This window comes from Flavobacterium sp. (genome assembly GCF_023151265.1).
Taxonomy (GTDB): domain Bacteria; phylum Bacteroidota; class Bacteroidia; order Flavobacteriales; family Flavobacteriaceae; genus Flavobacterium.
The window spans coordinates 1-51,838 of record NZ_JAKLJH010000001.1 but is presented as its reverse complement, the minus strand read 5'-3'; the positions used below and the strand labels follow the sequence as shown (position 1 = coordinate 51,838).

The window sequence follows — 51,838 nt, the reverse complement described above, 5'->3', positions numbered from 1 at the left end:
ACAATTACAGGTACAAAATATTTAGCTTTAATGGGAACGGGAATAAACATCATCATCAACTCGGCATTTGGAAACATAAAAGCAAAAGCCACTAATAATCCGTAAATTGCTCCAGAGGCTCCAACAGCAGGTGTGTTGAATGCATCACCCATTTGATTTACATAGTTTTGAAGCAAAGCCGTATCAGAAGCATTAATATTTACACTTCCTCCATTTAATAAAGTTTTAATATCTGCAATAGAAACACCACTTTGCAGTAAGAAATTTTGAGCGTCGTGAAAGTGATAATAATTAACTCCCGAATGAATTAAAGCAGCTCCCAATCCACAAGAAAGGTAAAAGAATAAAAATTTTTTAGCGCCCCAAAAATGCTCCAATGCGCTTCCAAAAGAAATCAACGCAAACATATTAAAGAAAATATGCATAGGACTTCCGTGCATAAACATATGCGTTATAGGTTGCCAAAACTTAAAGCCGTCACTTTCAAAATAATGAAGCGACAATAATTCATTAGCTTGTGGCACAAAATAACTTCCTATAAAAAATAAAACGTTAATAATTAATAACTGTTTTACGGTGTCGGTCATATTATTCATCATAAGGCAAATCTTTTATCTAAATCTTCTACCGTTAAGGTAATAAATGTGAGTTTTTGAAATGGAGAAACATTAGGATCTTTACATGCAAATAACGAATTTACTAAATTTTCTTGTTCCTTCACCGTCAAATACGTTCCTGTTTTCACAGCCATGCTTTTTGCCATCGATTTGGCAATACTATCGCTTTGTGAAAAACTACTTTCTGGAATTTCGTTTTGTAGATTACTAATTAATTCTTCTAAAACAATCGAAACTTCGCTTTCTGGCATACCAATTGGCAATCCAGAAATTTGAACTGAATCTGCATTAAAAGCATCAAAAACAAATCCAGTATTTTCTAACGATGATTGCAATTCGTTTATCAAAACCATTTCTTCCGAAGAAAAATACAATTCTAAAGGAAACAACAATTGTTGGCTCGACGCTTTCTGAACCGTAATATTAGTCAAAAATTGTTCATACAAAATACGCTCATGTGCACGTTGCTGATTAATGACTAACATACCCGATTTTATGGCGCTAATAATATATTTCTTTTGAATTTGATACGTCGAAGAAGATTTTGTTTCCTCAACCTCATCATCAAATAATTTTCCAGTTACTTCTTCGCTTTCAAACGAAAATTGCTCTAATTCTTGCGTATCCTGCTTTAATCCAACGTATAAACTTTCCCAATTTGCCGTAGAAGTTTCTTTTTTATAACTTCCAAAAGAAGAAAGCGATTTAGCCGCTGGTTTATCATTAGCAAATGGATTGAAACTGGAATCTACTTGAATTGTAGGAAAATCAGCTTCTTTATCTTTGTATTGATACGGCGTGTCTAAATTGGAATCACGCTCAAAATCTAAAACTGGCGCTACGTTAAATTGCCCTAAACTATGTTTTACAGCCGAACGCAAAATAGCATATAACGAATGCTCGTCATCAAACTTAATTTCAGTTTTGGTAGGATGAATGTTGATATCAATCGTATGCGGTGGCACTTGCAAATACAAGAAATAACTAGGCTGATTACCTTCTTTTAGCAAACCTTCATAAGCACTCATAATCGCATGATGCAAATACGCACTTTTGATATATCTATCGTTTACAAAGAAAAACTGTTCGCCTCTACTCTTTTTAGCGAATTCTGGTTTTCCAACAAATCCTGTGATATTGATTAACTCGGTTTCTTCCGAAACTGGGACTAATTTTTCATTGGTTTTTCCACCAAAAATATTAACGATGCGTTGACGATAATTTGAACTTGGCAAATTATACAATTCGCTTCCATTATGAATCAAAGTGAACGAAATTGACGGATGTGCCATTGCTACACGTTGGAATTCATCCATTACATGACGAAATTCTACCGTTTCCGATTTTAAGAAATTTCTTCTGGCCGGAATATTGAAAAACAAATTCTTAACGGCAAACGAAGTTCCTTTTGGTAAAACCGCAACATCTTGGGTGACCAATTTACTTCCTTCAATAACGATATGTGTTCCTAATTCTTCTTGGTCTTGTTTGGTTTTCATTTCTACATGCGCAATCGCAGCTATAGAAGCCAATGCTTCGCCACGAAAACCTTTGGTATGCAAATCAAATAAATCTTCTGCTTTTCGAATTTTAGAAGTCGCATGACGTTCGAAACACAAACGCGCATCGGTAGTGTTCATACCTAAACCGTTATCGATAACTTGAACTAATGTTTTTCCGGCTTCTTTAACGATTAATTTAATATCTGTTGATTTAGCATCAACAGCATTTTCCAACAACTCTTTAACTACAGAAGCTGGACGTTGCACCACTTCTCCTGCAGCAATTTGATTGGCAACATGGTCGGGTAAAAGTTGAATAATACTCGCTGCCATTATTTTCTTCTAAATATGGAAAAATCAAAATCGATGATAAAGAAAAAGATCAAAACCAAAATTAAGGCAATGACAATAACACGCATATTGAAAGAACGATTTTTTCTATTTCTACTAGCATCTCTTGCATCACTCCATAACGCTCTCATGTCGTTATAACTTGCCGTTTCTCTATCGCGTCGTATTGGAGAATCAAAATCAAATGGATTATCAACCGTTTTACCTTCGTAATGACGAGGCGTGTAATTAAATCTTTTATTCTTTGGCATTCTACCTTTTCCAAACTTAATCATGTTGCATTATTTTTTTCAAATTTAAGGATTTTTACGCGTTTAATCTCCAAATTTTTGTTAACAAAAAATCCCGATGAAAATCGGGATTAGTATATTGATTTTAAAAGGATATCCTTTTATTTTCTATTCAAATCAACCATTTTAATTGCCGCAATAGCTGCTTCTACTCCTTTGTTTCCGTGTTTTCCTCCACTTCTATCTAACGACTGTTGCATGTTATTATCGGTTAGCACACAAAAAATGGTTGGTACATCGTATAAAAGATTTAAGTCTTTCATCCCTTGTGTAACACCTTCGCAAACGAACTCGAAATGCATGGTTTCGCCTTTAATCACACAACCAATCACAATTACAGCATCTAGCTCTAATTTTTCATGCATTTGGCGCGCTCCGAAAATCAATTCAAAACTTCCTGGTACGTTCCAACGGATGATGTTTTCTGGCAAAGCACCACAATCAGTCAAAGCTGCAAAAGCTCCGTTATACAAACCTTCTGTTACTTGCTCGTTCCATTCTGAAACAACAATCCCAAACCGAAAATCTTTCGCGTTTGGGATTGTGTTTTTATCGTAATTGGATAAATTTTTATTTTCTGTTGCCATTCTTATTCTGTCATTGCAATGAAAGCATCAATATTTAAACTTTCTTTAGAAGTTTCATATTTTTCTTTAATCTCAACAAATAATTTGTGAGCTTCTGCTTTTTTACCAGCAGTTAAATATAATTGAGCCGCTTTGAATAAAAATCTTGGCGTAGTAAAATCGTTATCTGAAGCTTCAGCTGCTTTTTTATAGTATGAAATAGCATCATCAACTTTATTTGTTTCAGATAAAGCATCTCCTATAGCTCCTAAAGCGATAGGCTTTAAAATAGCATCATCCGATTTGAATTTCTCCAAATAAGCAATTGCATTTTTAAAATCACCTAAATTTAAGTAAGCCATACCAGCGTGGTAGTTAGCCAAGTTTCCAGCTGCAGTTCCAGAGTATTGATCTGCTATTGCCAAGAAACCTAATTTACCTTCCCCACCTTTAAGTGCCAAATTGTATAAAGAATCATTCTTTTCTGTAGCATCAACTGCTTGTTGAAAATATTGTTGTGCTTGAAAAATTTCGTTTGCTGCTTTCTCTTCTTTTGGCTCAACAACAAATCTATTGAATAATAAATATCCTAAAGTTCCAATCGCAATTGCACCTACAATACCTAAAAGTACTTTTTGATTTTTTGCTACCCAATCCTCAGTTTTTGAAGCTGTCTCATCTAAAGTATTGAAAACCTCAGCTGTAGTACTATCTTTTACATCAACTGCTTCTACTTCTTCAAACTCGTTTTCAACTTTTGCTTCTTCAGGTTTTGGAGCTTTGTAACCTCTTTTGTTATATGTTGCCATTTATTTTTAATTTAATGAGGTGCAAAAATATAATTTTTATTAAAATTTAAAACCATTTTTGTAGATATTTTTAAGATTTTCAATTTACTTTTGCAGGAAGTCTTACTTTTAGTCATCTAACAACCCTTATTTATTGTGTTTTTAAAACAGTTATCTTTACTTAATTATAAGAATTTAGCCCAAATCGAATTTGATTTTGACGCTAAAATCAATTGTTTTGTTGGGAAAAACGGCGTTGGAAAAACCAATATTTTAGATGCTATTTACCATTTGGCCTACGGAAAAAGCTATTTCAATCCGTTAGCGGTTCAAAATATCAAACATGGTGAAGAGTTTTTTGTGATTGATGCTTTACTTGAAAAAAACAGTAAAGAAGAAAAAATTGTTTGCAGTTTAAAAAAAGGACAAAAAAAAACAATTAAAAGAAACGGAAAAGTTTACGATAAGCTATCTGAACATTTAGGATTAATTCCGTTAGTGATTATATCACCTTCTGATGCCGATTTAATTGTAGAAGGAAGCGAAACAAGAAGAAAATTCATAGATAGCGTTATTGCAACTTTAGACAATTCGTATTTACAATTGCTGATTCAATACCAAAAAACGTTAGCGCAACGCAATGCTTTATTGAAATATTTCGCTTTGAATCAGACTTTTGACGCGGATAATTTATCCATTTACAACGAACATTTAAGCAATTCTGGACAACTAATTTTCGAAAAAAGAAACCAATTTTTAAACGATTTTATTCCAATTTTCGAAAAACATCACACGAATATTTCTGGCGGAAATGAATCGGTTGCCTTGCGTTACGAAAGTCAGTTGTTCGAAAAAGATTTACTATCGCTTTTAGAAGAATCGTTACAAAAAGACCGAATTATACAATATACAAGTTCCGGAATTCACAAAGACGATTTGGTTTTTGAAATTGATGGTTTCCCAATTAAAAAATTTGGTTCGCAAGGCCAACAGAAATCATTTTTGATTGCTCTGAAATTGGCTCAATTCGAATTTATGAAAAAACAAAGTGGCGAATTACCGATTCTTCTTTTTGATGATATTTTCGATAAATTAGACGAAACGCGTGTGCAAAAAATCGTTACCATGGTGAATGATGCCGTTTTTGGACAAATATTCATTTCCGACACACATGCCGAACGAACGGAGATGATTATTAAAGAAACGCATCAATCGTATAAAATATTTCCAATTTAATTTTGGAACGCGGATAAAACGGATTCTACAAAACGCAAATGAAACGGATTTTGCTTTGCGTGCTTTGAGAAAAAACTTGGCGACCTTTGCGTTTAAATTTACACTAAGTATCCTTTAATTTGAAAATTACCACATAAACATTACATTTGAAAAAAATTATTCTAATGAATATTCAAACCAATTTCTCTTTAAAAAACTACAATACTTTCGGAATTGACGCTAAAGCCAAACAATTTGTTTCGGTAACTTCGATTTCTGAATTGAAAGAAGTATTGACAGCGAACAACGATATTTTTATTTTGGGTGGCGGAAGCAATATGTTGTTAACGCAAGACATTGAAAAATTAGTCGTTCATGTTAATTTGAAAGGAAGAGAAATTGTTGAAGAAAATGATGATTTTGTAATTGTAAAAGCACAAGCTGGCGAAAATTGGCACGAGTTTGTACTTTGGTGCATCGACCAAAATTTTGGCGGAATTGAGAATTTATCCTTAATTCCAGGAAATGTTGGTACGACTCCAATTCAAAATATTGGAGCTTATGGTGTGGAAATTAAAGACACTATGTTTTCTTGTGAAGCTTTAAACCTGAAATCATTAGAAATCGAAACGTTTACCAATGCACAATGTAAATTCGAATATCGTGAAAGTGTGTTCAAAAACGAATTGAAAAATAAATACATCATAACTTCTGTCAGTTTTAAATTAACGAAGAAAAATCATAAAGTTTCTACTACTTATGGTGCTATCGAAACCGAATTAAAACAAAACGGAATAGAAAACCCAACATTAAAAGACGTTAGTAACGCTGTAATTGCTATTCGTCAAAGTAAATTACCTGACCCGAAAGAATTAGGTAATAGTGGAAGTTTCTTTAAAAACCCAATTATCGCAAAAGAAGCTTACGAAAAAGCAAAAGCACTTCACCCAGAAATGCCGCATTATGTGGTTTCAGAAACCGAAGTAAAAGTTCCTGCTGGTTGGTTAATTGAACAAGCTGGTTTTAAAGGAAAACGTTTTGGTGATGCGGGTGTACATAAAAATCAAGCCTTGGTTTTAGTCAATTACGGAACTGCAACAGGAGCCCAAATTGTAGCACTTTCGAGAAATATCCAACAAACGATTTTAGAAAAATTCGGAATTGCAATAGAAGCAGAAGTTAACATTATTTAGTTGGGAGTTTAAAATCTTTGTATTCTTTTTAAAACACATAGACACATTAGGTTTGCTTTGTTTAGATTTTAGTCCGAAGCTGGACGTTTCACTCTGCATAGTTAACATAAGAAATCCGTTTAAATCTGCGTTTTGCATTAGCAAATCTGTTCTATCCGCGTGCTAAATTTTCTAACTTTAAAGATTTCTTCCATTTCTTAAATCTGTGTTCCAAAAATTTTGAATTTGTTTTTTGAGATTTGTTTGAAATTTGGGATTTGTTATTTGGATTTTAATTAATTTTGCAGTTCAAAATAGAAAAAGATGAAACTTGTATTGGTAACCATTGGACTTTTAGGACTTGCGTTTGCAGGTATCGCGATAAAAATTTGGGCAAAAAAAGACGGAAAATTTGCTGGAACTTGTGCTAGCCAAAGTCCGTTTTTAAATAAAGATGGAGAAAACTGTAGCTACTGCGGAAAAACTCCTGAACAAATGAAAGACTGCAGCGAACCTTCGCACTCTTAATTTTCAAAATTTATGATACTAACAATACTCTTAATCGCTTTTGCGGTTATCGTGTTTATTCAATTTATTTATTACCTTTTTATTTTCGGAAAATTCTCATTTGGTAAAAAAACCGAGGGAACTCCGAAACGTTTACCTATTTCCATAATTGTTTGTGCTAAAAACGAAGAAGAAAATATCAAAAAATATTTTCAATCTTTGGTTACCCAAAATTATCCAGATTACGAAATTGTCTTAATTGACGATGCTTCGAGCGATGAGACTTTGGAACTATTTGAAAGTTACGAAAAGCAATATCCGAATGTGAAATTGGTAAAAGTTCAAAACAACGAAGCGTTTTGGGGCAATAAAAAATTCGCGCTAACTTTAGGAATCAAAGCAGCAAAAAATGAGTATTTAGTATTTACCGATGCGGATTGTTATCCAGCGTCAAACGATTGGTTGTTGCAAATTTCGACTCAATTTACCAAAGAAAAAACGATTGTTTTAGGTTATGGTGCTTACGAAAAAGTGAAGAATTCTTTCCTAAACAAAATCATCCGTTTTGAAACGATGTTAACCGCTACACAATATTTTTCTTGGGCAAAAATTGGCAAACCTTATATGGGTGTTGGGCGCAATTTAGCTTATAAAAAAGAAGAATTTTTCAACGTTCGTGGTTTTATGGATCACATGAAAATTCGTTCGGGTGATGATGATTTATTTATTAATCAAGCGGCTACGAAAAAGAATACAGCAATTTTATACACACCAGAAAGTTTTACTTTTTCGGAACCAAAAACAACTTTTTCGTCTTGGGTATATCAAAAAAGAAGACACGCTACCACTGCGAAATTCTACAAAGGATTTGATAAATTTCAATTGGGATTATTTTTCTTTAGTCAGTTTTGGTTTTTAGTTTTAGCGATTGTTTTACTGGCGTTTCAATTCCAATGGATGATTGTGACTGGAATTATCGTTTTTAGATATTTATTCACTTGGATTTCTTTAGGTTATGCCGCTGGAAAACTAAAAGAAAAAGATGTGATGTATTGGTATCCAATTATTGAAATTGTGCTTATCTTTACCCAACTAAGCGTATTTTTTAGAAATCTCATCTCAAAACCTGTACATTGGAAGTAAATTCGGTAATCATTCAAGAAAACATTGAAAAAGCAAAAAAGGGAGACCAAGTTGCTTTCACGTTTTTATTGGATTTTTTCTGGAATGAAGTCTATGGATTCATGCTAAAACGCACTGAAAACGAAACCGATACCGAAGACATTGTAATTGAAACTTTCGCAAAAGCGTTTGATAAAATCGCTACCTACAATCCCGAATATGGTTTTAATACTTGGTTGATTGCGATTGCAAAAAACGTTCATATCGACATGCTTCGTAAAAAGAAATCATCTTTGTTTATTGAAATGAATGACGAAGAAGACCACCAAGCTTACAGCGTTGCTGATGATTCCAATTCTGCTGAAGACGAATTGATTATCGAGCAAAATTTAGCCCAATTACTACAATACATCAAACAATTGAAACCTGCTTATCAGGAAGTCATTCAAATGCGTTATTTTCAAGAAATGACGTATCAAGAAATGGCAGAACAAATTGATGAACCACTCAATAACATCAAAATTAAGTTACTTCGAGCTAAGAAATTGTTGGCTGAGATTATTTCGGGGAAGTAAATATTTTATTAACTTTATCTGAAGTTTAACTATTCATTAAAGCATATGAAAAATATCAAATGGCTTTTGCCCTTTATAATTTTACTTTCTTCGTGTTCTGAAAAGCAAACTAATAATATTGAGATCGAATTCAATTTTAATCACACTCTAACTTGGGATTCATCCTCTAATCGTTTTGTTGAAAATAAAAACTTTAATGATTTAAAAGTTAATTACATCAAAAACAGAGATGCAATTATTGAAAGTATATTAGATACAACATCATTAAATGTTAAAAGTTGTATAAAACAAAATAGTTGCCTAAGAAAAGGAGATTTATCAATTATTTTTATGAAATCTATTGAGTATGTAAATTTTTCAAAAATATTTTCTGGAAATCGATTTGATCATTTTTATAATTGTAATTATCCGATAGGCTTATTTGATCATATTGAACGAAATCGAATTACTTTTGTTGAAAAATTGAAAAAAGAGAAAATCGATTTTAAATAATCTTCTTTTACATTTCCTAAAACTTTCCTAAAGTTTTCTCATTTTCTAAATTCTTACTTCTAAATTCTAAATTTCTAATCGTATCTTTGCCTATCAAAATTTTGATTATGGACACGGCTATTGATAATGTTTTTCCACCAAGAGAACCCAAACCAAAATGGTTGCGCGTAAAATTACCAACAGGTAAAAACTACACCGAACTTAGAGGTTTAGTAGACAAATACAAACTGAATACAATTTGTACTTCGGGAAGTTGTCCTAATATGGGCGAATGTTGGGGCGAAGGAACCGCAACTTTCATGATTTTAGGAAATATCTGTACACGTTCGTGCGGGTTTTGTGGTGTGAAGACTGGTCGACCAGAAACGGTGGATTGGGACGAACCTGAAAAAGTAGCGCGTTCTATCAAAATTATGAACATCAAACATGCGGTTATTACTAGTGTGGATCGTGATGATTTAAAAGATATGGGTTCGATTATTTGGGCAGAAACCGTGAAAGCCATTCGCCGAATGAATCCTAATACTACTTTAGAAACGTTAATTCCAGATTTTCAAGGAAATACTAGAAATTTAGATAGAATTATTGAAGTTGCTCCAGAAGTAGTTTCCCACAACATGGAAACCGTAAAACGTTTAACACGTGAAGTTCGTATTCAAGCGAAATATGAAAAAAGTTTAGAGGTTTTGCGTTACTTGAAAGAGCAAGGCATCAAAAGAACGAAATCGGGTATCATGTTAGGTTTAGGTGAAACGGAAGAAGAAGTAATTCAAGTTTTACACGATTTAGCGGATGCAAAAGTGGATATTGTTACGATTGGTCAGTACTTACAACCAAGTAAAAAACACTTACCAGTTAAAGAATACATCACACCTGAACAATTTGCGAAATACGAAAAAATTGGAAAAGAATTAGGTTTTAGACATGTGGAAAGTGGTGCTTTAGTACGTTCTTCTTATCATGCAGAGAAACATATTCATTAAAAAGGTTATGAGGTTAGAAGGTTATAAGTTTAAAAGGGTTGGCAAAACCTCTAAACTTAATTTCCTTTTAAACTTTTAAACCCATAAACTTTTAAACTTAAGAATGAAAACAAAAATTGCTATTAATGGTTTTGGAAGAATTGGACGTAATTTGTTCCGATTGCTTTTGAATCATCCTACTATTGAAGTGGTTGCCATAAACGACATTGCCGATAATAAAACAATGGCGCATTTGGTAAAATACGATAGCATTCACGGTGTTTTGAATCATAAAGTTTCGTTTTCTGACGATTCGATTATCATTGATGATAAATCCTATTTGTTTTTTCACGAAAGAGAAATTAAAAATTTAGATTGGAAATCAGTTAATGTTGATATTGTTATTGAATCGACAGGGAAATTCAAAACGTTTGAAGATATTAACCAACATATTTTAGTTGGAGCGAAAAAGGTAATTCTTTCAGCGCCATCTGAAGTTGATGAAATAAAAACCGTTGTTTTAGGGGTTAACGAACACATTTTAGATGGAAGCGAAACGATAATTTCCAATGCAAGTTGTACGACAAATAATGCCGCTCCGATGATTAAAATCATTCAGGAATTGTGCGAAATTGAACAAGCATACATTACCACGGTTCACTCTTACACTACTGACCAAAGTTTACACGACCAACCACATAAAGATTTACGTCGAGCTCGTGGTGCAGCACAATCAATTGTTCCAACAACAACTGGAGCAGCAAAAGCTTTGACTAAAATATTCCCAGAATTAGAAGGAAAAATTGGTGGGTGTGGTATTCGAGTTCCAGTTCCTGATGGTTCATTGACCGATATTACATTCAATGTTAAACGACAAGTTTCTATTGAAGAAATCAACCAAGCATTTAAAAAAGCTGCTGAAACTAATTTTAAAGGAATCTTAGATTATACTGAAGATCCAATCGTTTCTGTGGATATTATCGGAAATCAAAACTCTTGTTTATTTGACGCGCAATTAACTTCTGTTATCGATAAAATGGTTAAAATTGTGGGTTGGTATGATAATGAAATAGGCTATTCTTCTAGATTAATTGATTTAATTACGTTCGTTTCTAAAAAATAAAGTTTTTTATTATCGCTAAAAAACTTAAATTGCAGGGTTAAATTTAACTCAGGCATTTCTTGATTAAACGACTTTTCATATTATTTCTACTCGTAACTATAAATGGTTACACGCAGTCTGTCTATAAAGATGCAGGAAAAATTAGCGATAGTACTGACTACTATTTAGAAATTGGTCTTTTTAACAAAGAAGCTAAAAAATCATATACAAAAGCCATTTTATATACCGAAAAAGCGATTGAATATGCTAAAAAAAATAAATTAGACAAAAAATTAGCCGATTGCTATCTACAACTTGCTACTATTTTTTACGAACTTGAAAAAAATGACTTAGCCATTGATTATTACATCAGAGCAATTAGCATTTTTAGCAAAAGCGAGCCAAATTCAAATATTGCACTTTCTTACTATGGTTTGGGAAAATGTTATCTTAAAAAAAACAATATCGCCTTTGCTGAAATTTACTTTGAGAAAGCAACTGTTGTTTATAAAAGTTTAAATTTCCTTGAAGCTATTGAGTTAATCAATCTTCAAAAAGCCATTATTAAAAAAGAAAAAGGAAAATACAACGAAGCCTCTATAATTTTAAAAAGAGTAATTGAGAATATTAGCGATGATGCTTTTTTGAGTACAAAAACTGAAGCTTATATTCAGTTGGGAGAAATTGAAATCATTAAGAAAAATTTTTCGCAAGCAATTAATTTTCTAAATCTTGCCAATCAAACCAACGAAGCAAACAATAACGATTACCAACTTACGAAACGTATTTACAAACTTCTTAGTACTACTTATGAAAAGAGTAAAAACATTTCGAATGCTAATTTATATCTAAAAAAATACGCTGATTTAACGGATTCAATTGGAAAATATTACAACACTTATGTTGCTGAAAATACCGTTGATAAAATTCAATTTGATAAGCAACTTAAAACGATTGAACAATTAGATAAAGAGAAAAAAAGTCAGCAAAAAACGCTACGATTTTCTAAATTGATTAGTATTTTGAGTATTGCTCTGATTTCGATTTTATCGTTATTGAGTTTATCATTATACAAAAACAACAAAATTAGAATTAGCACTAACAAACTTTTAAAAGAGAAAAACAAGGAACTAACCATTGAAAAAGAAAAAGCAGAACGAGCATCAAAAGCTAGAGCTGATTTCTTATCAACTGTAAGTCACGAACTTCGAACGCCTTTGAACGCCATTAATGGTATTACCTATCTTTTATTACAAGAAAAACCAAAAGCAAGTCAATTAAACTATTTAAAATCACTTGAATTTTCTGGAAATTATTTACTTAACTTCATCAATGACATTTTAGAAATCAACCGTTTAGAATCGGATAAAGTAGTACTCGAAAAAATAAATTTCAACTTATCCGAGCTTACAGAGAACATCGTGATTTCCTTCAAAGAATTTATACACGAAAATAACATCAAATGTCATCTAGATATTGATAAATCTATTGATTATAATTTGAAAGGTGACCCAACAAAATTATCGCAAATACTTATTAATCTTCTCAATAATGCTATTAAATTTAGTAAAAACGGAGATGTTTGGTGCACCATAAAAAAGAAAGAAGAAACAGAAAATAATGTAACTTTATTTTTTGAAATAAAAGATAACGGAATTGGAATTCCAAAAGAAAAACAAGATGCCATTTTTGACAGTTTTAGCCAAGGATCGGTTGAAATTAATCGCACTTATGGAGGAACAGGTTTAGGACTTTCCATTGTGAAGAAAATCTTAGAATTAATGGGAAGTGAAATTCACTTAACAAGTGAATCTGGAAAAGGAAGTACTTTTGGTTTTGAATTACAATTTGAAAAAGGAGTTGCAAGCAAAACTAAAATAATTGAAACTAAACCTGATATTACGCTACTAAACGAGAAAAAAGTCCTTTTAGTTGAAGACAATAAAATCAACCAAATGATTACACAAAAAATGCTTGAAAAAAGAGGCATTTCATGTAAAATTATCGACAATGGAGAAGATGCAATTGAAGATGCAAAAGTAAACAACTACGATTTAATTCTTATGGATGTTCACCTTCCAGGAATTAATGGAACTGAAGCAACTAGTGAAATTAGAAAATTCAACAACCACACACCTATTGTGGCATTAACAGCAATATCTCTTAATGAAAACAGAGAAATGCTCTTGTCCTACGGCATGAATGAAGTAATCACCAAACCTTTTGAACCAGAGCATTTCTATACGGTTGTTACCAAATACTTAACTAGTACTGAGCAATCAAATTCTTAATTAAGTTTCTTACATGAGGTTCTGCTTTTTGAGCCGCTTGTAAGACTTCTTCATGGTTTACTTCTTCGATATTATCCTCGTCACCCATATCGGTAATTACAGAAACACCAAAACATTCCATATTCATGTGACGCGCAACAATGACTTCTGGAACGGTTGACATTCCAACGCAATCTGCGCCTAAGGCTTTTACCATTTTATATTCAGCAAGGGTTTCAAAGGTTGGACCTTGTAATCCTAAATAAATTCCTGTTTTAAGATAAATATTTAAATCCTCAGCCAATTCAAATGCTTTCTCAATCATAGCTTTAGAATAAGGCTCGCTCATATTTACGAATCTTGGTCCAAAACGTTCATCGTTATGACCTCGTAATGGATGTTCGGGCATCATATTAATATGATCTGTAATCACCACAACATCTCCAACAACATATTCAGGATTAACACCTCCCGAAGCATTGGAAACAATCAATCTTTCAACTCCTAAATATTTCATTACACGAACTGGAAACGTTACTTGCTTCATATCGTAGCCTTCATAAAAATGAAAACGTCCTTGCATTGCCACCACTTTTTTCCCTTGAATGGTTCCAAAAACCAAAGCACCTTGATGACCTTGAACCGTTGAAACTGGAAAATTTGGAATTTCTGAATAAGGCAATGTATGTTCGATAGTAATATCCGCTGTAAATCCTCCTAATCCTGAACCTAAAATTACGCCGTATTCTGGAGTAAAATTGGTTTTGTTTTTAATATAACTAACTGTTTCTTGAACCTTTTCCCACATAATCTTCTATCGTTTTATCAATATTTGTATTTAAAAAAGTAGATTTTATTGGTAAATAGAACAATTGCGATTTTGGCAATAATCCGTTTAAACGAACAAAATCTTTTTCTGTTGTAATTATTTTTCTTCCGCTAGCTTTCGCTAAAATTTGCTCACAATCTTGTCTCGAAAAATGATGATGATCTGGAAACACCAAAGTATCATCCTTTTCACTTTGTAGAAAATCGAAGAACAATTTAGGTTTTGCAATTCCAGCAACCAACACTTTACTTTCTGATTGAATTTCGGAAACCAATAATTGACTATCATTTCCAAAAACATAATCATCGTACTGAATTGTAGTGAAGAAAACTTGTTGCTTTACCTTCAACTTCTCTCTGATTTTCTGCTGTGCAAGTTCGGACAAATCGTTCGGACATTTTGTGACAATTATCATATCGGCACGTTTTTTTCCTGAAGACGGTTCGCGTAAATTCCCGAAAGGCAAAATAAAATCATCACAAAACAAATCGTCATAAGCCGAAAGCAAAATATAAAACCCAGCTTTTACTTTTCTGTGTTGAAAAGCGTCATCCAATAAAATAACATCAGGCTTGTTTGAGAGTTGTAATAAATTTTCAATTCCGTTTTTACGATTGGCATCAACCGCTACTTGAATATTTGGAAATTTTGAATAAAACTGAAAAGGTTCATCACCAATAGAGCTCGCAGTTGCGTTTTCGTCCGCCAAAATAAAACCTTCAGAAGTTCGTTTGTAACCGCGACTCAAAACCGCGACTTTATATTTATCAGATAGTAAACGAATTAAATATTCGATTTGAGGTGTTTTTCCAGTTCCACCAACGCTTAAATTTCCAACAGCAATTATTGGAATAGTAAAGGAATAACTTTTGAAAATGCCTTTGTCGTAAAGCCAATTTCGGATAAACGTAATAAGCCAATACAAAAAGGCTAACGGAAAAAGTATTTTTCGAAGGAAATCCATAGGTTATTTGTCAGAATAATGTCCCATTGCAGAAACTATAGTTACCGTAACAATATTTTCTTCAACTTTATAAATCATTCTGTCTTTAGCATTAATTCTTCTGGACCAATAACCGGAAAATTCGTATTTTAAAGCTTCTGGGTTTCCATAACCTTCAAAAGGATTTTCAGTTAGTTCTACCATAATTTTCTCTATGGCTTTGATTGAATTTTTATTACCTGACTTTATATGCTTGTCTATATCTTTTTGAGCAATTTTAGTTACTTTAAGCCTAAACTTCCCCATACATCATTAGGATCAATCGTTATACAATCTCCATTTTTAATATTTTCCTCTGCTTTTTTCATTTTTGCAATAAAAGCATCGCTGTAAATACTCTTTTCTTTTTTGGTTTTTTTATCATCGGACTTAATTATCTCAACGTCTTTACCTTCGGCAAAAAAAGTCTTTGCAAACTCTAAGAAAGCTTTGCCCTTTTTTGAACGCTCGTTAATTTTTATGGTTATTGTTGTCATAACAGATGAATTTGTTTTACAAATATACAAAAATCGTGCTAATATATTTTCTACCAAAAATCATAATATAAACGAATTGAATTTTTATCTTTGATATATAAATTAAAACAAATGAAACTTTCCGATATACTTTCTATTCTTGAAGAAATGGCGCCATTAGGTTATGCCGAAGATTTTGACAATGTTGGACTTTTAGTTGGAAATCCGAATCAGGAAATTGATGGCGTTTTAGTTTGTCATGATGCATTGGAATCGGTTATTGATGAGGCGATTTCGAAAAAATGTAATTTGGTAGTTTGCTTCCATCCTATTTTGTTTTCGGGAATTAAGAAAATTACGGGTAAAAATTATGTGGAACGTGCGATTTTAAAAGCAATAAAAAATGATATTGCAATTTATGCGGTTCATACTGCTTTGGACAACCATCAAAAAGGTGTGAATAAAATTTTCTGTGATGCGTTAGGGTTGAAACTTTCGAAAGTTTTAATTCCGAAAGAAAATTACATTCAAAAATTAGTTACTTATACGATTCCAGAAAATGTTGAAAAATTGCGAAATGCCTTATTTGATGCTGGAGCTGGAACCATTGGAAATTATGAAGATTGTAGTTTTAGTTCGAAAGGAATTGGAACGTATATGGGAAATGAAAATTCGAATCCGCAAATTGGCGAACGTTTTGAATTTGTAGAAAACGAAGAAATTAAAATTGAAATGACGTTTGAAAAGCATTTACAAGGGAAAATCTTGAAAGCTTTATTCAAAAATCATGTGTATGAAGAAGTAGCTTATGAAATTTATCAATTGGAAAATAAACACCAAAATATTGGTTTAGGTCGCGTGGGTGAATTCGAAAATCCGCTTTCTGAAACCGAATTTTTGCAATTGGTAAAAGAAAAATTAGAATGTGACGGCATCAGACATTCAGCTTTTACCGGAAAATCAATAAAAAAAGTAGCTGTTTTAGGCGGAAGTGGTAGTTTTGCAATCAAGAATGCAATTTCCTCAGGAGCAGATGCTTATCTTACGGCCGACATAAAATATCACCAATTCTATGAAGCTGAAAATCAGTTACTTTTGGCCGATATTGGACATTTTGAAAGCGAAAGATTTACAAAAAATTATATTGTTGATTTTCTTAAAGAAAAAATCACTAATTTTGCACCAAATTCGCTGCAATGCGGAATTATTTTATCAGAAGAAAATACAAATCCAGTTAAGTACTTTTAAATATGGCAACAATCAAAGAGCTAAGTGTAGAAGATAAGTTAAGAGCCCTTTATGCTTTACAACTAGTTGATTCTAAAATAGACGAAATAAGAAATGTAAGAGGAGAATTGCCTCTTGAAGTAGAAGATTTAGAAGATGAAGTTGCAGGACTTTCTACTCGTTTAGAGAAACTAAAAAGTGATTTAGAGACTATTGACGATCAAATCAAAGAAAAGAAAAATGCTATCGACGAGCACAAAGCTGCGATTAAAAAATATTTAGAGCAACAAAAAAACGTTCGTAACAATAGAGAATTCAACTCTTTAACTAAAGAAGTGGAGTTTCAGGAATTAGAAATTCAATTGGCTGAAAAACACATTAAAGAAATGAAAGCTTCTATTGAGCACAAAAAAGAAGTAGTAGCTCAAACTAAAGAAAAACTAGATGGAAAACAAACCCACTTAAAACATAAAAAAGCAGAATTAAGCGACATTATGGCTGAAACTGAAAAAGAAGAAAACTTCTTATCAGCAAAATCAGAAGAATTAAGAGGTCAAATTGAAGAGCGTTTAATTGCTGCTTACGACAGAATTAGAAACAGCGTAAGAAACGGTTTAGCGGTTGTTTCTATTGAGCGTGGCGCTTCTGCTGGTTCATTCTTTACAATTCCACCACAAACGCAAATGGAAATTGCAGCTCGCAAAAAAATCATTACAGATGAGCACAGTGGAAGAATCTTAGTAGACGGTGTTTTAGCTGACGAAGAAAAAGAAAAAATGGAAAAATTATTTGCTAGCATCTAATTGAATCCTTTTCCAAATAAATGAAAGTCCTTTTTTTTTTAAAAGGGCTTTTTTTTGTTTTTATCACACAGAGTTTCACAGAGTTTTTTTTGATTTTGATTGTGTTGAAAGAGTTACACAGAGCGCTTTACTTGTCTTTTTTTTGATTCAAAATTTTATAAAGTAACTTTGTGTTACTCTGTGAAAACTTTGAGAAACTTTGTGCGACAAAAAAATCACTAAAAAAACTTATCTTTGCATTATGGAAGAAAATACAGTACGCATCAACAAATTTTTATCGGAAACCGGTTTTTGTTCTCGTAGAGAAGCTGATCGTTTGATTGAGCAAGGTAGAGTGACTATTAACGGAAAGATTCCGGAAATGGGCACTAAAGTTGCGCCTGGTGATGAAGTTCGTGTGAATGGTGAATTGGTACAACAGAAAAATGAGAAACCTATTTATTTAGCGTTTTACAAACCTGCTGGAATTGAATGTACTACTAATTTGAGCGTGCGTGACAACATTGTTGATTTCATCAATTATCCAGAGCGTATTTTTCCTATTGGTCGTTTGGATAAAGCCAGTGAAGGTTTGATTTTTATGACGAATGATGGTGATATTGTAAACAAGATTCTTCGCGCAAGAAACAACCACGAAAAAGAATATATCGTAACCGTAAACAAACCAATTACGGATAGATTTATAGACCGAATGGCAAACGGAATTCCGATTTTAGAAACGATTACCAAGAAATGTAAAGTAGAACAAATTAGCAAATACGTTTTTCGAATTATTTTAACGCAAGGTTTGAATAGACAAATTCGTAGAATGTGTGAATATTTAGATTACGAAGTAACGGCTTTAAAACGTACTCGAATCATCAACATTTCTTTAGACGTACAAGAAGGCAAATACCGAAACTTAACCGATGCTGAAATAACAGAATTAAATAGATTAATAGAACCTTCTAGCAAAACCGAAGAAGCAAGTTTACCAAGTAATAAAGGGAAGTTTACTGGGAAGAGAAATTATGGGGAGAGGAATCGATAGAAAATATATTAATTTAAAAAAGTTAACCTGAGCAAAAGGTAATTTTATTTAATATTTTTGCTAGGTGAAGTTCTTATAAGTGAATGTATTATTTCTCTGTTTTTTAAATCAAATAAATCAAAATATTCGATATCATTTATTGTTTGATTTTTATAATAGAACATTTCAGATTCTTTAAAAAAGGTCTGAGTTCCTTTTTCAATAAAGTCAAATTTTATTTTTTTATTAGGAAATAGTTCATAGACAAATTCTATTTTTTCCGTTGATGAAATTATAAGATTTCCAGTTCCATTAGTTTCGAATACTATCTGATTGCACTCATAACAGTTAAATCCATTTTCTATTAAGAAATCCCAATTACCTACAATAAAGTTTTTATTATCAATTGTAAGATTGTTTGTTTCATCCTTACAACTAATAAAAAATTGAGCAACCATTAAAATTAATAGAATTTTTTTCATAAGTGATATTTATAATTATCTATAAATTTTTCTTTTCACAATTCACAGTACTTCCTTACAATTTATAAAACCCGTTTCAAAAAAATAAAAACTTTAATATTTTAAAAACATTTCAAAAGATTTAAAACTTAAAATCATTCCAAAAACCAGCATTATATTTTACTTTTTCAAACGAATGTTCTTCCTCTTTATTTTTTATTTGAATAGGATTTTGAATGTTAAAATCATTCCAATTTGAATTTACGATAATTTCAAATTCATCTTTATCAGATGTATTGTTATAAACATTTCCACATAAAACACTTGTAGATTGTGTAATGAAATAGTACTCACCAATCTTTGTAAAATCGGTAAGTATCGATTCGTTTTTATATTCTTTTGAAGTGTATTTTGACAACGAATTCTTAAGATTAAATCCTTCTCTGAAATGTTCTGGAAACTCAGTTACTGACCAATTTTCGAAAATCTTTACAATAGCAAAATCTTTTTTATTCACGTACAAATATCCTGAATAATCACTTAAGAAAACGCGTCTTGTAAAAGTGGAATGATTTCTTGGTGATGAATAATTAATCACAAAAACTTCTTCATTGTTGTACATCTTAGTTTCTTCAATTTGAAAAATAAATTTCTGAAACTTTCCTTTTTTCAAAAAAGGCGCATATTTTATTGGACAATTGTACATCAAACCATGATATTCTCTTAAGTTGTCGGACAAAAAATCGCCTTTCTTATTCCATCTTAACTCTTTTATATTTTTTGTACTTCTGTTGATATGATTTACGTAACCTAAATCATATTGTTCGGCAAAAAAATCAAAATCGAGATAAGTAATCGTTGCAATCTTGGCTTGTATATTCGTTTTCATCGATGAATTAAAGGGATTATCAGGATAATTTTTCTCCAAAGACTCAATAACGCTTTTCATTATCTGATAAGCTGTTCTTTTTCCGTAAATAACAACTTCATTTAATTCCCTTTTTTTAAGTTCATCATCATTAGGCTCTGATAAATTAGCCGTTAGTATATCTTTAGTTTTAGAAACTTTATTCTCTTCATCTGAATCTATTATAGTGGAAGGTGTAACACTTCTAAAATAGAGATAACCATCATGCAACTCATTTAATTTACTTTCCACAAATGTAATTGGGCTAAAAAGTCGATTCCATGCTAAAATTTGCATTCCAATTTGATTTGAAGAAATGAAAACATGTGGTGACGCATTTTTTTCTTTTAAAAAATACTCAAATGAGTGCTTTTTAATTGGTGTTTTGTGCCATTTATTTTGAAGATAAATAGAATCCTCAGCCGTTACAGCAGCTAAACTATACACCTTGCTTTTTAGTTCTCCTTTAATGTAAGAACCCATTGGTACAAACTCTTTTAATATAGGTTCAGTAATTGAACTCTTATTATTTACGAAATGTACGTTGGCTCCCCAACAAATTATTTTAGCCTCAGGATTTTGTTTCAAGTAAGCCAATAAATTATCCGCCATTTGTTTATCGCGAATATTGTCATATGAAGTTGTATTGAAAGTACTTGAAATCTCTTCTTTTGAAATAGCATCGTAACCTAACTCTAAAAGACTTTTTACAATTTGATTCCAATAAAACTTTTCTTCAGAATCTTTTTGCTGACTAATTTTAGTTTTAAATGATGTTAATTCGGTTTTAAATTGCTCATAAGAAATGTCTTCTTCATCAAACATACCAGAATTAGTAATCGATTCTAAAAGCAACTCAAAATCTTCTTGTTTCAGCTTTAATTTATAATTAATTCTTTTAGAATAGTTAAAAAAATCCTTAGAAAGATTAACCGTCCCATTCTTACCAGTAATCTGATAATCAAAACCAAACAGATTTAAATTTTTCTTATTCTGATTATAAAACTCGATAAAACTTTGAAATTCATTTCTTTTTGCCCAAATAGAAAACAAAGAATTTGAAAGTGATTCCTTTACATTTTGACCTTTCTCAATATTCTTTTGCGCTTTCCATACATCATAAATTCCAGATTCAAATGCGATTGTATTAAACCCCATCTCTTGATGCAAATATTGAACGATTTTAGTTTTCATTTCAAATACATTTCCATCAAAATGCGTATTTTCTCCAAGCATAACTACTTGAATATCTTTCAATTCTTCTTTTAAGAAACTAAAATCTGTGATTTCAGGATTTTGTGAAAGATTTATTGTTTTTGGATTGAATTCTTGTGAATAGATTGTAAAACCAAATAGAATAAATAAAATAACTAGTGTTTTTTTCATTGCAATATCAGAATGTACTATTTCAAAGCATTTAAAATTTCATCATACAAAACTTGACTTTCAGAAGGTTTTTTTGTGGATGGAAGAACCAACTCTCCTTTTTCATTAAACAATAAATATCTCGGAATAAAAACACCGTTGGGTTCGTTTAAAAGTTTCTGAAGAGATTCTTGAATTTTATCTGACGTAAAAATATGATTCCCTTCTAGATGATTATTTTTAATATTTGGAAGCCATTTGGTAATTTCCTTGTCTTTATCTATTGCTAAATATAACATTTCGATATTATTTGTTTTCAAAAAGGCAAATAGCTTTTGAGAATGAGAAAACTCTTGAAAACAAGGTGCGCAATATGAAGCCCATAAATCAACAAAAACGGCTTTCCCGCTAAAATTATCTTTTATAATAGAAGTTATATCAACACTATTTACTTGTTTATTATATTCAAATTTTCCGTTTAGAAAATAACCAAAAGCATAAGGTTTGTAATCTGAAACTTTTTTATTTCTCAAATATTCTTCTAAATAAGCTGTGTATCTACTATTTGGAAATACTTTTTTAAATTGTTTAAAATCATTTTCATCTAATCTATCGTTACTAAATAAATGAACAAATAATTTTTCTTGCAAAGGCAATGGAATAAAATTATAGTAATCTCTAACATTTTTATTCTTCCATAATCCCATATCATAACGTTTTTCCTCAAAACCGCTTTCGTTCATAAATCTTGTAAATGATTGAACATTATCAAAAAAAGCAAATGTTGTAAAATTTTTAAATTTATCATCAAACGGATTAAATTCCGTCATTAAACTGTTTAATAAATCTAAAAACTCACTTTTAGGTAATTTTGTCTTTGTGAACTCCTCTTCTATTCTAAAAACATCTTCAATAATGCTTTTTGAATTATTAGCTAGTGTTGTTTCGAGATAGAGTTTTGAAATTTCATAAATATCTTTAGAGATTTCCCCTTTTTCAAAAAAAGTTTTCAATCTTTCAGATTCTAATTTATGCTCATTCTTTATAAAATTCAAAATATCAGTTCCTTTATTTGCATTAAAAATCACCGGTTTTAATTTTTGTGAAAATTTTTGGTATTTATAAATCGAATCTATATTTATTGCTAATAAAATAGAGCTATTTCTACCTTCATAATGAATCTGATATTTATTATCTTGATTTTTAGAAACATTTAAAACAATCGTTTCATTTGGTTCATACAATATATTTATTCCCGGATTAACTTTAGAAAACACAAAGTAAAGATAACCAGGATTGCTAGCATCAAATTTTAATTCAGCTTTGTTATTTTTTGTATAAATTGTGTCTGAATGATATAAAAAATAAGCCGCATTTTCATTTATTGATTTACTAACAACTATAGGAATAGAATCAGAAGCATTTTGAAATTTTAACTGAATTGAAACATTTTGAGAATAAGAAATTTGAAGAAAAAAGAACGCTAATAAAAGATATTTCATTTTTATAAGATTAATTATACAATTTTTCACTTTAGTATAACGATAATTCTTATTTGTTATTGCATAATATTAACCTCCATCACATAGTCATCCATTACATAACCATTTCCAATATCAATTATTTCATCTTTTACTTTTGAGAAGCCTAGTTTATTGTAAAAATGTATGGCATTGTTGTATTTGTTTACGTTTAAGAAAATAATATATTGGTTATTTTCGATTGCTTTTTCTTTTACAAATTCAAAGAATTGTCTTCCTAAACCTGTTCCTTGTGTTTCGGGCAACACGTAGATTTTGTGAATTTTGGTTTTGTTAGGTTCAGAGTTAATTTCATAGGAAAGAAAACCTACGTACTTATCCTTATCATCTTGTGCTAAATAAAAAACGTGTCCTTTTTGCATTAATTGGCTCAAAGCAGTTTCATCGTAGAACTTGTCAATCATGTAATCTAATTGTGCTTTGGATAAGATTTCTCCATAGGCTACAGGCCAAATTTTCTTGGTTAAGTCGATGATAATAGGAATATGTTCGGTATTTGTTTTTATCAAATTCATAGGTAATTAACTAAAAAAGTCTCGCAATATACGAGACTTTTGGTTATTAAGCTTGTCCTGTTGGACCAAAATTTAAAGGAATTGGTGGTTGTTCGCTTTCTTCAATTTTTCCGTGAGCACTTTCAAAACGGTGAATATTTTCTCCTAATGCTTTTAATAAACGTTTTGCGTGTTGAGGCGTTAAAATAATTCTAGATTTTACTTTCGCTTTTGGTACTCCAGGCATAATCGTTACAAAATCTACCACAAACTCAGAATTAGAATGATTGATAATTGCTAAGTTGGAATAGATTCCTTCAGCCGTTTGCTCGTCTAACTCGATGTTGATTTGTCCTTGTTGATTGTTATTTTCCATTTTTTTTATTTTTTAAACATATAAGTCATAGAAGTTTTTAAATGTATTTGACCTATATTATGTTATTAGTTCATTTAAGTACTATTTGAAAATCTTTTACAAGAATAAGTATTATTTGGGTAAAAAAAAAGCCTAACAGAAAATCTGTTAGGCTTTGTATTGGAATAATGAAGCTAATTAGTAGTTAAACTCTTCTTTAGCAGCCATTAACTCATTGTATTCTTCTTTAGAACCTACTATTGTATTGTCGTAGTCTCTCATACCTGTACCAGCTGGGATTCTGTGACCTACAATAACATTTTCTTTTAATCCTTCTAAAGTATCTACTTTACCTGCTACTGCAGCTTCGTTTAATACTTTAGTTGTTTCCTGGAACGATGCAGCAGAAATGAATGATTTCGTTTGTAACGATGCTCTCGTAATACCTTGAAGTACTGGAGTTGCAGTTGCTGTAATAACATCACGAGCTACTACTAAGTTTTTATCATTACGTTTTAATAACGAATTTTCGTCTCTTAACTGACGTGGAGAAATGATTTGACCTGGTTTTAAATTCTCAGAGTCACCTGCATCCTCTACTACTTTCATTCCGTATAATTTGTCGTTTTCAACAAGGAAATCGCTTGTATGAGCTAATTGATCTTCTAAGAATAAAGTATCTCCTGGATCAACAATTCTTACTTTACGCATCATCTGACGAATAACCACCTCAAAGTGTTTGTCATTGATTTTTACCCCTTGTAAACGATAAACCTCTTGAATTTCATTTACTAAATACTGTTGAACAGCAGATGGTCCTTGAATTCTTAAGATATCTTCTGGTGTAATTGCTCCGTCAGAAAGTGGAGTTCCCGCTTTAACGTAATCGTTTTCTTGAACTAAGATTTGGTTAGAAAGTTTTACTAAGTATTTCTTCACTTCACCAAATTTAGACTCGATAGCGATTTCGCGATTACCTCTCTTAATTTTTCCGAAAGTTACAACTCCATCAATTTCAGAAACTACTGCAGGGTTTGAAGGATTACGAGCCTCTAACAACTCGGTAATTCTTGGTAAACCTCCTGTAATATCTCCCGCTTTTGAAGAACGACGAGGAATTTTAACTAAAATCTTACCCGCTTTAATTTTTTCTCCATCATCTACCATAAGGTGAGCCCCTACTGGTAAGTTATAAGAACGAATTAAATCTCCATCTTTACCATAAATTAATAAAGTAGGAACTAATTTTTTATTTCTACCTTCAGAAATTACTTTTTCTTGGAAACCTGTTTGCTCATCGATTTCAACTAAGAACGATTGTCCTTGTTCTAAATCTTCGTAAGCAATTTTTCCTGTAAATTCTGAAACAATAACTCCATTATATGGATCCCATTTACAAATTGTAGTACCTTTTTCAACAACGTCTCCGTCTTTAACAAAAATACTTGAACCGTAAGGAATATAGTGTGTATTTAATAAAATTCCAGTTTTAGCATCAACTAATTTAAGCTCTGTAGAACGAGAAATTACGATATCAACTGTATTTCCATCAGCATCTTCTCCTTTAACAGTTTTTAAATCTTCGATTTCTAATTTACCAGCAAAACGAGTTACAATACTAGACTCTTCAGAGATACCTCCAGCAACCCCTCCAACGTGGAACGTACGAAGTGTTAACTGTGTACCTGGCTCACCAATTGATTGCGCTGCAATAACTCCAACTGCTTCACCTTTCTGAGTCATTTTTCCTGTAGCTAAGTTTCTTCCGTAACATTTAGCACAAATACCTTTTGTAGCCTCACATGTTAATGGAGAACGTACTTCTACTCTTTCGATTGGAGACGCTTCAATTTTCTTAACGACAGCTTCTGTAATTTGTTCTCCAGCATGAATTAATATTTCATTATCAAGAGGATTAACTACATTTTGTAAAGCTACACGTCCTAAGATTCTTTCTCCTAAAGTTTCAACGATTTCTTCGTTTTTCTTTAAAGCAGAAACTTCAATTCCTCTTAAAGTACCACAGTCTACAGAGTTTACAATAACATCTTGAGATACATCATGTAATCTACGAGTTAAGTAACCTGCATCGGCAGTTTTAAGAGCGGTATCCGCAAGACCTTTACGCGCACCGTGAGTAGAAATAAAGTACTCAAGAATCGAAAGACCTTCCTTAAAGTTAGAAAGAATTGGGTTTTCAATAATTTCACCACCACCAGCAGTTGATTTTTTAGGCTTAGCCATCAAACCACGCATACCAGTTAACTGACGAATCTGTTCTTTAGAACCCCTCGCTCCAGAATCAAGCATCATATATACCGAGTTGAAACCTTGTTGGTCTTCACGGATATTTTTCATTGCTAACTCTGTTAATTGCGCATTAGCAGAAGTCCAGATATCAATAACTTGGTTGTAACGTTCGTTATTGGTAATAAGACCCATACTATAGTTCATCGAAATTCCATCAACTTGCTCACGAGCATCAGCGATTAACTGCGTTTTTTGTTCTGGAATTCTAATATCACCTAATGAGAAAGATAATCCTCCACGGAATGCGAACTTATAACCCATATCTTTCATGTTATCCAAGAAAGCTGCTGTTGTAGGAACGTCAGTCACCGCTAAGATTTTACCAATAATATCACGTAATGATTTCTTAGTTAATACCTCATTAATATATCCTGCAGCTTCAGGTACTACTTCATTAAATAATACTCTACCTGCTGTAGTTTGAATAATTTTTGTTACTAATTCACCTTCTTCATTAAAGTCTTTTGCTCTAATTTTCACTCTAGCATTTAACTCTAATCTTCCTTCGTTTAAAGCAATATTTACCTCTTCAGCAGAATAGAAAGTTAATCCTTCTCCTAAAATTTTCATTTCTGGAGTAGACAAACGCTCTTTGGTCATATAATAAAGACCAAGTACCATGTCTTGAGAAGGTACAGTAATTGGAGCACCGTTAGCTGGATTCAAGATATTGTGAGAAGCCAACATTAATAATTGTGCCTCTAAAATAGCTTCTGGTCCTAATGGTAAGTGAACCGCCATCTGGTCACCATCGAAATCGGCGTTGAATGCCGTACATACTAATGGGTGTAACTGGATTGCTTTTCCTTCAATTAACTTAGGTTGGAATGCTTGAATACCTAAACGGTGAAGCGTAGGAGCACGGTTTAATAATACAGGATGTCCTTTAATTACATTCTCTAAAATATCCCATACTACAGGCTCTTTTTTGTCGATAATTTTCTTAGCCGACTTAACTGTTTTAACGATTCCTCTCTCGATTAACTTACGAATAACGAATGGTTTGTATAGTTCAGCAGCCATATCTTTTGGAAGACCACATTCGAACAATTTCATTTCTGGTCCAACGACAATTACTGAACGAGCAGAATAATCCACACGTTTTCCTAATAAGTTTTGACGGAAACGACCTTGTTTACCTTTTAATGAATCTGATAAAGATTTTAATGGTCTGTTTGATTCTGTTTTAACAGCAGAAGCTTTACGTGTATTATCAAATAATGAATCTACCGATTCTTGTAACATACGTTTTTCGTTTCTTAAGATAACTTCTGGAGCTTTAATCTCCATTAATCTTTTTAAACGGTTGTTACGGATGATAACTCTTCTGTATAAATCATTTAAATCTGAAGTTGCAAAACGACCTCCATCAAGTGGTACTAACGGACGTAATTCTGGTGGAATAACTGGAATTACTTTTAAAATCATCCATTCAGGACGGTTTTCTCTGTTTAAGTTAGACTCACGGAATGATTCTACAACATTTAAACGTTTTAATGCTTCTGTTTTACGTTGTTTAGATGTTTCGTTATTAGCTGCGTGACGTAAACTATAAGAAAGTTCATCTAAGTCTGTACGTGCTAATAAATCCATAATACATTCAGCACCCATTTTAGCGATGAATTTATTTGGATCGTTATCATCTAAATATTGATTTTCCATTGGAAGTGTATCTAAAATATTTAAATACTCTTCTTCCGTAAGGAAATCTAATCTTTGTAATGATTCGCCATCAGCATTTTTAGCAATACCTGCTTGAATTACTACGTATCTTTCGTAGTAAATAATCATATCTAATTTCTTAGATGGTAAACCTAAAATATAACCAATTTTGTTTGGTAACGAACGGAAGTACCAGATGTGAGCGATTGGCACAACAAGGTTGATGTGTCCTACTCTATCTCTACGTACTTTTTTCTCTGTTACTTCAACACCACATCGGTCACAAACGATTCCTTTGTAGCGAATTCTTTTATATTTTCCACAAGCACATTCGTAATCTTTAACAGGTCCGAAAATACGCTCACAGAAAAGACCATCTCTTTCTGGTTTGTGTGTACGATAGTTGATAGTCTCTGGTTTTAAAACCTCACCTCTAGATTCTCCTAAAATAGATTCTGGAGAAGCTAATCCTATCGTGATTTTGTTAAACCTTTTGATTTGGTTTTTATCTTTATTATTTCTATTATTCATCATAGTTTTTACTATTGATTTACTTTGCAATTAAAAATTGATTTAGAACAGTTGTAGCCAAGCTACTTTCCTGTTGACTCGAATTACTTCTCTAAACTTCAAACCTAAAATTTTGAAGTGCTAATTATAAAAACCCAAAGGTTTAAATAAAAAATCGGAACGGTTTACGGTTATAAATCCTTAAAAACTTATTATAAATAAGTATTCAGCTCCGAGAAATCGGAACTGAATACTGCATTCTTATTTATTCTTCTAATCTGATGTCTAATCCAAGACCTTTCAATTCATGCATTAATACATTGAATGATTCTGGTAATCCTGGTTCTGGCATAGTTTCTCCTTTTACGATAGCTTCGTAAGTTTTAGCTCTACCAATTACGTCATCCGATTTAACAGTTAAGATTTCTCTTAAAGTACTTGATGCACCGTATGCTTCAAGTGCCCAAACCTCCATTTCTCCAAAACGCTGACCTCCAAATTGAGCCTTACCTCCTAATGGTTGTTGCGTAATTAACGAGTATGGACCAATAGAACGTGCGTGCATTTTATCATCTACCATGTGTCCTAATTTCAACATGTAAATTACACCCACAGTTGCACGTTGGTGGAAACGCTCTCCAGTTCCTCCATCATACAAGTAGGTATGACCGAATCTTGGAATTCCAGCTTCGTCTGTAAATTCATTAATTTGATCTAAAGTAGCACCGTCAAAAATTGGAGTAGCAAATTTCTTGTTCAGTTTTTGTCCAGCCCAACCAAGAACTGTTTCATAAATCTGTCCAATGTTCATACGAGATGGTACCCCAAGTGGATTCAATACGATATCAACAGGTGTTCCGTCTTCTAAGAATGGCATATCTTCATGACGAACGATTTTAGCAACAATACCTTTGTTACCGTGACGTCCTGCCATTTTATCCCCTACTTTTAATTTACGTTTCTTAGCGATGTAAACTTTAGCAAGTTTTAAAATTCCAGAAGGTAATTCATCTCCAACTGTAATAGTAAATTTCTCTCTTCTTAACCAACCTTGTAAATCGTTTAATTTGATTTTGTAGTTGTGAATTAAGTCGTTTACCATTGCATTAGTATGCTCATCTGTTGTCCACTGACCTTTAGTTAAGTGAGCAAAATCTTCTACACCTTGTAACATTTTTTTAGTGAATTTTTTACCTTTTGGTAATACTTCTTCACCTAAATCGTTCATTACACCTTGAGAAGTTTTACCATCGATGATAACAAATAATTTTTCAATTAATTTGTCTTTCAAGTCGTTGTACTTAACTTCGAATTCTGTTTCTAATTTATCAACATCTTCTTTATCTTTAGAACGTTTTCTCTTATCTTTTACTGCTTTCGCAAATAATTTTTTATCTAAAACCACACCGTGTAAAGATGGAGATGCTTTTAATGAAGCATCTTTTACATCACCTGCTTTATCACCGAAGATAGCTCTTAAAAGTTTTTCTTCTGGAGTAGGATCTGATTCTCCTTTTGGTGTAATTTTTCCGATTAGAATGTCGCCAGGTTTAACCTCAGCACCAATTCTAATCATACCGTTTTCATCTAAATCTTTAGTAGCTTCTTCAGAAACGTTAGGAATATCATTAGTTAATTCTTCGTTACCTAATTTAGTATCACGAACTTCTAATGTATAATCATCAATATGCAATGATGTAAAAATATCATCACGTACTACTTTTTCAGAAATTACGATAGCATCCTCGAAGTTGTAGCCTTTCCATGGCATGAACGCCACTTTTAAGTTTCTTCCGATTGCTAATTCTCCGTTTTGAGTAGCATAACCTTCACATAATACTTGACCTAATTGAACTCTGTCACCTTTTCTAACGATAGGTTTTAAGTTGATACAAGTACTTTGGTTGGTTTTTCTATATTTGATTAATTGATATGTTTTCTCATCTGTATCAAAACTAACCATACGCTCTTCTTCAGTTCTGTCGTATTTGATAGTGATCATATCGGCATCAACATACTCAACAGTTCCGTTTCCTTCCGCATTGATTAATACTCTTGAATCAGAAGCAACTTGTCTTTCTAAACCAGTACCTACGATTGGAGCCTCAGGACGTAATAATGGAACGGCCTGACGCATCATGTTAGATCCCATCAACGCACGGTTCGCATCATCATGCTCTAAGAAAGGAATCAATGAAGCTGAAATCGAAGCAATTTGATTTGGAGCAACGTCTGTATAATGAACGGCAGTTGGAGCAACCACTGGGAAATCTCCTTCTTCACGTGCAATAACATTCGTAGCGGTAATTTTACCTTTAGCATCCATTTCAATGTTTGCTTGTGCAATCATTTTACCTTCTTCTTCTTCAGCGCTTAAATAAACTGGAGTCGATTCTAAATCAACCACACCATCCGTTACTTTACGGTAAGGCGTTTCGATGAATCCCATTCCATTTACTTTAGCATAAACTCCTAAAGATGAAATAAGTCCAATGTTTGGTCCCTCAGGAGTTTCAATTGGACAAAGTCTTCCGTAGTGCGTGTAGTGAACGTCACGAACCTCGAAACCAGCTCTTTCTCTAGATAAACCTCCAGGTCCAAGGGCAGATAAACGACGTTTGTGAGTAATCTCTGCTAATGGATTCGTTTGATCCATGAACTGAGATAACTGGTTAGTTCCAAAGAATGAGTTAATTACCGATGATAATGTTTTAGCATTAATCAAATCGATAGGTGTAAACACTTCGTTATCACGAACGTTCATTCTCTCACGGATAGTTCTAGCCATACGAGCTAAACCTACACCAAACTGAGCTGATAATTGCTCACCAACTGTTCTTACACGACGGTTTGATAAGTGATCAATATCATCAATCTCAGCTTTGGAGTTGATTAATTCGATCAAATATTTAACGATTGTAATAATATCTTCTTTCGTTAAAACTTGTTTTTCCATAGGAATATCAAGGTTTAACTTTTTGTTCATTCTGTAACGACCTACTTCACCTAAGTTATAACGTTGGTCAGAGAAGAATAATTTATCTATAATACCACGAGCCGTTTCCTCATCAGGCGGTTCCGCGTTACGTAATTGTCTGTAAATGTGTTCAACAGCCTCTTTTTCAGAGTTTGTTGGGTCTTTTTGTAACGTATTGTGAATAATTGTGTAATCAGCCGCATTGTTATCCTCTTTATGTAAAAGAATAGTTTTTACGTCTGCTTCAATTATTTCTTCGATATTATCTTTATCAAGAATCGTATCACGATCTAAGATAATTTCGTTACGCTCAATAGAAACTACTTCACCAGTATCTTCATCAACGAAGTCTTCATGCCATGTATTTAATACACGTGCAGCAAGTCTTCTTCCTGCATATTTCTTGATACCTGTTTTAGATACTTTAATTTCTTCAGCTAAGTCGAAAATTTCTAAGATATCTTTATCTCTTTCAAATCCGATAGCTCTGAATAAAGTAGTTACAGGTAATTTTTTCTTTCTATCGATATACGCATACATAACGTTATTGATATCGGTAGCGAATTCAATCCAAGAACCTTTAAAAGGAATAATTCTGGCAGAATATAATTTAGTTCCATTTGCATGGAAAGACTGACCAAAGAATACACCTGGAGATCTATGTAATTGCGATACAACTACACGCTCAGCACCATTAATTACGAATGTACCGCTAGGCGTCATATATGGTATTGTTCCTAAATACACATCTTGAACGATTGTTTCAAAATCCTCGTGTTCAGGGTCAGTACAATATAATTTTAATCTAGCTTTTAGAGGCACACTATACGTTAAGCCTCTATCAATACACTCTTCGATGGTATATCTAGGTGGATCAATAAAATAATCTAGGAATTCTAATACGAATTGATTTCTCGTATCCGTAATTGGAAAATTTTCCATGAAGGTATTATACAGCCCTTCGTTGCCTCTTTCGTCAGATTTAGTTTCTAATTGAAAAAAATCTTTAAACGATTTCACTTGAATATCTAGAAAATCTGGATATTGTGGAATGTTTTTTGTTGAAGCAAAATTTAATCTTTCAGTCTGATTAGCAATCATCAATGGATAAAATTTTGATTTAAAAAAAGTAATTTTTGTGTAAATACACTGTTTTAACAATACTTCCTTTTAAATAAACAATACATCTTTAAAATAAACCAGGAAAGATAGTTTAATTTTTTTCTTCGTTATTGTTTACTTTTAAACGCATAAAAAATACAATAATTTAATATACGCAAAATGGTTTAGGTCTTTGAGAACACTCTCAAGACCTAAACCTAGCTTATTTATGAGTATAAATTATTTTAACTCAACTACAGCTCCTGCTTCTTCTAAAGCTTTCTTAAGACCTTCAGCCTCATCTTTAGAAACTCCTTCTTTAACATTTGTTGGAGCAGCATCAACTAAATCTTTAGCTTCTTTAAGACCTAAACCTGTTAATTCTTTAACAGCTTTAACAACTCCTAATTTAGAAGCACCAGCGTCTTTTAATACTACTGTAAATTCTGTTTGCTCAGCAGCAGCACCAGCATCTCCTCCACCTGCAGCAACTACTACAGCTGCAGCAGCAGGCTCGATACCATACTCATCTTTTAATATTGTTGCTAATTCGTTAACTTCTTTAACTGTTAAGTTAACTAATTGTTCTGCGAATTGTTTCAAATCTGCCATTTTTTCTATCGTTTAAAATGTTTTGTAAAAAATATAATTTATTTGTGCGTACTTATTATTCTGCTCCTTCTTCCTTGTTAGGTTGATTTTGAAGAGCTGCAATAACTCTTTGAGCAGGAGATTGTAATAATCCAATAATTTCTGCGATAACTTCTTCTTTAGATTTGATAGCTACTAAGCTGTCTAATAAGTTGTCACCGATGTAAATTTCTTGGTTAATATAAGCTCCTTTAAAGATTGGTTTTTCACCTTTCTTACGGAATTCTTTAATGATTTTTGCTGGTCCATTAGCTGTATCAGCAATAAACATAGAAGTATTTCCTTTAAGAACTGATGATAAATCACCAAAGTCGTTATCAGAAGCTTCCATTGCTTTTTCTAACAATGTGTTCTTAACAACTTCTAATTTAATACCAGCTTTAAAACAAGCTCTTCTTAAGTTTGAAGTAGTATCTGCATCTAGTCCTGAAATGTCTGCTAAATAAACAACATTCACATCCGCTAACTGTGCAGTTAAATCTTCAATAGCGATTGATTTTTCTTCTCTAGTCATACTAAAAATTTTTAACTACCAATTATACTGCTTTAGGATCTAAAGCAATAGCAGGACTCATTGTACAAGATAAGTGAATAGACTTAATATATGTACCTTTAGCTGCAGTTGGTTTTAATTTGATTAATGTTTGAACGATTTCGTGTGCATTTTCGTAGATTTTATCTGCATCAAAAGATACTCTACCTATTCCAGCGTGAACGATACCAGTTTTATCAACTTTGAAATCGATTTTACCAGCTTTTACTTCTGCAACAGCTTTAGCAACATCCATAGTTACAGTTCCTGTTTTAGGGTTAGGCATTAAACCTCTTGGTCCTAAAACACGTCCTAATGGACCTAATTTACCCATAACAGCTGGCATAGTGATGATTACATCAATATCTGTCCAACCGTCTTTGATTTTTTGAAGATAATCATCTAAACCTACGTGGTCTGCACCAGCAGCTTTAGCTTCCGCTTCTTTATCTGGAGTAACAAGAGCTAAAACTCTTACATCTTTACCAGTTCCGTGAGGTAATGTTACAACCCCTCTTACCATTTGATTCGCTTTTCTAGGATCTACCCCTAATTTCACTGCGATATCAACAGACTCGTCAAATTTTGCAGAAGCAACTTGTTTAATTAATGCAGAAGCATCTCTTAAAGTGTAAAGTTTGTTCTTCTCAATTTTTGCTGCAGCCTCTTTTTGCTTTTTTGTCAATTTTGCCATTGTCTAATTTCTTTTTAGAGATTAAAAAGGAGCATTTCCTGTTACTGTTATACCCATAGATCTAGCTGTTCCAGCAATCATACTCATCGCTTTTTCGATTTCGAAAGCGTTTAAGTCTGCCATTTTGTCTTCAGCAATAGTTCTAATTTGATCCCAAGTAACGTTAGCTACTTTTTTACGGTTAGGTTGCCCTGAACCAGACTTTAATTTTGCTGCTTCTAATAATTGAATTGCAGCAGGTGGCGTTTTAACAACAAAGTCAAAAGACTTGTCTTTATACACAGTAATTTGTACTGGTAAAACTTTGCCAGGCTTATCTTGCGTTCTAGCATTAAATTGCTTACAGAACTCCATGATGTTAACCCCAGCAGCCCCCAAAGCAGGTCCAACCGGTGGCGATGGATTCGCAGCACCTCCCTTAACTTGTAGTTTAACTACTTTACTAACTTCTTTTGCCATTTTTAAAAAAATTTAGCACATCTATCAATTGGAAGCGATTGATGTGATTTATATATGTAACGAAAATTATACTTTTTCAACTTGCATGAAACTTAACTCTAAAGGTGTTTTTCTTCCGAAAATCTTCACCATTACTTCAAGTTTACGCTTTTCTTCATTTACTTTTTCAATAGTTCCATTGAAACCATTGAAAGGTCCGTCTACCACTTTTACTGTTTCACCAACAGCATAAGGAATAGCAACATTATCTACTGTTACTGACAATTCATCTACTTTACCTAACATTCTGTTTACTTCAGATTGTCTTAATGGCACAGCATCACCACCTTTAGTTTCACCTAAAAAACCGATAACACCTGGAATCGATTTGATGATATGAGGAATTTCACCTGTTAAGTTAGCTTCGATCATAATATAACCAGGAAAGTAAACTTTATCCTTAGCTATTTTTTTCCCATCTTTAACTTGAACTACTTTTTCAGTAGGAACAAGAACTTGAGAAATATAATCAGCCATACCTAATCTTGCTGCTTCCGTTTCAATGTAAGCCTTAACTTTGTTTTCCTGACCACTTACAGCTCTTACTACATACCACTTATTAACATTATTATCAGCCATACTGTAAGTACTATTTTAAAATGTTAAAAAAACCTTCAAGAGCTTTTACAAATAATTCATCAACACCCCAAGTTAATAGAGCGAAAACAATTGAAAATACAGCTACAATAATTGTCAAACGTTGTACATCTGCCCAAATTGGCCAAGTAACATTCGTTTTCAATTCATGAAATGCTTCAGATATGTAATTAACTACTTTTGTCATTTTAATCTTTATTTGCACGGGCGGAGGGATTCGAACCCCCATCAATGGTTTTGGAGACCACTATACTAGCCCTTGTACTACGCCCGTTTGTTAAAAAACCAGCAGCGAACTGCTGGTTTTAATTATTATCGACTTATAATTAGTCTAAAATTTCAGTAACCTGACCAGCACCTACTGTTCTACCACCCTCACGGATAGCGAAACGTAAACCTACTGATAAAGCGATAGGGCTTAACAAAGTAACATCAATTGTTAAGTTATCACCAGGCATAACCATCTCTACACCAGCTGGTAAAGAAATAGTACCCGTTACGTCAGTTGTACGTACGTAGAACTGTGGACGGTAGTTATTGTGGAATGGAGTATGACGTCCACCTTCTTCTTTTTTCAAGATATATACCTCAGCTTTGAAGTGAGCGTGTGGTTTAACAGATCCTGGCTTAACAATAACCATTCCTCTTTTGATATCTTCTTTAGCGATACCTCTTAATAATAAACCTACGTTATCTCCAGCTTCACCTCTATCAAGGATTTTACGGAACATCTCAACTCCTGTAATAGTAGAAGTTAATTTATCAGCTCCCATACCAATGATTTCAACAGCATCACCTGTATTAGCAACTCCTGTTTCGATACGACCTGTAGCTACAGTTCCACGACCAGTAATTGTAAATACGTCTTCAACTGGCATTAAGAAAGGCTTATCAACATCACGAGCTGGTAATTCAATCCAGTTGTCAACAGCTTCCATTAATTCCATGATAGTAGCAACCCATTTTGGATCACCATTCAATCCACCTAAAGCAGAACCTTGGATAACTGGACCATTATCACCATCATATTGATAGAAAGATAATAAATCTCTAATTTCCATTTCTACTAATTCCAATAATTCAGCATCATCAACCATATCCACTTTGTTCATGAATACAACCATTCTAGGCACACCTACTTGACGACCTAAAAGGATGTGCTCTCTTGTTTGTGGCATAGGACCATCTGTAGCAGCAACTACTAAGATAGCACCGTCCATTTGAGCAGCACCTGTAACCATGTTCTTAACGTAATCCGCGTGACCTGGACAGTCAACGTGAGCGTAGTGACGGTTAGCTGTAGAATATTCTACGTGAGATGTATTAATAGTAATACCTCTTTCTTTTTCTTCTGGAGCATTATCAATTTGATCAAATGATTTTGCTTCTGATAAACCAGCATCAGCTAATACTTTAGTAATTGCAGCTGTTAACGTAGTTTTACCGTGGTCAACGTGTCCGATAGTTCCAATATTTAAATGGGGCTTCGAACGATCAAAGGTTTCTTTTGCCATGATTTAATAATTTAATCTTAGTTATATATTAGTGTTCAAAAAATAAACTTTTTTAAGAGCCAATGACGGGAATTGAACCCGTGACCTCTTCCTTACCAAGGAAGCACTCTACCCCTGAGCTACACCGGCTTTTGTGTATTCAGAAGTTAGCCATCAGAATTCAGAAAAACCAAATCCTTCTCTCTAAATTCAAAATCTCGTGGGGAGAGCAGGATTCGAACCTGCGAAGACGTAGTCAGCGGATTTACAGTCCGCCCTCGTTGGCCGCTTGAGTATCTCCCCAAACCTTTTATATTAAGCTACTTACAACTTTGAGCCGATGGAGGGACTCGAACCCACGACCTGCTGATTACAAATCAGCTGCTCTAGCCAGCTGAGCTACACCGGCAACTTAAATATAAAAAGTCCGCTATTTCTAACGGACTGCAAATGTATATAATTTATTTTTGAATCAAAACATTTTTTATGTTTTTTTTCTTTTTATGAATGCGCTCTTAATTTTTCTTTTCTTTTTAAGATTACTCGCTCTAAAGAATCAACAGATAAATCTACTCCCTCTTCAAAACTTTTTGCTGTTTTTTTAACTACAAAATCGTCTCCTGGAACATTAATTTTTATCTCTACTGTTTTATTTTCTTTATCACTCGTATTTTCAAGCCTCAAAAAAACTTCAGCCGAAACTATTTTATCATAATATTTTTCCAATTTATCCATTCGCTCTTGAATGAAATCTACCAATTTTCTGTCTACATTAAAATTTACTGCTTGCACATTAACTTTCATAATTCTGTTAATTAAAATGGTTATACAATAGAGTTATTTTTTGTTTCTAGGATGCGCTTCTTGATACACTTTTTTTAATTCAGCCAAACTGCTGTGGGTATATATCTGAGTAGACGACAAACTAGCATGACCTAATAACTCTTTTACGGAATTTAAATCGGCTCCATTGTTCAACAAATGTGTTGCAAAGGAATGCCTAAGAACGTGGGGACTCTTCTTTTCTTTTTTCGAGACAGCACTAAAGTAGTCATTTATTAACCGATAAACAAACGATTCGCTTACTTTATTTCCAGTTTTAGATAAAATTAACATCTCTTTATCGTTAATTACCTCTAAATGATTTCGTTGTTCCTTGTACATCTTATACAAATTTAACGTACAATCTAACATTGGAATAATTCGCTCTTTATTTCTTTTTCCAACAACCCGAATTGTTTTTTGAATTTCGTTTACACTATTTAACTGTAAATTTATCAACTCAGCCCTTCTTATTCCTGTAGCATAAAAAAGTTCAATCACAAATCTATTTCGAACACCTTCGAAGTCACTTGAATAATCATTATCTAAAAAAACATCTTGTAACTCTTTTTCGGAAAAAGGAATTTGAACTTTCTTGGCTGTTTTTAATGATTTATGTTTCAATAAAGGATTAACCGAAATCTGCTTTACTTTTAAAAGAAACTTATAATACGATTTTAATGCTGATATTTTTCGATTGACCGAAGTGGTTGAAATATTTTGCTCTACTAAAGTTACTATCCAATTTCTAACATGTGGATAAATAACTTCATCGAGATTTACAGATTGACCAGTAAGATATTCTTGAAAAGATTTGATATCATCTAAATACGCACGAACCGTTAAAGGAGAATAATTCTTCTCTTTAACCAAATAATCTTGATATGCTTGTAGATTTGTAGACATAAAAAAACCGCTAACAACAAAGTTACACTTTATTAGTTAGCGGTTAGTATAGTTTATTCAAAAATTAACTCTCTAATGAGTCTCTTAATCCTTGAATGTAAGATGCTTTTTGGATCTTAGCTCTGTTTACAACAGATGGTTTAATGAAAGCTTGACGTGCACGTAACTGACGAACAGTTCCTGTTTTATCAAATTTTCTTTTATAGCGCTTTAATGCTCTATCGATATTTTCTCCGTCTTTAATTGGTATAATTAACATAATATAGACACCTCCTCTCGTTAAGGGTGCAAATGTAGAAAATAATTCTGAATTAAAAATTATAAATTAAAAATTATAAATTAAAATTATTTAACTGCTGGTGTATAATTCTGATTATCAATTATCATTTTTGATAAAATTTCTTTCAGAATCTCAGAAGTTCCTCCACCAATTGGACCTAAACGACTATCTCTTAATAAACGTGCTAATGGATACTCTTCCATGTAACCATAACCACCTAGCATTTGCAAGCAATCGTAAATAGCTAAATCAGCCACTTTAGTCGATTTTAATTTTGCCATAGTAGCTTCTTTAACTACATATTCACCTTTATCTAAACGAGCTACAGCAGCATAGTTAAATATTTTACAATGTTCTACTTCTGTTGCATGCTCTACCATTGTATGTCTTAAAGCTTGAAACTTGTTGATTTTACTACCAAAAGCTTCACGTTGCGACATGTATTCTATAGTATACTCAAGCGCATATTCTGCTCTTGCATGAGCGTTGATTGCCATAATTAAACGCTCTAAAGCAAAATGCTGCATAATGTATGGAAAACCTTTTCCTTCTTCACCCATTAAATTTTCTAGAGGAATTTCAACATTATCAAATGCAAGTTCAGCAGTATCTGATGCTCTCCAACCTAATTTATCTAGCTTAGTAGCAGAAATACCTGGGTTTTTTGCATCTACTAAGAAAATACTAATTCCTTTATTCCCTAATTCTGGGTTTGTTTTAGCGGCTACAACATAGTAATCAGCATAAACTCCGTTTGTGATAAATGTTTTAGAACCATTGATTACAAATTTATCTCCACTTCTTACCGCTGTTGTTCTCATCCCAGCAACATCACTTCCACCGAATGGCTCTGTAATACACAAAGCTCCAATTTTTTTTCCAGCAATACTTGGCGCTAAATAATCTTGTTTAATTCTTTCATCTCCTTCAGCATTTAAATGTGTCATTGCTAAATAAGCATGTGCCCACATAGCTGCAGCAAAACCAGAAGATTTTACTTTTTGAAGTTCTTCTAAAAATATAACAGTGTAGAATAAATCTAAATTCATTCCTCCATACGCTTCAGGATAATTTAATCCAAAGAAGCCCATTTCTCCAAATTTTTCCCAAATAAAACGCTCAATAGTTCCTGTTTTTTCCCATTTTTCAATGTGAGGAACCACTTCTTTATGTAAAAAATCTCTAAAACTTTGTCTGAATAATTCGTGTTCTTCTGTGAAATACATTGAATTCATAAATCTGTAATTGTATAGGTTGTTTTATTGGTAATATTTTTAAAAATCCAAATATAAGGCGATTATTTTTATTTTTTCGTTAGGCATTCCCTTAATTTTTGTTAAATCATCAATATTCTTAATTCCATTATTCATGGTTCTATAAATGACAATTTCTTTAGCCAATGCATAATTAAAATAGGGAAATTTTGCCAATTCTTTCTGAGACAAATCATTAATTGCAATTTTACTCAATCCGTTTTGAGTTTTTACGGTAAATCTTTTTTCTAAATCCGCCAAAGCTTCTGGGCTAATTCCCCACATAAACTGAAATTGCTCCATACTCACAAAACATCCCAACTTCTCTTTTTCTAATAAAATCTTATCCGCTAATTTTTCCCCAATACCATACACTGCAATTAAATCTTCTCGAGTTGCTGTGTTTATATCTTTTTGGATGATTTTTTCTTTTTCCTTTGGTAAAAACTTATGAAACTTTTCTGAAGCAACATTGGTCTTATTTTTTACCCAATCTGGAAATTTGAAATAAGGGCTAATTTTAGAAAGAAATGCATTTGAAACTTTAGTAACTTGTTGAAAATCTTCTGCTGAGTTTACAAATTTTCCAGTTTTACGAAAAGCATGTAAACGATCAATTTCTTGAATTGTCATTCCTAACTTATATCCTTTGTAGTCTGTTATATAATTTGGATTAAAAGGATAAATTGTATCTTTTTTTGTTGATTGAATACTTTTCAAGCTATCAATTTCATTTTGAACTAACAACCAAGCTTTATCTTCAGGATTATTTTTTGTTGACGTAAAATTATCCTTAAAAAGAAAATAACTTAACTGTACCAAAATGATGATTGCAAATAACAAGAAAATCCCACTTCGGTGTTCTCTTGAAAACATGAAGTAGGATTTTATTTTATTCATTTTACTTTTATTTAATCGTTTTTTCTAACTGATTCCTCATCATTATCAGAGAAGGAATCTGGTTCCTGTACAGGTGGAGTTTTTAAAACTTTATAGAAAAAATAAAGTGTTAAACAAATAACAATTCCTTGTGCCAAAACCATTGTAATTAATGCTGCTGAATTCATAATGTAGCTCTCCCTTCTTTAACACGTTTCTTGTAAGCAACGTAAACAATTATTGAAATAAATACAAAAAGTGACAACAATAACATTCTTCCTATAAATTTATATAATGTATTGTTTGTAAAATTCCCTTTCGCAATTGCATCACCTGGTTTGATAACATCTCCAACTTTTACAATAGCTTCTTGATTTAAACTTGAATCAAATTTATATTCTTTTGTATCATTGAATTTTTCAACAAGAACTTGATTCGACACTTTATCAAATTTCTTTCTTTCGCTTTCAAATTCAAATTTTATATAATCCGATTTTACCTCAATAACTTTTCCAGAAACAGCACCCGAACCTTCAAAGTTTTCAGCAAAATAATTATCGGCAAACCATTCTTTATTATTGGTATCGTTGTTCTTAATTTGATTAACCCAATCTGGAATACTTGACACCAAAACAGCACCTAATAATAATGGTGTAATAATCAAAATTACATATTTAAAGAATTTAGGCAATTTGATATCAGCTCCTTTGTTGATTTCTTCCCACCCTCTGTTAATTCCAAAGATATAAGAAAACAATACGGTTTCTAAGAAAGCAAATACAACCAAACTCACAGTTCCTGCCCAATAGTCATATTGATCAAAAACTCCTTGATTATAGAAAATAACCGTTGGTAATCCCATAATTAAAGCTAAGGCTCCAAAAGACCATGCTCCTTTATTTTTAGACCAGCCAAATTCATCAGACATGAATCCCATCCATGGGGTTCCCATAGCTAATGAAGAAGTAATTCCGGCAAAGAATAAAAGTCCGAACCAAAAAACACCAGCTAAGATAGCTAAAACACCACCCCATTGTTGGAACAAATAAGGCATTGTTTGGAAAGCCATACCAAAACCTGCATTTTGAATAACCCAATCTAATCCTAAGTATCCAGCAGCAATAGGAATAACAATTAAAGAACCTAAAACCACTTCAACGAACTCATTCATAAATCCAGCAGATACAGCATTTAATGCCACATCATCTTTTTCTTTTAAGTAAGCCGCATAACAATGAATGGTTCCCATACCTACTGACAGCGTAAAGAAAATTTGACCTGCAGCAGCTAACCAAACCTTAGGATTTGCCAATGAATCAAATTGTGGTGTCCATAAGAAATTTAGACCATCCCATGCATTTGCATTTGGAAAAATATCTGAAGCTCCGCTAGTTCCTAAAGTAACTCCTCTTACGGCTAAAATTACACCGAATAAAATCAATAATGGCATTCCAATTTTGGCAACTTTCTCGATACCTCCTAAACCTTTAGATAAAATCCAAGTATTTAATAATAAACATAAAATGTAAAAGATAACTGCTTCGTAAGGAATTCCAGTAGTAGATTGAGAAATATCCACATAAGAATTGAAGAATCCTGCTACGTCTGCTTGACTCATTCCGTCAAATGTTCCTACAATTGAGTGATACACATAAGACATTGTCCAAGACTCGATATAACAGTAATATGCAGCAACGGCAATATTAGTAAAAATTCCAAAAACACCTATATATTTCCATACACGACCTTTAGCCATTGTATCTAATATATAAGGTGTACTGTGGTTACCAAATTTTCCACCGAAACGACCTGTTGACCATTCAATCAACAATAATGGGATTCCCATTAATAAAAAACAAACTAAATAAGGAATAATAAAGGCCCCTCCACCATTTTGAACTGCTTGAACCGGAAATCTTAAAAAATTCCCTAATCCAACAGCATTTCCAGCCATAGCCAAGATTAGTCCTACGCGTGAACCCCACGCTTCTACTTTTGCTGCCATATAATTTTATTGGTTGTTAATGCTTCAAAGATAATAAAAGTATCTAAAATTCAAATAAAACTTACACTTAATGAAATTTTATAAGTCAAAAACTGAACTTCTTTTAGTTTTTATCATATCTTTTAACTTTAAAAGGAATGCCAAAGTAAGATACAATCCAAATCCTAAACCTACTGTTATAAAAGATATGTAAATAAAAAACAAACGCACGTTAGTAGCACGCATACCCAAACGGTCGGCCAAACGTGTGGCCACAAAAAATCCATGTTTTTCAAAAAAATGCAATAGGTTTTGAACCATTTTTAATATTTTTTCCAAAAATACGATTATTTTTTAAGTATAAAATGTCCGATAGCACAATCTAGACACTTTTTATTATCGCAATAATTCTTTTTTAATTGCAATAAGGATTGAGATTCATATGCGTTTTGAGAGTTGACTCCGAAAGAATAAAATTTTTCAAGAATTGCGTTTTTCTCTGCAGGTATTAAAATCGCTAAATCAATTAATTCCTGTGTGATTTCTTTTTGTTGACTTCTGGCATAAGCAAATCGAAGTGGAATGATTGTATTGATAACCAATAAATCGATAAATGATTTAGAAAGTTTTTTCATCTTTTTCGAGCTATCTTTATCAAAATTATAATGTGTTTCCCAATATTGGCTTACTCCTACATTAAAAATCTGATACAATTCATTTATGGAAGTACCATTCATAACCAAAGAGAAAAGATTCTTTTGATGAAAATACAAATTAGCCAATTGCGCCAATCGAATAGTAGGAAAATTATCTGGACGATGTTTGAAGAATTCTACCAAACCAAATACTTTTTCACACAACTGATATTTCAGAACTAAGTAATTATAGGATTTTTGCAACTCTTTCGCATAATTATCTTGAAAATCTTGTGAAAGCAAATTCGCTTGACCTAATAATAAAGCTTCTAACGATTCCGAAGAATAAGATTCTTTTCGAACAACCGAAAACGGAATTGATTTAGCAATTTTATAAAACATTTCACCATTCGTATTCAATCCGAAGTTTTTAGCTAAAAGACAAAACAAAACTGCTTCCCAATCTTGATTAGAAATTTCCGCTAATTCAAAAATTAGTTGCGATTTTCGTTCTAAGCGTTCAAAAAACAAACGTTCTTGCCAATTTTTAAAGATAAAATCATCTACATTTCCAATTTCATTTTCACAATAAATCCAGGATTTCTGACTTACTAGCGACTGATATTTATGCAAATCTGTAAGAGCAACATATTCCTTGAGTTCTAACGTTGGAATTTCGGAATCATCTTTCCTAAAAATAGGCACATCATATTCCCAAACGACATGCAAAATAACAGAATCATAATTGGAATCTTTCTCATGATTGTGAACATACCAATCTGATGACTTGAGATGAATTTCTACATTTCCAGCCCATTTTTGATTTCCGATAATCAATTGCGCATTGAAAAAATCAGGTCCCGTAAGTTGCAAATATTGACCCGAATTGAGAATTTGAATTGATTCTCCTTTTGTAGTTTTTAAATTGGCAATATCAAATTTCTTGAATTGCCACACGTGGTGCAAAAAATCTTCTTTCATTCTGTATGGCGTATATAATTGAAAAACAAAGATAAAAAATTATATTTGCTGAACAACTCAACATTTATGAAAAATTTTATAACCATCACATTATTAAGCCTTTTTACGTTCGCACAATCTCAAACCAATGCAAAACCGCCAAAAGGATTCAAAATTACTTACACTAGAAGCTCAAATGGAAAACTAATCGAAAATCAAGATGCGATTTTAGTTTTTACAAATCCAACAGAAACTTTAGTTACTTCAGAAAAAATGAATTTTGGAAAAGCTGGTTTTCCTTTTGAACAAACATTAATCAATCACACTGAAAATAAAATTGTTCAAGTAACCCAACTCAAAAAAGAGAAATCGGTTACTACGGTTGATAGTCTTTCTTTAGCGAAACAAAATTTCGAATTTCTAGCAGAGACTAAAACAATTTTAGGTTACAAATGTCAAAAAGCAAAAATCATTGTCAACTCAAATACAATGGAACTTTGGTACACTAACGAGTTACAAGTTAAAGGAGCGCCAACAACATTAGGACAAAACATTGGTCTGGTTTTGGAAATGGTTCGTAATGGGAATTTTGTGATTTCAGCTACTAAAATCGAGAAAATAAAATCGGTTAGTCCGAGTTTAGAATTACAAAAAAGTACAACCAAAAGTCCTGTTTTAGATGGATTAACTTATAAAGATTTGGTTTGGAAAAGTCGTTTCACAACAATTAAAGTTTTTAAAAATGAAACCATTAACTTTTCAGAAAGCTCAAAATCTAATGACAGTATCTTACGATTTGCAAACGGAACCATCATCTTAAAAAAAATCACTTTTCCGGAAATTAAAAAAGGAGATTTAGTCTTTTTAGATTTAACTGAGCAATCAAATGGCGATGCTTATGACAGAACAGGTTCAGTTTTTGTGATTCCGCAAGATAAGAAACAATCGTTTTTAGATGGTTTGCAAAATGGTGCTAAAACTCTACCTATTTATGAAAACGGAAATGGAAAAAAATATCAAGGTGTTGTAGCTACAACAGAATTTTCTCCAATTATTGAATTAATGCGCTTTTTTACTCCTTTCGGAATTAAACAATACAACTACATTCAGTTGAAAGATAAAACTTGGCACGAAATTGTTCCGTACCGAATGGAAATTACTGATTTAAAATCGAATCTATCAGGAAAAACCGTTTACGTAGGAACTTTTATTGGTAATTATGATAAAGGCGGACATAAAATCTCGATGAATATTACGATTAATCCGAGCGAGAGTTCATTAGACAAAACCAATATTTCTATTCCGTTATTTAATACAACAAACGTAATGGAAATGGCAGAACAAGAATATGCTACGATGTTCAATCATGAAAAAGGTTTGGAAGTTACTTTCACGTTAGATAAAGAAATCAAAAATGCGAAACTACGTTACATTTCGACTGGACATGGTGGCTGGGAAAATGGTGATGAATTTGTTCCAAAAAGAAATACGATTGTTTTAAACGGGAAAGAATTGTTTTCGTTTATTCCATGGCGACAAGATTGTGGTGGCTACCGATTATTTAATCCAGTTTCCGGAAATTTTAACGATGGGTTGTCTTCATCTGATTTGAGTCGTTCGAATTGGTGTCCAGGTACAGCCACGAATCCGATTTATATTGAATTAGGAGATTTGAAAGCGGGAACTCATACGATACAAGTGAAAATCCCTCAAGGCCCAAATGAAGGTGGAAGTTTTAGCGCTTGGAATGTTTCAGGAGTTTTACTAGGAGAATAATTTTTTTATTATTTATATAATTTTAACTACATTTGTTGTTATTAATTAATTATTTAAATAATTTTATTATGAAAAAACTCTACTCTTTAACGTTTTTGTTGTTAATTCAATTAACACAAGCTCAATTGAGCGAAAATTTTGATGTCGCCACAACACTTCCTGCTGGTTGGACCGCTTTTAGAGGAACCAACAACTTAGGAACTGGTTTTGATTGGGGAACAAGTACAGCCAGAAATTACTCTCCTGGAAATTCTGCTTTTGTAAGGTATGAAAATGTTACCGGCGGTAATGCAGAAGATTGGCTTGTAACACCTTTAATTGACTTATCTAACAGAACTAGCTGTTCTTTAACTTTCTACGGAGGACAACAATATACAGATCCGTACGGAACAGTTTATCAAGTAAAAGTTTCTACAACTTCACAAACCTCTCACGCTTCATTTACAAATGTTGCTACTTATGCCGAGGCTGATTTTACAGATATTTTATCAGCACCTTTAACAAGTTTAAAAACAGTAGATTTAAGTGCTTACAATGGACAACAAATTTACATTGCTTTTGTAATGACTCAAGATGATGGCGACAATTGGTTTATTGATAATGTTAACGTTACAGGAACTTTAAGCACGCCATCTTTTGATGACAAACAGATTTCAATTTATCCAAATCCAACAAATGGAATTTTGAATGTTGAAGCTATTGAAGCTATATCAAGAATTGAAATTTTCAATATTTTAGGAAGTCTAGTAAAAGCTACTGAAAATTCAAATAAGATTGATATAACAGAATTAAATTCTGGAACCTATTTTGCTAAAATAACTTCTACTGAAGGAAAAGTTAAAACGCAAAAAATAGTAAAAAATTAAAAGACAAAATAAAAAAGCCGTTCAAATGAACGGCTTTAATTTTTATTTTATTGAACCAATAATATCATATTTCGTAATAATGTGATGTTTACCATTTCCTAAATCAATTAAAACTGCTTGATTTTCTTTTGTAATTAATTTAGAAACTTCTTCAACTGGCGTTCCTAATTTTACAATAGGAAAAGGCTTACCCATAACTTCGCGAATTGGTCTTTCGGCAGTGTTTTTATCAGTAATGAAACTTTGAAATAAATCGGATTCATCAACAGAACCTACAAAACCATTTACATCTACTACAGGAATTTGAGAGATTTTATATTTTCTCATTCTTTCGATAGCATGTGAAACTAATTCTTCAGTACGAACAATTACTAATGGCTTTTCGATATGTTCTTTGATTAAATCTTCTGCTTTTGTGATTTCTTCTTCTAAGAAACCTCTTTCGCGCATCCAATCATCGTTAAACATTTTTCCAACATAACGGCTTCCAGAATCGTGAAATAAGACCACAACTACATCTTCTGGACCAAAGTGTTCTTTTAACTGCAATAAACCCTTTACAGCTGCTCCAGCAGAGTTTCCAACAAAAATCCCTTCTTCTAATGCGATTTTTCTTGTATAAACAGCTGCATCTTTATCGGTAACTTTCGTAAATCCGTCGATTAATGAAAAGTCAACATTTTTTGGTAGAATGTCTTCACCGATTCCTTCTGTGATGTAAGAATAGATTTCGTTCTCATCAAAAATTCCGGTTTCGTGGTATTTTTTGAAAACCGAACCATAGGTGTCAATTCCCCAAATTTTAATATTTGGATTTTTTTCTTTTAAATATTTCGCTACTCCAGAAATGGTTCCCCCAGTTCCAACACCTACTACGAAATGCGTAATTTTTCCTTCTGTTTGTTCCCAAATTTCTGGACCTGTTTGTTCGTAATGTGCGGTTGCGTTGCTTGGATTATCGTATTGATTTACATACCAAGAATTAGGAATTTCTTCACCTAATTTTTTTGATACTGAATAATATGAACGAGGATCTGTTGGTTCAACATCTGTAGGACAAACGATTACTTTTGCTCCAACAGCGCGAAGAATATCTGATTTTTCTTTTGATTGTTTATCTGAAATTACAAAAATACATTTATAACCTTTTACAATAGCTGCTAAAGCTAATCCCATTCCTGTATTACCTGAAGTCCCTTCAATGATGGTTCCTCCTGGTTTTAAACGACCGTCTGCTTCTGCATCTTCAATCATCTTAACTGCCATTCTATCTTTAACAGAATTTCCTGGATTGAAGGTTTCTACTTTAGCCAATACTAATGCATCAACTTCGGCTGTAACTTTGTTTAATTGTACTAATGGTGTATTACCTATAGTTTCTAATATATTTTTTGCGTATTTCATTGTAAAATTTAGAATTTAGAAATTTGAATTTAGAAAACCTCAAAGTCTTCAAATTTTTTGCAAAGATAGTGTGAAATTTTGAATTCAGAAATTAGAAGTTTGAATTAAGAAGATTAGCTGTTTAAACAAGAATCCAAAAAAGAAAATGATTGGCTAACTAACCCTGATGGGAACGGTAGCTTTTTTGTTTGCTAAAAACAAAAAACTATAGTGGACAGCAGGAAAATGGACAGCAAAAACGCCCGAACAATTCGTTTCAAATCATCTAAAGAAGTTCCAAACCAAACCGAAGCGGACAATAAAATCGCGATATGGGTAATTTGGTGCTGAATAAAAATCATAACCTGTCCAAGCGGAGTTGAAATGTTCTGCTTTTAGAAAAATTCGTGCTTGACGTACTCTTGCATTTATAAAGAAATCGAACATAGGAAATCCTCCTATTTTTGTTTCATTTTGTACATAAAATTCACCAATCAAAGGATTATAATCGTTGGCGTAATATTTAGAAAAATATTGAAAAGTTACTCCTGTTTGCAAAAGCATTGCTTTTTTAAATACATAATCTGTAAAATACAACGTATTTCGGGTTACAATTTGAGGCACATTAACAATATCGTCAGACTGTTCGACCGATTGATACAAAATAGTATTATCTAAAGCCAATTTCCAAAACTTAATTTCTTTATTTGCTTTTACTGAAAGATAATTAATGGTTTTATCGTACTGAATAGGTTTAACCGTTAACTCTGTAATGTCGTTTGTTTGATTATCAAAAAACAGGTAGTCATTAAGTACTTTATATGTTGCAGAAACATTTAACCATTTTGTTTGTGCGGAAAATTCGAATTGGTTTAGTTTTTCGTTTTTAAAATTATTAAACCAATTGTAATCGATATAACCACTTTGATATAAAGTAAAATTTAAATTAGGCAAGCTATTTAATTTCTGATACTTGAATTGGAAATTGTAATCGTCATTCAATTTATAATTTGCACTAGCCTCAATATTTGAAATTGATTGATCTGTAATAGATTGAGAAGTGTGTAATCTTACATTTATTCTATTAATCAAATAAGTGTAATTACCACCTATCATATTAATTCTATCAGAAACAGAATTAGGGACCGTGATATTTCCATTTATATCATAAACAACACTATTATAATAGTAATTATAATTGTTATCGTCTATAAAAAATTCTAAATCACCGTATGATTTTGTTTTATAGGCAACTCCAAATTTATTATACAAATGATTATAACGCGTCTTATTACTTATTTTATTGGTATAAGTATCTCCGAATCTTTCATTGACTGTTGGCTGAGTAAACTCGAAAAATTTATATTCTTGATTAAATTGATGCGTAAACACCAAGCTATTAGGGTTTTCTTTATTCAATTTAAAGGAATGATCGATAAAAAAACGATTCCCTTTTAAAAGCGAAGTAGCATCAGTAAAATAAACCTTTATACGTTCTCTTTCGTTGAACGGATCTTCGCTGGTTTCAAATTCTTGTAAATTTACAATTCCACCATTTTCTTGATTAGAAATGTCTTGGCCTGTAAAGTGGGCATTTAAAAAATAGCGCTTGTCTATAGTATAATAACTACTTGTAAATCTAAAATTTCCAGAACTGGTTAAATTATTCACATATTTACCTAATGAACGGAGTCCTCTATAAGCAATAGAAAAATTTAAATTAGGCTTTGTATTTACAGTTAAAAAAGCATCTAAAGCCTGACCTTGTTCCATTACTGTTTTAAAATACAAATCCGTAAGAGGTGTTGGAACATTGTAATATTTAATATCGGTAGCTTCTAAATAGTTAAAATGCTTGGCTTTAAATCCAAAGTTAGGCATAGCATTTTTATTAGATAAAGCAAAATCTAAGGAATTGTAAGTATGCCCTTCATTTGCAAAAGGCAACAAACCAAAAATATCTTTTCTTAATAAATTGTACTTATACTCACTTTTAATGGTAAGTGATGTATCTACATAGGTAGTATCCTTTTGAAGGGTGTAGATTTTGTATAAATTAATTCTAAGCGAATCATTAATTAAAAATAACTTATCAATATCCTTTTTCTTATTAAAAGTAGTATCGATTTGTCCAAAACATATAGAGGTAAGAAAAAAAAATAAGCCTAAAAATTTCATATAAAAAAATATTGGACAAAGATAATAAAAAAAAGACCATACTATGTATGGTCTTTAAAGTAATAAAATTATCGGAAAAACTAATTAGGTGTATAAACTGAAACTCCAGTCTCTCCGTAACCTGTACATGTCCATGCAATTGTAATAACACCTGTAACAGGATCATACGTACAAGGACCATCAGCAAGAATTTGTCCCCAAGGATCAGTTTGACCACTCCAAGAAATATTGCCACAATTAACTGCAAAAACTAAATCTCTATTTCCAGCTTGTCCGGCAACACCAGTACCATAATTCGTAGCATAAGGACCAGTAGAATATAAACCTCCAGAGAAATCATCAACTTTATAGGTGTTTGTACCTGTTTCAGTAATATTGACTGTCAAAGTATTAGAAGCATACGAAGGTAAAAAGTCATGATAACTGTAAGTTGTTGTAACTGAATAAGAACCTGCTAAATCAGTAGGACAAAATCTAAATAAACTAACAGTGTGAGAGTCTTTACCTGGTATAATATCTTCAGCATCAATGTTTAAAACTAATGTAGTAGTAACATTATCAACTAAATTAGCATAATTACCATTAATTCTTACTTTACCAACATACTCATTTGCAGGAATTACAAGTGTTGAAGCATCAATTGTATATTGATCAGCAGTAGCAGTAGAAGTAGGATCTACAGATAAAGTAATAGTTCTATCAACATTAGACTTAGTTGTAACACCAACTTCAACCTCTACAAAAGAGTCTCCTGAATTACTTACAGGTAAATTAGAAGCAGGTAAATTAAACAAATAAGCTTCAATATTACCAGTATAACTCTTTAAATTATCATCTGAATTATCACAACTTAATGCAAAAAAAGACAAAGCTAAAAGAGCTATTTTAAAAAAATTATTTCTTTTCATATT

General features: G+C 32.3%; 49 protein-coding genes and 4 tRNA genes. 14 read left to right on the top strand and 39 right to left on the bottom strand.

What is annotated here, in order from left to right; translation table 11 throughout:
* The 5 genes from L6Q46_RS00265 to L6Q46_RS00245 form a co-directional block, all read right to left on the bottom strand.
* The coding region (locus L6Q46_RS00265) for a rhomboid family intramembrane serine protease (RefSeq protein WP_291282606.1) at positions 1–596 on the bottom strand (596 nt) is incomplete at its 3' end.
* Positions 596–2,452, bottom strand: coding sequence for a DNA mismatch repair endonuclease MutL (gene mutL, locus L6Q46_RS00260; RefSeq protein ID WP_291282605.1), 1,857 nt, complete (start codon positions 2,450–2,452; stop codon positions 596–598). The genes L6Q46_RS00265 and mutL, both read right to left, overlap by 1 nt.
* Positions 2,452–2,745 carry a hypothetical protein gene (locus tag L6Q46_RS00255; protein ID WP_111567680.1) on the bottom strand — a complete coding sequence of 98 codons (294 nt, stop codon included), beginning with the start codon at positions 2,743–2,745 and terminating at the stop codon, positions 2,452–2,454. The genes mutL and L6Q46_RS00255 overlap by 1 nt, the downstream gene beginning before the upstream one ends.
* 116 nt (positions 2,746–2,861) lie before the next feature.
* Positions 2,862–3,347 carry a 6,7-dimethyl-8-ribityllumazine synthase gene (ribH, locus tag L6Q46_RS00250; protein WP_026724848.1) on the bottom strand — a complete coding sequence of 162 codons (486 nt, stop codon included), beginning with the start codon at positions 3,345–3,347 and terminating at the stop codon, positions 2,862–2,864.
* 2 nt (positions 3,348–3,349) lie between these two features.
* Complete coding sequence (locus L6Q46_RS00245) at positions 3,350–4,135, bottom strand: tetratricopeptide repeat protein (protein ID WP_291282604.1); 786 nt, start codon at positions 4,133–4,135, stop codon at positions 3,350–3,352.
* A gap of 135 nt (positions 4,136–4,270) precedes the next feature.
* Here L6Q46_RS00245 and recF point away from each other — a divergent pair, with 135 nt between their 5' ends.
* The 9 genes from recF to L6Q46_RS00200 all read left to right on the top strand — a co-directional run bounded on the left by recF (position 4,271) and on the right by L6Q46_RS00200 (position 13,552).
* On the top strand, positions 4,271–5,350 hold the full coding sequence (recF, locus tag L6Q46_RS00240; protein ID WP_291282603.1) for a DNA replication and repair protein RecF: 1,080 nt from the start codon (positions 4,271–4,273) through the stop codon (positions 5,348–5,350).
* A gap of 164 nt (positions 5,351–5,514) precedes the next feature.
* Positions 5,515–6,522, top strand: a complete 1,008-nt coding sequence (gene murB / locus L6Q46_RS00235) for a UDP-N-acetylmuramate dehydrogenase (protein WP_291282602.1) — start codon at positions 5,515–5,517, stop codon at positions 6,520–6,522.
* A gap of 303 nt (positions 6,523–6,825) precedes the next feature.
* Positions 6,826–7,029: a hypothetical protein gene (locus L6Q46_RS00230; RefSeq protein ID WP_026724852.1), complete on the top strand. Its 204-nt coding sequence runs from the start codon at positions 6,826–6,828 to the stop codon at positions 7,027–7,029.
* 12 nt (positions 7,030–7,041) lie between these two features.
* Positions 7,042–8,151 carry a glycosyltransferase gene (locus L6Q46_RS00225; RefSeq protein WP_291282601.1) on the top strand — a complete coding sequence of 370 codons (1,110 nt, stop codon included), beginning with the start codon at positions 7,042–7,044 and terminating at the stop codon, positions 8,149–8,151.
* The gene (locus L6Q46_RS00220) at positions 8,142–8,705 is read left to right on the top strand and encodes a sigma-70 family RNA polymerase sigma factor (RefSeq protein WP_073580296.1); all 564 of its coding nucleotides are present in this window, start codon (positions 8,142–8,144) and stop codon (positions 8,703–8,705) included. Before L6Q46_RS00225 ends, L6Q46_RS00220 begins: the two co-directional genes overlap by 10 nt.
* 45 nt (positions 8,706–8,750) lie before the next feature.
* The gene (locus L6Q46_RS00215) at positions 8,751–9,197 is read left to right on the top strand and encodes a hypothetical protein (protein WP_291282600.1); all 447 of its coding nucleotides are present in this window, start codon (positions 8,751–8,753) and stop codon (positions 9,195–9,197) included.
* A 107-nt stretch (positions 9,198–9,304) separates the two neighbouring features.
* Positions 9,305–10,180 (top strand): lipoyl synthase, encoded by an 876-nt coding sequence (lipA, locus tag L6Q46_RS00210; RefSeq protein ID WP_111567673.1) that lies wholly within the window; start codon positions 9,305–9,307, stop codon positions 10,178–10,180.
* Positions 10,181–10,283: 103 nt separating this feature from the next.
* Positions 10,284–11,282, top strand: a complete 999-nt coding sequence (gene gap, locus L6Q46_RS00205; protein WP_291282599.1) for a type I glyceraldehyde-3-phosphate dehydrogenase — start codon at positions 10,284–10,286, stop codon at positions 11,280–11,282.
* Positions 11,283–11,341: 59 nt separating this feature from the next.
* Positions 11,342–13,552: an ATP-binding protein gene (locus tag L6Q46_RS00200; protein ID WP_291282598.1), complete on the top strand. Its 2,211-nt coding sequence runs from the start codon at positions 11,342–11,344 to the stop codon at positions 13,550–13,552.
* Here the strand turns inward: L6Q46_RS00200 and L6Q46_RS00195 are convergent.
* From L6Q46_RS00195 to L6Q46_RS00180, 4 genes are read right to left on the bottom strand one after another with little or no spacing between them, the layout of a single operon-like run.
* On the bottom strand, positions 13,527–14,339 hold the full coding sequence (locus L6Q46_RS00195; RefSeq protein WP_291282597.1) for a purine-nucleoside phosphorylase: 813 nt from the start codon (positions 14,337–14,339) through the stop codon (positions 13,527–13,529). The two genes, L6Q46_RS00200 and L6Q46_RS00195, sit on opposite strands and share 26 nt — an antisense overlap.
* Positions 14,311–15,324, bottom strand: coding sequence for a tetraacyldisaccharide 4'-kinase (gene lpxK / locus L6Q46_RS00190; protein ID WP_291282596.1), 1,014 nt, complete (start codon positions 15,322–15,324; stop codon positions 14,311–14,313). The genes L6Q46_RS00195 and lpxK overlap by 29 nt, the downstream gene beginning before the upstream one ends.
* A gap of 3 nt (positions 15,325–15,327) precedes the next feature.
* Complete coding sequence (locus L6Q46_RS00185; protein ID WP_291282595.1) at positions 15,328–15,609, bottom strand: Txe/YoeB family addiction module toxin; 282 nt, start codon at positions 15,607–15,609, stop codon at positions 15,328–15,330.
* On the bottom strand, positions 15,585–15,839 hold the full coding sequence (locus tag L6Q46_RS00180; RefSeq protein WP_291282594.1) for a DUF2683 family protein: 255 nt from the start codon (positions 15,837–15,839) through the stop codon (positions 15,585–15,587). The genes L6Q46_RS00185 and L6Q46_RS00180 overlap by 25 nt, the downstream gene beginning before the upstream one ends.
* Positions 15,840–15,950: 111 nt before the next feature.
* Here L6Q46_RS00180 and L6Q46_RS00175 point away from each other — a divergent pair, with 111 nt between their 5' ends.
* From L6Q46_RS00175 to rluF, 3 genes are all read left to right on the top strand, one after another.
* Positions 15,951–17,066 (top strand): Nif3-like dinuclear metal center hexameric protein, encoded by a 1,116-nt coding sequence (locus L6Q46_RS00175; RefSeq protein ID WP_291282593.1) that lies wholly within the window; start codon positions 15,951–15,953, stop codon positions 17,064–17,066.
* 2 nt (positions 17,067–17,068) lie between these two features.
* Positions 17,069–17,848, top strand: a complete 780-nt coding sequence (locus L6Q46_RS00170; RefSeq protein ID WP_111567667.1) for a C4-type zinc ribbon domain-containing protein — start codon at positions 17,069–17,071, stop codon at positions 17,846–17,848.
* A gap of 241 nt (positions 17,849–18,089) precedes the next feature.
* A complete protein-coding gene (gene rluF / locus L6Q46_RS00165; protein WP_291282592.1) occupies positions 18,090–18,878 on the top strand; it encodes a 23S rRNA pseudouridine(2604) synthase RluF in 789 nt (262 codons plus the stop codon).
* Between the two features lie 44 nt (positions 18,879–18,922).
* Here the strand turns inward: rluF and L6Q46_RS00160 are convergent, their stop codons facing one another.
* From L6Q46_RS00160 to L6Q46_RS00030, 27 genes are all read right to left on the bottom strand, one after another.
* Positions 18,923–19,339: a hypothetical protein gene (locus L6Q46_RS00160; protein ID WP_291282591.1), complete on the bottom strand. Its 417-nt coding sequence runs from the start codon at positions 19,337–19,339 to the stop codon at positions 18,923–18,925.
* A 121-nt stretch (positions 19,340–19,460) separates the two neighbouring features.
* Positions 19,461–21,611 (bottom strand): erythromycin esterase family protein, encoded by a 2,151-nt coding sequence (locus L6Q46_RS00155; protein ID WP_291282590.1) that lies wholly within the window; start codon positions 21,609–21,611, stop codon positions 19,461–19,463.
* Positions 21,612–21,628: 17 nt separating this feature from the next.
* Positions 21,629–23,092 (bottom strand): redoxin family protein, encoded by a 1,464-nt coding sequence (locus L6Q46_RS00150; protein WP_291282589.1) that lies wholly within the window; start codon positions 23,090–23,092, stop codon positions 21,629–21,631.
* A gap of 56 nt (positions 23,093–23,148) precedes the next feature.
* Positions 23,149–23,646 (bottom strand): GNAT family N-acetyltransferase, encoded by a 498-nt coding sequence (locus L6Q46_RS00145; protein ID WP_291282588.1) that lies wholly within the window; start codon positions 23,644–23,646, stop codon positions 23,149–23,151.
* 46 nt (positions 23,647–23,692) lie between these two features.
* Positions 23,693–24,001 carry a DUF3467 domain-containing protein gene (locus L6Q46_RS00140; protein WP_111567663.1) on the bottom strand — a complete coding sequence of 103 codons (309 nt, stop codon included), beginning with the start codon at positions 23,999–24,001 and terminating at the stop codon, positions 23,693–23,695.
* A gap of 177 nt (positions 24,002–24,178) precedes the next feature.
* Complete coding sequence (rpoC, locus tag L6Q46_RS00135) at positions 24,179–28,486, bottom strand: DNA-directed RNA polymerase subunit beta' (RefSeq protein WP_291282587.1); 4,308 nt, start codon at positions 28,484–28,486, stop codon at positions 24,179–24,181.
* 241 nt (positions 28,487–28,727) lie between these two features.
* Positions 28,728–32,540, bottom strand: coding sequence for a DNA-directed RNA polymerase subunit beta (rpoB, locus tag L6Q46_RS00130; protein ID WP_291282586.1), 3,813 nt, complete (start codon positions 32,538–32,540; stop codon positions 28,728–28,730).
* A gap of 240 nt (positions 32,541–32,780) precedes the next feature.
* Positions 32,781–33,152, bottom strand: a complete 372-nt coding sequence (gene rplL, locus L6Q46_RS00125; protein WP_026724869.1) for a 50S ribosomal protein L7/L12 — start codon at positions 33,150–33,152, stop codon at positions 32,781–32,783.
* Positions 33,153–33,207: 55 nt separating this feature from the next.
* Positions 33,208–33,705: a 50S ribosomal protein L10 gene (gene rplJ, locus L6Q46_RS00120; RefSeq protein WP_026724870.1), complete on the bottom strand. Its 498-nt coding sequence runs from the start codon at positions 33,703–33,705 to the stop codon at positions 33,208–33,210.
* A gap of 22 nt (positions 33,706–33,727) precedes the next feature.
* Positions 33,728–34,417 (bottom strand): 50S ribosomal protein L1, encoded by a 690-nt coding sequence (gene rplA / locus L6Q46_RS00115; protein WP_291282585.1) that lies wholly within the window; start codon positions 34,415–34,417, stop codon positions 33,728–33,730.
* Positions 34,418–34,438: 21 nt separating this feature from the next.
* Positions 34,439–34,876 (bottom strand): 50S ribosomal protein L11, encoded by a 438-nt coding sequence (gene rplK, locus L6Q46_RS00110; protein WP_026724872.1) that lies wholly within the window; start codon positions 34,874–34,876, stop codon positions 34,439–34,441.
* Positions 34,877–34,942: 66 nt separating this feature from the next.
* Positions 34,943–35,494: a transcription termination/antitermination protein NusG gene (gene nusG / locus L6Q46_RS00105; protein WP_111567659.1), complete on the bottom strand. Its 552-nt coding sequence runs from the start codon at positions 35,492–35,494 to the stop codon at positions 34,943–34,945.
* A gap of 10 nt (positions 35,495–35,504) precedes the next feature.
* Complete coding sequence (gene secE, locus L6Q46_RS00100; RefSeq protein ID WP_008256584.1) at positions 35,505–35,699, bottom strand: preprotein translocase subunit SecE; 195 nt, start codon at positions 35,697–35,699, stop codon at positions 35,505–35,507.
* 15 nt (positions 35,700–35,714) lie between these two features.
* Positions 35,715–35,786 (bottom strand) — tRNA-Trp (locus tag L6Q46_RS00095).
* 52 nt (positions 35,787–35,838) lie between these two features.
* The gene (tuf, locus tag L6Q46_RS00090; RefSeq protein ID WP_111567658.1) at positions 35,839–37,026 is read right to left on the bottom strand and encodes an elongation factor Tu; all 1,188 of its coding nucleotides are present in this window, start codon (positions 37,024–37,026) and stop codon (positions 35,839–35,841) included.
* Between the two features lie 57 nt (positions 37,027–37,083).
* Positions 37,084–37,155, bottom strand: a tRNA-Thr gene (locus L6Q46_RS00085).
* Positions 37,156–37,226: 71 nt separating this feature from the next.
* Positions 37,227–37,308, bottom strand: a tRNA-Tyr gene (locus L6Q46_RS00080).
* A 32-nt stretch (positions 37,309–37,340) separates the two neighbouring features.
* A tRNA-Thr gene (locus L6Q46_RS00075) sits at positions 37,341–37,414 on the bottom strand.
* Positions 37,415–37,506: 92 nt separating this feature from the next.
* Positions 37,507–37,809 (bottom strand): ribosome-associated translation inhibitor RaiA, encoded by a 303-nt coding sequence (raiA, locus tag L6Q46_RS00070; RefSeq protein ID WP_111567657.1) that lies wholly within the window; start codon positions 37,807–37,809, stop codon positions 37,507–37,509.
* Positions 37,810–37,842: 33 nt separating this feature from the next.
* Positions 37,843–38,733 carry a tyrosine-type recombinase/integrase gene (locus L6Q46_RS00065; protein ID WP_291282584.1) on the bottom strand — a complete coding sequence of 297 codons (891 nt, stop codon included), beginning with the start codon at positions 38,731–38,733 and terminating at the stop codon, positions 37,843–37,845.
* A 64-nt stretch (positions 38,734–38,797) separates the two neighbouring features.
* Positions 38,798–38,992 (bottom strand): 30S ribosomal protein S21, encoded by a 195-nt coding sequence (gene rpsU, locus L6Q46_RS00060; RefSeq protein WP_111567655.1) that lies wholly within the window; start codon positions 38,990–38,992, stop codon positions 38,798–38,800.
* Between the two features lie 86 nt (positions 38,993–39,078).
* Positions 39,079–40,248, bottom strand: coding sequence for an acyl-CoA dehydrogenase family protein (locus L6Q46_RS00055; protein ID WP_291282583.1), 1,170 nt, complete (start codon positions 40,246–40,248; stop codon positions 39,079–39,081).
* Between the two features lie 39 nt (positions 40,249–40,287).
* Positions 40,288–41,166: a helix-hairpin-helix domain-containing protein gene (locus L6Q46_RS00050; RefSeq protein WP_291282582.1), complete on the bottom strand. Its 879-nt coding sequence runs from the start codon at positions 41,164–41,166 to the stop codon at positions 40,288–40,290.
* An 11-nt stretch (positions 41,167–41,177) separates the two neighbouring features.
* The gene (locus tag L6Q46_RS00045; protein ID WP_220084606.1) at positions 41,178–41,333 is read right to left on the bottom strand and encodes a hypothetical protein; all 156 of its coding nucleotides are present in this window, start codon (positions 41,331–41,333) and stop codon (positions 41,178–41,180) included.
* Positions 41,330–43,150, bottom strand: a complete 1,821-nt coding sequence (locus L6Q46_RS00040; RefSeq protein ID WP_291282581.1) for a sodium-dependent transporter — start codon at positions 43,148–43,150, stop codon at positions 41,330–41,332. The genes L6Q46_RS00045 and L6Q46_RS00040 overlap by 4 nt, the downstream gene beginning before the upstream one ends.
* Before the next feature lie 78 nt (positions 43,151–43,228).
* Positions 43,229–43,450 carry a PspC domain-containing protein gene (locus tag L6Q46_RS00035; RefSeq protein ID WP_111567651.1) on the bottom strand — a complete coding sequence of 74 codons (222 nt, stop codon included), beginning with the start codon at positions 43,448–43,450 and terminating at the stop codon, positions 43,229–43,231.
* Between the two features lie 26 nt (positions 43,451–43,476).
* Positions 43,477–44,745 carry a DUF2851 family protein gene (locus tag L6Q46_RS00030; protein WP_291282580.1) on the bottom strand — a complete coding sequence of 423 codons (1,269 nt, stop codon included), beginning with the start codon at positions 44,743–44,745 and terminating at the stop codon, positions 43,477–43,479.
* 66 nt (positions 44,746–44,811) lie between these two features.
* On the opposite strand from L6Q46_RS00030, the gene L6Q46_RS00025 reads away from it, so the two are divergent.
* Together L6Q46_RS00025 and L6Q46_RS00020 are read left to right on the top strand one after the other, a co-directional pair.
* On the top strand, positions 44,812–46,500 hold the full coding sequence (locus L6Q46_RS00025) for a GLPGLI family protein (RefSeq protein ID WP_291282579.1): 1,689 nt from the start codon (positions 44,812–44,814) through the stop codon (positions 46,498–46,500).
* A gap of 68 nt (positions 46,501–46,568) precedes the next feature.
* Complete coding sequence (locus L6Q46_RS00020; protein WP_291282578.1) at positions 46,569–47,366, top strand: choice-of-anchor J domain-containing protein; 798 nt, start codon at positions 46,569–46,571, stop codon at positions 47,364–47,366.
* A 42-nt stretch (positions 47,367–47,408) separates the two neighbouring features.
* Here the strand turns inward: L6Q46_RS00020 and L6Q46_RS00015 are convergent, their stop codons facing one another.
* The 3 genes from L6Q46_RS00015 to L6Q46_RS00005 form a co-directional block, all read right to left on the bottom strand.
* Complete coding sequence (locus L6Q46_RS00015; RefSeq protein WP_291282577.1) at positions 47,409–48,770, bottom strand: pyridoxal-phosphate dependent enzyme; 1,362 nt, start codon at positions 48,768–48,770, stop codon at positions 47,409–47,411.
* Positions 48,771–49,031: 261 nt separating this feature from the next.
* Positions 49,032–50,927: a putative porin gene (locus L6Q46_RS00010; RefSeq protein WP_291282576.1), complete on the bottom strand. Its 1,896-nt coding sequence runs from the start codon at positions 50,925–50,927 to the stop codon at positions 49,032–49,034.
* A gap of 80 nt (positions 50,928–51,007) precedes the next feature.
* The coding region (locus tag L6Q46_RS00005) for a hypothetical protein (RefSeq protein WP_291282575.1) at positions 51,008–51,838 on the bottom strand (831 nt) is incomplete at its 5' end.

Excerpts from the sequence above, each read along its gene's own strand:
- mutL (WP_291282605.1), bottom strand. The coding sequence starts at position 2,452 with ATGGCAGCGAGTATTATTCAACTTTTACCCGACCATGTTGCCAATCAA.
- L6Q46_RS00255 (WP_111567680.1), bottom strand. The coding sequence starts at position 2,745 with ATGATTAAGTTTGGAAAAGGTAGAATGCCAAAGAATAAAAGATTTAAT.
- ribH (WP_026724848.1), bottom strand. The coding sequence starts at position 3,347 with ATGGCAACAGAAAATAAAAATTTATCCAATTACGATAAAAACACAATC.
- L6Q46_RS00245 (WP_291282604.1), bottom strand. The coding sequence starts at position 4,135 with ATGGCAACATATAACAAAAGAGGTTACAAAGCTCCAAAACCTGAAGAA.
- murB (WP_291282602.1), top strand. The coding sequence starts at position 5,515 with ATGAATATTCAAACCAATTTCTCTTTAAAAAACTACAATACTTTCGGA.
- L6Q46_RS00230 (WP_026724852.1), top strand. The coding sequence starts at position 6,826 with ATGAAACTTGTATTGGTAACCATTGGACTTTTAGGACTTGCGTTTGCA.
- L6Q46_RS00225 (WP_291282601.1), top strand. The coding sequence starts at position 7,042 with ATGATACTAACAATACTCTTAATCGCTTTTGCGGTTATCGTGTTTATT.
- L6Q46_RS00215 (WP_291282600.1), top strand. The coding sequence starts at position 8,751 with ATGAAAAATATCAAATGGCTTTTGCCCTTTATAATTTTACTTTCTTCG.
- lipA (WP_111567673.1), top strand. The coding sequence starts at position 9,305 with ATGGACACGGCTATTGATAATGTTTTTCCACCAAGAGAACCCAAACCA.
- gap (WP_291282599.1), top strand. The coding sequence starts at position 10,284 with ATGAAAACAAAAATTGCTATTAATGGTTTTGGAAGAATTGGACGTAAT.
- L6Q46_RS00195 (WP_291282597.1), bottom strand. The coding sequence starts at position 14,339 with ATGTGGGAAAAGGTTCAAGAAACAGTTAGTTATATTAAAAACAAAACC.
- lpxK (WP_291282596.1), bottom strand. The coding sequence starts at position 15,324 with ATGGATTTCCTTCGAAAAATACTTTTTCCGTTAGCCTTTTTGTATTGG.
- L6Q46_RS00185 (WP_291282595.1), bottom strand. The coding sequence starts at position 15,609 with ATGGGGAAGTTTAGGCTTAAAGTAACTAAAATTGCTCAAAAAGATATA.
- L6Q46_RS00180 (WP_291282594.1), bottom strand. The coding sequence starts at position 15,839 with ATGACAACAATAACCATAAAAATTAACGAGCGTTCAAAAAAGGGCAAA.
- L6Q46_RS00175 (WP_291282593.1), top strand. The coding sequence starts at position 15,951 with ATGAAACTTTCCGATATACTTTCTATTCTTGAAGAAATGGCGCCATTA.
- L6Q46_RS00170 (WP_111567667.1), top strand. The coding sequence starts at position 17,069 with ATGGCAACAATCAAAGAGCTAAGTGTAGAAGATAAGTTAAGAGCCCTT.
- rluF (WP_291282592.1), top strand. The coding sequence starts at position 18,090 with ATGGAAGAAAATACAGTACGCATCAACAAATTTTTATCGGAAACCGGT.
- L6Q46_RS00160 (WP_291282591.1), bottom strand. The coding sequence starts at position 19,339 with ATGAAAAAAATTCTATTAATTTTAATGGTTGCTCAATTTTTTATTAGT.
- L6Q46_RS00155 (WP_291282590.1), bottom strand. The coding sequence starts at position 21,611 with ATGAAAAAAACACTAGTTATTTTATTTATTCTATTTGGTTTTACAATC.
- L6Q46_RS00150 (WP_291282589.1), bottom strand. The coding sequence starts at position 23,092 with ATGAAATATCTTTTATTAGCGTTCTTTTTTCTTCAAATTTCTTATTCT.
- L6Q46_RS00145 (WP_291282588.1), bottom strand. The coding sequence starts at position 23,646 with ATGAATTTGATAAAAACAAATACCGAACATATTCCTATTATCATCGAC.
- L6Q46_RS00140 (WP_111567663.1), bottom strand. The coding sequence starts at position 24,001 with ATGGAAAATAACAATCAACAAGGACAAATCAACATCGAGTTAGACGAG.
- rpoC (WP_291282587.1), bottom strand. The coding sequence starts at position 28,486 with ATGATGAATAATAGAAATAATAAAGATAAAAACCAAATCAAAAGGTTT.
- rpoB (WP_291282586.1), bottom strand. The coding sequence starts at position 32,540 with ATGATTGCTAATCAGACTGAAAGATTAAATTTTGCTTCAACAAAAAAC.
- rplL (WP_026724869.1), bottom strand. The coding sequence starts at position 33,152 with ATGGCAGATTTGAAACAATTCGCAGAACAATTAGTTAACTTAACAGTT.
- rplJ (WP_026724870.1), bottom strand. The coding sequence starts at position 33,705 with ATGACTAGAGAAGAAAAATCAATCGCTATTGAAGATTTAACTGCACAG.
- rplA (WP_291282585.1), bottom strand. The coding sequence starts at position 34,417 with ATGGCAAAATTGACAAAAAAGCAAAAAGAGGCTGCAGCAAAAATTGAG.
- rplK (WP_026724872.1), bottom strand. The coding sequence starts at position 34,876 with ATGGCAAAAGAAGTTAGTAAAGTAGTTAAACTACAAGTTAAGGGAGGT.
- nusG (WP_111567659.1), bottom strand. The coding sequence starts at position 35,494 with ATGGCTGATAATAATGTTAATAAGTGGTATGTAGTAAGAGCTGTAAGT.
- secE (WP_008256584.1), bottom strand. The coding sequence starts at position 35,699 with ATGACAAAAGTAGTTAATTACATATCTGAAGCATTTCATGAATTGAAA.
- tuf (WP_111567658.1), bottom strand. The coding sequence starts at position 37,026 with ATGGCAAAAGAAACCTTTGATCGTTCGAAGCCCCATTTAAATATTGGA.
- raiA (WP_111567657.1), bottom strand. The coding sequence starts at position 37,809 with ATGAAAGTTAATGTGCAAGCAGTAAATTTTAATGTAGACAGAAAATTG.
- L6Q46_RS00065 (WP_291282584.1), bottom strand. The coding sequence starts at position 38,733 with ATGTCTACAAATCTACAAGCATATCAAGATTATTTGGTTAAAGAGAAG.
- rpsU (WP_111567655.1), bottom strand. The coding sequence starts at position 38,992 with ATGTTAATTATACCAATTAAAGACGGAGAAAATATCGATAGAGCATTA.
- L6Q46_RS00055 (WP_291282583.1), bottom strand. The coding sequence starts at position 40,248 with ATGAATTCAATGTATTTCACAGAAGAACACGAATTATTCAGACAAAGT.
- L6Q46_RS00050 (WP_291282582.1), bottom strand. The coding sequence starts at position 41,166 with ATGAATAAAATAAAATCCTACTTCATGTTTTCAAGAGAACACCGAAGT.
- L6Q46_RS00045 (WP_220084606.1), bottom strand. The coding sequence starts at position 41,333 with ATGAATTCAGCAGCATTAATTACAATGGTTTTGGCACAAGGAATTGTT.
- L6Q46_RS00040 (WP_291282581.1), bottom strand. The coding sequence starts at position 43,150 with ATGGCAGCAAAAGTAGAAGCGTGGGGTTCACGCGTAGGACTAATCTTG.
- L6Q46_RS00035 (WP_111567651.1), bottom strand. The coding sequence starts at position 43,450 with ATGGTTCAAAACCTATTGCATTTTTTTGAAAAACATGGATTTTTTGTG.
- L6Q46_RS00030 (WP_291282580.1), bottom strand. The coding sequence starts at position 44,745 with ATGAAAGAAGATTTTTTGCACCACGTGTGGCAATTCAAGAAATTTGAT.
- L6Q46_RS00025 (WP_291282579.1), top strand. The coding sequence starts at position 44,812 with ATGAAAAATTTTATAACCATCACATTATTAAGCCTTTTTACGTTCGCA.
- L6Q46_RS00020 (WP_291282578.1), top strand. The coding sequence starts at position 46,569 with ATGAAAAAACTCTACTCTTTAACGTTTTTGTTGTTAATTCAATTAACA.
- L6Q46_RS00015 (WP_291282577.1), bottom strand. The coding sequence starts at position 48,770 with ATGAAATACGCAAAAAATATATTAGAAACTATAGGTAATACACCATTA.
- L6Q46_RS00010 (WP_291282576.1), bottom strand. The coding sequence starts at position 50,927 with ATGAAATTTTTAGGCTTATTTTTTTTTCTTACCTCTATATGTTTTGGA.